General features: G+C 47.5%; 53 protein-coding genes and 2 pseudogenes (1 of these 55 running past the window's edge). 10 read left to right on the top strand and 45 right to left on the bottom strand.

All coding sequences use genetic code 11. The features are described 5' to 3' along the window. The 3 genes from bcaP to MTN95_RS14490 form a co-directional block, all read left to right on the top strand. Window positions 1-537, top strand: the end of a protein-coding gene (gene bcaP / locus MTN95_RS14500) for a branched-chain amino acid transporter BcaP (RefSeq protein ID WP_105954800.1). It extends 849 nt beyond the left edge of the window; 537 of the gene's 1386 nt are visible here — the last part of the coding sequence; the start codon falls outside the window, past its left edge; it ends in the stop codon at window positions 535-537. Window positions 538-640: 103 nt separating this feature from the next. Then, window positions 641-1351: a YjjG family noncanonical pyrimidine nucleotidase gene (locus tag MTN95_RS14495; RefSeq protein ID WP_248338707.1), complete on the top strand. Its 711-nt coding sequence runs from the start codon at window positions 641-643 to the stop codon at window positions 1349-1351. Window positions 1352-1472: 121 nt separating this feature from the next. Further along, window positions 1473-2705, top strand: coding sequence for an MFS transporter (locus MTN95_RS14490; protein ID WP_059293863.1), 1233 nt, complete (start codon window positions 1473-1475; stop codon window positions 2703-2705). A gap of 29 nt (window positions 2706-2734) precedes the next feature. Here the strand turns inward: MTN95_RS14490 and MTN95_RS14485 are convergent, their stop codons facing one another. The 7 genes from MTN95_RS14485 to MTN95_RS14455 all read right to left on the bottom strand — a co-directional run bounded on the left by MTN95_RS14485 (window position 2735) and on the right by MTN95_RS14455 (window position 13350). Beyond that, window positions 2735-3670 (bottom strand): glycosyltransferase family protein, encoded by a 936-nt coding sequence (locus tag MTN95_RS14485; RefSeq protein WP_248338705.1) that lies wholly within the window; start codon window positions 3668-3670, stop codon window positions 2735-2737. Window positions 3671-3684: 14 nt separating this feature from the next. Continuing rightward, on the bottom strand, window positions 3685-4848 hold the full coding sequence (locus MTN95_RS14480) for a glycosyltransferase family 2 protein (RefSeq protein WP_059293865.1): 1164 nt from the start codon (window positions 4846-4848) through the stop codon (window positions 3685-3687). 28 nt (window positions 4849-4876) lie between these two features. After that, on the bottom strand, window positions 4877-5788 hold the full coding sequence (locus MTN95_RS14475; protein ID WP_248338703.1) for a putative nucleotide-diphospho-sugar transferase: 912 nt from the start codon (window positions 5786-5788) through the stop codon (window positions 4877-4879). 22 nt (window positions 5789-5810) lie between these two features. Further along, window positions 5811-6779 carry a GDP-mannose 4,6-dehydratase gene (locus MTN95_RS14470; protein WP_024120527.1) on the bottom strand — a complete coding sequence of 323 codons (969 nt, stop codon included), beginning with the start codon at window positions 6777-6779 and terminating at the stop codon, window positions 5811-5813. Window positions 6780-6785: 6 nt separating this feature from the next. Beyond that, a complete protein-coding gene (locus MTN95_RS14465) occupies window positions 6786-7550 on the bottom strand; it encodes a glucose-1-phosphate cytidylyltransferase (protein ID WP_105991330.1) in 765 nt (254 codons plus the stop codon). Window positions 7551-7789: 239 nt separating this feature from the next. Continuing rightward, window positions 7790-9709 carry a lipoteichoic acid synthase LtaS1 gene (ltaS1, locus tag MTN95_RS14460; RefSeq protein ID WP_024120525.1) on the bottom strand — a complete coding sequence of 640 codons (1920 nt, stop codon included), beginning with the start codon at window positions 9707-9709 and terminating at the stop codon, window positions 7790-7792. 452 nt (window positions 9710-10161) lie between these two features. Continuing rightward, window positions 10162-13350, bottom strand: a complete 3189-nt coding sequence (locus tag MTN95_RS14455; RefSeq protein ID WP_248338700.1) for a bifunctional cytochrome P450/NADPH--P450 reductase — start codon at window positions 13348-13350, stop codon at window positions 10162-10164. A gap of 149 nt (window positions 13351-13499) precedes the next feature. Here MTN95_RS14455 and MTN95_RS14450 point away from each other — a divergent pair, with 149 nt between their 5' ends. Further along, window positions 13500-14570, top strand: coding sequence for a DUF3900 domain-containing protein (locus MTN95_RS14450; protein ID WP_248338698.1), 1071 nt, complete (start codon window positions 13500-13502; stop codon window positions 14568-14570). A gap of 326 nt (window positions 14571-14896) precedes the next feature. Here the strand turns inward: MTN95_RS14450 and MTN95_RS14445 are convergent, their stop codons facing one another. Both MTN95_RS14445 and MTN95_RS14440 read right to left on the bottom strand, forming a co-directional pair. After that, window positions 14897-16003 carry a restriction endonuclease gene (locus tag MTN95_RS14445; protein ID WP_248338696.1) on the bottom strand — a complete coding sequence of 369 codons (1107 nt, stop codon included), beginning with the start codon at window positions 16001-16003 and terminating at the stop codon, window positions 14897-14899. Between the two features lie 430 nt (window positions 16004-16433). Then, complete coding sequence (locus tag MTN95_RS14440) at window positions 16434-17543, bottom strand: FAD-dependent oxidoreductase (RefSeq protein WP_248338694.1); 1110 nt, start codon at window positions 17541-17543, stop codon at window positions 16434-16436. Window positions 17544-17704: 161 nt separating this feature from the next. On the opposite strand from MTN95_RS14440, the gene yetL reads away from it, so the two are divergent. Next, window positions 17705-18208 (top strand): transcriptional regulator YetL, encoded by a 504-nt coding sequence (gene yetL, locus MTN95_RS14435; RefSeq protein ID WP_105954792.1) that lies wholly within the window; start codon window positions 17705-17707, stop codon window positions 18206-18208. A 23-nt stretch (window positions 18209-18231) separates the two neighbouring features. On the opposite strand, the pseudogene MTN95_RS14430 reads toward yetL, so the two are convergent. From MTN95_RS14430 to MTN95_RS14415, 4 genes and pseudogenes are all read right to left on the bottom strand, one after another. Beyond that, a pseudogene (locus MTN95_RS14430) lies at window positions 18232-19223 on the bottom strand (DMT family transporter). After that, entirely contained in the window at window positions 19223-19867 is a 645-nt protein-coding gene (locus tag MTN95_RS14425) for a Bax inhibitor-1/YccA family protein (RefSeq protein ID WP_227599286.1), read from the bottom strand. Before MTN95_RS14425 ends, MTN95_RS14430 begins: the two are co-directional and overlap by 1 nt. Window positions 19868-19983: 116 nt before the next feature. After that, a complete protein-coding gene (locus MTN95_RS14420; RefSeq protein WP_248338692.1) occupies window positions 19984-20151 on the bottom strand; it encodes a YezD family protein in 168 nt (55 codons plus the stop codon). A 157-nt stretch (window positions 20152-20308) separates the two neighbouring features. Next, window positions 20309-21178: an STAS domain-containing protein gene (locus tag MTN95_RS14415; protein ID WP_248338690.1), complete on the bottom strand. Its 870-nt coding sequence runs from the start codon at window positions 21176-21178 to the stop codon at window positions 20309-20311. Between the two features lie 195 nt (window positions 21179-21373). Between MTN95_RS14415 and MTN95_RS14410 the strand changes: the two genes are divergently transcribed. The 3 genes from MTN95_RS14410 to hmoA all read left to right on the top strand — a co-directional run bounded on the left by MTN95_RS14410 (window position 21374) and on the right by hmoA (window position 22702). After that, window positions 21374-21820, top strand: coding sequence for a hypothetical protein (locus MTN95_RS14410; protein ID WP_248338688.1), 447 nt, complete (start codon window positions 21374-21376; stop codon window positions 21818-21820). A gap of 93 nt (window positions 21821-21913) precedes the next feature. Then, entirely contained in the window at window positions 21914-22276 is a 363-nt protein-coding gene (locus tag MTN95_RS14405) for a VOC family protein (protein ID WP_248338686.1), read from the top strand. A gap of 102 nt (window positions 22277-22378) precedes the next feature. Further along, window positions 22379-22702: a heme-degrading oxygenase HmoA gene (gene hmoA / locus MTN95_RS14400; RefSeq protein WP_024120514.1), complete on the top strand. Its 324-nt coding sequence runs from the start codon at window positions 22379-22381 to the stop codon at window positions 22700-22702. 37 nt (window positions 22703-22739) lie between these two features. On the opposite strand, the gene MTN95_RS14395 is transcribed toward hmoA, so the two are convergent. From MTN95_RS14395 to MTN95_RS14260, 28 genes are all read right to left on the bottom strand, one after another. Continuing rightward, entirely contained in the window at window positions 22740-23435 is a 696-nt protein-coding gene (locus MTN95_RS14395) for a DUF421 domain-containing protein (RefSeq protein WP_105954785.1), read from the bottom strand. Window positions 23436-23510: 75 nt separating this feature from the next. Then, window positions 23511-24854, bottom strand: coding sequence for an alpha-galacturonidase LplD (gene lplD / locus MTN95_RS14390; protein ID WP_105954784.1), 1344 nt, complete (start codon window positions 24852-24854; stop codon window positions 23511-23513). Between the two features lie 8 nt (window positions 24855-24862). Beyond that, window positions 24863-25750 (bottom strand): carbohydrate ABC transporter permease, encoded by an 888-nt coding sequence (locus MTN95_RS14385; RefSeq protein ID WP_248338684.1) that lies wholly within the window; start codon window positions 25748-25750, stop codon window positions 24863-24865. Window positions 25751-25763: 13 nt separating this feature from the next. Next, entirely contained in the window at window positions 25764-26720 is a 957-nt protein-coding gene (locus MTN95_RS14380; RefSeq protein WP_248338681.1) for an ABC transporter permease, read from the bottom strand. A 54-nt stretch (window positions 26721-26774) separates the two neighbouring features. Then, window positions 26775-28283 carry an extracellular solute-binding protein gene (locus MTN95_RS14375; RefSeq protein ID WP_248338679.1) on the bottom strand — a complete coding sequence of 503 codons (1509 nt, stop codon included), beginning with the start codon at window positions 28281-28283 and terminating at the stop codon, window positions 26775-26777. Window positions 28284-28405: 122 nt separating this feature from the next. Then, entirely contained in the window at window positions 28406-30979 is a 2574-nt protein-coding gene (locus tag MTN95_RS14370; protein ID WP_105954781.1) for an exo-rhamnogalacturonan lyase family protein, read from the bottom strand. Window positions 30980-31024: 45 nt separating this feature from the next. Beyond that, window positions 31025-33019, bottom strand: a complete 1995-nt coding sequence (locus tag MTN95_RS14365) for a beta-galactosidase (RefSeq protein WP_248338676.1) — start codon at window positions 33017-33019, stop codon at window positions 31025-31027. A gap of 5 nt (window positions 33020-33024) precedes the next feature. Continuing rightward, a complete protein-coding gene (locus MTN95_RS14360) occupies window positions 33025-33678 on the bottom strand; it encodes a rhamnogalacturonan acetylesterase (protein ID WP_024120506.1) in 654 nt (217 codons plus the stop codon). 3 nt (window positions 33679-33681) lie between these two features. Beyond that, window positions 33682-34692: an L-glyceraldehyde 3-phosphate reductase gene (gene mgrA / locus MTN95_RS14355; protein ID WP_248338674.1), complete on the bottom strand. Its 1011-nt coding sequence runs from the start codon at window positions 34690-34692 to the stop codon at window positions 33682-33684. Window positions 34693-34702: 10 nt separating this feature from the next. Beyond that, window positions 34703-36541 (bottom strand): rhamnogalacturonan lyase, encoded by a 1839-nt coding sequence (locus MTN95_RS14350; RefSeq protein ID WP_248338672.1) that lies wholly within the window; start codon window positions 36539-36541, stop codon window positions 34703-34705. Between the two features lie 49 nt (window positions 36542-36590). After that, complete coding sequence (locus tag MTN95_RS14345) at window positions 36591-38435, bottom strand: rhamnogalacturonan lyase (protein ID WP_483861572.1); 1845 nt, start codon at window positions 38433-38435, stop codon at window positions 36591-36593. Between the two features lie 139 nt (window positions 38436-38574). Next, window positions 38575-39204, bottom strand: coding sequence for a YesL family protein (locus tag MTN95_RS14340; RefSeq protein WP_248338667.1), 630 nt, complete (start codon window positions 39202-39204; stop codon window positions 38575-38577). Continuing rightward, window positions 39201-39863 carry a YesU family protein gene (locus MTN95_RS14335; protein ID WP_248338665.1) on the bottom strand — a complete coding sequence of 221 codons (663 nt, stop codon included), beginning with the start codon at window positions 39861-39863 and terminating at the stop codon, window positions 39201-39203. The genes MTN95_RS14340 and MTN95_RS14335 overlap by 4 nt, the downstream gene beginning before the upstream one ends. Beyond that, a complete protein-coding gene (locus tag MTN95_RS14330; RefSeq protein ID WP_202853025.1) occupies window positions 39856-40554 on the bottom strand; it encodes a rhamnogalacturonan acetylesterase in 699 nt (232 codons plus the stop codon). Before MTN95_RS14330 ends, MTN95_RS14335 begins: the two co-directional genes overlap by 8 nt. A 13-nt stretch (window positions 40555-40567) precedes the next feature. Continuing rightward, window positions 40568-42853, bottom strand: coding sequence for a transcriptional regulator YesS (gene yesS, locus MTN95_RS14325; RefSeq protein ID WP_248338663.1), 2286 nt, complete (start codon window positions 42851-42853; stop codon window positions 40568-40570). A gap of 22 nt (window positions 42854-42875) precedes the next feature. Continuing rightward, window positions 42876-43910, bottom strand: coding sequence for a rhamnogalacturonyl hydrolase YesR (gene yesR / locus MTN95_RS14320; protein ID WP_105991306.1), 1035 nt, complete (start codon window positions 43908-43910; stop codon window positions 42876-42878). A gap of 15 nt (window positions 43911-43925) precedes the next feature. Continuing rightward, window positions 43926-44816: a carbohydrate ABC transporter permease gene (locus MTN95_RS14315; RefSeq protein ID WP_248338661.1), complete on the bottom strand. Its 891-nt coding sequence runs from the start codon at window positions 44814-44816 to the stop codon at window positions 43926-43928. 3 nt (window positions 44817-44819) lie between these two features. Beyond that, complete coding sequence (locus MTN95_RS14310; protein WP_248338659.1) at window positions 44820-45749, bottom strand: carbohydrate ABC transporter permease; 930 nt, start codon at window positions 45747-45749, stop codon at window positions 44820-44822. Continuing rightward, window positions 45746-47029, bottom strand: a complete 1284-nt coding sequence (locus MTN95_RS14305) for an ABC transporter substrate-binding protein (protein ID WP_248338657.1) — start codon at window positions 47027-47029, stop codon at window positions 45746-45748. Before MTN95_RS14305 ends, MTN95_RS14310 begins: the two co-directional genes overlap by 4 nt. 103 nt (window positions 47030-47132) lie before the next feature. Beyond that, the gene (locus MTN95_RS14300; RefSeq protein WP_248338655.1) at window positions 47133-48248 is read right to left on the bottom strand and encodes a response regulator transcription factor; all 1116 of its coding nucleotides are present in this window, start codon (window positions 48246-48248) and stop codon (window positions 47133-47135) included. Next, on the bottom strand, window positions 48248-49981 hold the full coding sequence (locus MTN95_RS14295) for a cache domain-containing sensor histidine kinase (protein WP_248338653.1): 1734 nt from the start codon (window positions 49979-49981) through the stop codon (window positions 48248-48250). Before MTN95_RS14295 ends, MTN95_RS14300 begins: the two co-directional genes overlap by 1 nt. Continuing rightward, window positions 49978-50607, bottom strand: a complete 630-nt coding sequence (locus MTN95_RS14290; RefSeq protein ID WP_248338651.1) for a YesL family protein — start codon at window positions 50605-50607, stop codon at window positions 49978-49980. Before MTN95_RS14290 ends, MTN95_RS14295 begins: the two co-directional genes overlap by 4 nt. Window positions 50608-50721: 114 nt before the next feature. Beyond that, on the bottom strand, window positions 50722-51003 hold the full coding sequence (locus MTN95_RS14285) for a YesK-like family protein (RefSeq protein WP_248338649.1): 282 nt from the start codon (window positions 51001-51003) through the stop codon (window positions 50722-50724). Between the two features lie 52 nt (window positions 51004-51055). Next, entirely contained in the window at window positions 51056-51601 is a 546-nt protein-coding gene (locus MTN95_RS14280) for a GNAT family N-acetyltransferase (protein ID WP_105954767.1), read from the bottom strand. A gap of 123 nt (window positions 51602-51724) precedes the next feature. Continuing rightward, window positions 51725-52294 (bottom strand): spore coat protein CotJC, encoded by a 570-nt coding sequence (gene cotJC, locus MTN95_RS14275; RefSeq protein WP_024120490.1) that lies wholly within the window; start codon window positions 52292-52294, stop codon window positions 51725-51727. 14 nt (window positions 52295-52308) lie between these two features. Further along, complete coding sequence (cotJB, locus tag MTN95_RS14270) at window positions 52309-52572, bottom strand: spore coat protein CotJB (protein ID WP_024120489.1); 264 nt, start codon at window positions 52570-52572, stop codon at window positions 52309-52311. After that, a complete protein-coding gene (gene cotJA, locus MTN95_RS14265; protein WP_024120488.1) occupies window positions 52556-52804 on the bottom strand; it encodes a spore coat-associated protein CotJA in 249 nt (82 codons plus the stop codon). Before cotJA ends, cotJB begins: the two co-directional genes overlap by 17 nt. 72 nt (window positions 52805-52876) lie before the next feature. Further along, complete coding sequence (locus tag MTN95_RS14260; protein WP_248338647.1) at window positions 52877-53506, bottom strand: TetR/AcrR family transcriptional regulator; 630 nt, start codon at window positions 53504-53506, stop codon at window positions 52877-52879. A 250-nt stretch (window positions 53507-53756) separates the two neighbouring features. On the opposite strand from MTN95_RS14260, the gene MTN95_RS14255 reads away from it, so the two are divergent. After that, window positions 53757-54740 (top strand): amidohydrolase family protein, encoded by a 984-nt coding sequence (locus tag MTN95_RS14255; RefSeq protein ID WP_248338644.1) that lies wholly within the window; start codon window positions 53757-53759, stop codon window positions 54738-54740. Between the two features lie 57 nt (window positions 54741-54797). Here MTN95_RS14255 and MTN95_RS14250 read toward each other — a convergent pair whose 3' ends face one another. From MTN95_RS14250 to MTN95_RS14235, 4 genes are all read right to left on the bottom strand, one after another. Beyond that, window positions 54798-55646 carry an NmrA family NAD(P)-binding protein gene (locus MTN95_RS14250; RefSeq protein WP_396022381.1) on the bottom strand — a complete coding sequence of 283 codons (849 nt, stop codon included), beginning with the start codon at window positions 55644-55646 and terminating at the stop codon, window positions 54798-54800. Beyond that, the gene (locus MTN95_RS14245) at window positions 55643-56086 is read right to left on the bottom strand and encodes a nuclear transport factor 2 family protein (protein ID WP_248338642.1); all 444 of its coding nucleotides are present in this window, start codon (window positions 56084-56086) and stop codon (window positions 55643-55645) included. The genes MTN95_RS14250 and MTN95_RS14245 overlap by 4 nt, the downstream gene beginning before the upstream one ends. A gap of 81 nt (window positions 56087-56167) precedes the next feature. Beyond that, window positions 56168-56749 carry a TetR/AcrR family transcriptional regulator gene (locus MTN95_RS14240; RefSeq protein ID WP_248338640.1) on the bottom strand — a complete coding sequence of 194 codons (582 nt, stop codon included), beginning with the start codon at window positions 56747-56749 and terminating at the stop codon, window positions 56168-56170. A gap of 112 nt (window positions 56750-56861) precedes the next feature. Next, the gene (locus tag MTN95_RS14235) at window positions 56862-57332 is read right to left on the bottom strand and encodes a spore coat protein (protein ID WP_248338638.1); all 471 of its coding nucleotides are present in this window, start codon (window positions 57330-57332) and stop codon (window positions 56862-56864) included. Between the two features lie 218 nt (window positions 57333-57550). Between MTN95_RS14235 and MTN95_RS14230 the strand changes: the two are divergent. Beyond that, window positions 57551-57671, top strand: a pseudogene (locus MTN95_RS14230) (IS3 family transposase); the annotation flags it as partial.

The raw sequence follows: 57671 nt of genomic DNA, 5'->3' as shown, positions 1-57671 counted from the left end.
AATGTCGGTGACCCGGTATCCTTTGCGCTTAAATTCGTCGGCCAGGATGCGGTTGCGGGAATTATTTCTGTCGGCGCTATCATCGGAATCACAACAGTGATGCTCGCATTGCTGTATGCCCAGGTCCGTTTAACCTTTGCCATGAGCAGAGACGGTCTTTTGCCGGGATTGTTCGCAAAGATTCATCCGTCATTCAAAACGCCGTTCCGCAACACATGGCTGACAGGAATTGTCGCGGCGGGAATCGCAGGATTTATTAATCTCGGCACACTTGCGCACCTTGTAAACATGGGAACGCTTGCGGCATTTACAGTCATTTCGATCGCTGTGATTGTGTTAAGAAAAAAACACCCGGAAATCAAAGCCTCCTTCAGGGTGCCGTTCGTTCCGGTTGTGCCAATCATCAGCGCTGGAATATGCCTTTGGTTTATGTACAGCCTTCCAGGCATCACATGGCTTTCATTTGTCATCTGGATCGCCGTCGGAACGATCGTTTATTTCCTTTATGCAAAAAAACACAGCTTATTAAACAAATAATTGTAAGCCGTCGGTGCGGACATTTCAAACGTCCAATCCGCCGGCTTTTTTCGTTTTCGCGTGTGCTATACTTTGAATACACATACAGAAAGGAAGACAAGCCTTGAAACCATACCGCACTTTATTATTTGATGTAGATAATACCATTTTGGATTTTACAGCGGCAGAAAAATTAGCGCTGCGCCTGCTGTTTGAAGATCAGAACATTCCGCTTACCGATGAAATGGAATCCCGTTATCAAACCATTAACCAAGGCCTCTGGAGAGCCTTTGAAGGCGGAGACATGACTCGCGATGAAGTGATGACCACCCGCTTTTCCGCTTTGTTCAAGGAATATGGCTATGAAGCAGACGGAGTGCTGCTAGACCAGAAATATCGCCGTTTTCTTGAAGAAGGGCACCAGCTTATGGACGGGGCTTTTGATCTCATCGCAAAACTGGAACAGCATTTTGATTTGTATATCGTGACAAACGGCGTTTCCAGTACTCAATATAAGCGTCTCAGAGATTCAGGATTATTTCCGTTCTTTAAGGACATTTTCGTTTCTGAAGACACAGGTTTTCAAAAGCCGATGAAAGAGTACTTCGACTATGTGTTTGAACGGATTCCCCATTTTTCAGCGGAGCACACCTTAATCATCGGCGATTCGCTGACAGCGGACATCAAAGGCGGACAGCTCGCCGGAATTGATACGTGCTGGCTTAACCCTGGCATGAATCTCACTGAAACAGAGGTTGTGCCAACGTATCACATCCGTAAGCTTGAAGAGCTATATCATATTCTGAACATCGAAAATACAATCATCAACTGTTAATGTTTTTTGGCGGAGGGCGCTGCTTCTTTCCAGAAGGAGTCTTTTTTCCTCTTGATAAATCCTTCACCTTATGAATAATATGGTGGTATGCATTGGTGATATATGTTAGGAGGAGAATCATTTGGCTATTGCCGCCCCGCTGAAGGAAAAACCTGTTCAAAAACCCGGCACTACCGTGTATCCGATTTTGTTTATCATCGGAATCTGCCACATGCTCAACGATTCGCTTCAGGCTGTGATTCCGGCCATGTTCCCGATTTTGGAACGCTCCATGAGTTTGACGTTCACACAGCTCGGCATCATCGCTTTTACGTTAAACATGGTGTCATCCGTCATGCAGCCTGTCGTCGGCTGGTATACGGATAAACGGCCGCGGCCGTACGCCCTGCCGATCGGGCTGACTGCCAGCATGCTCGGCATATTGGGCCTTGCATTTGCCCCGTCATTTGTGACGATCCTGTGCTGTGTGTTTTTCATCGGATTAGGCTCCGCTATTTTTCATCCGGAAGGCTCCCGTGTGGCTTATATGGCCGCCGGCACAAAACGCGGGCTTGCCCAGTCCATTTATCAGGTCGGAGGGAACTCAGGCCAAGCGATGGCGCCCCTGATTACCGCGCTGATCCTTGTTCCGCTCGGACAATTCGGTGCTGTCTGGTTTACACTTGTAGCCGCGCTCGCCGTTATGTTTCTGCTTTATATTGCAAAATGGTACGCCGCTCGGCTCGGCAGTCTTGCACAGAAGCAGGGCACCCAAAAGAAAGCCGCTGAACAAAACTCGTCTGTCACCAAGTCCGTTATAACCGCTCTTATTATTATTATCTTTTTGATTTTCGCGCGTTCTTGGTATACGAGTGCGATTGGCAACTTTTACACGTTTTACGCGATGGATACATATCACGTAAGCATTCAGCAGGCTCAGAGCTATATTTTCGTCTTTTTGCTGTTTGGCGCTGTCGGAACCTTTCTCGGCGGCCCGCTCGCAGACCGTTTTGGAAAACGAGTTGTCATTCTCGGCTCGCTGCTGTGCTCAGCGCCGCTGGCGATTCTGCTTCCATTTGCCGGACCGGTTCTGGCCTATGGCGTACTCGCTTTGATCGGCTTGGTTCTCATGTCGAGCTTTTCCGTAACGGTTGTGTATGCACAGGAGCTTGTCCCCGGAAAGATTGGCACGATGTCCGGTTTAACCGTCGGCCTCGCCTTCGGTATGGGAGCAATCGGAGCTGTGGCCCTTGGCGCTCTCATTGATGCTGCGGGACTGACCCCGACCATGATTGCCATTGCGTTTCTCCCGATTCTTGGCATCCTCGCGTTTCTTTTGCCGAGTGATCAGAAACTGAGAGAATGGCATAGCTGAAAAAACCCCTGCCGCCTGGCAGGGGTTTTTTAATCAAGCTGTATAAAATGAGTGTCCGGCACCGCGTGCTTCGGGATAAAGCCGTCCGCAAAGTCCGGAAATGCCGACTGTATTTCGTCAATCCACCTTTTCAGGTTTAATATATAAGGCATATAAATCATTTCAATTGTCGCTTCGTCTTCAATGCGGTAATACCAGCAAAGATTAAATTCGTTCTCCGTCACCAATGTAAACCCGGAGAAATGATAGAAAATCAGCGGCGTTTCATCTAGATAAACGCGGCCGTCCTTTTGAGTCACCTTATAGTTTTCTATATTCCAAAGCGCCGTATTGGCTCCGGTTGATTTGACAACATGCACACCCTGATACTGCGCCGGCCACTTCTCCACATACCTTTGATCGCCGTACGTCTTTCTTTTCGTATTCATTTCCACTGTGCAATATTCAATGCAGTCCTGTCTCCACTGCCACACCGCTTTATAGGCTTCTTCCGTATTCCGGGCGCCGACAAAGCCTGTGTTAAAACGCCCGGTCCGCTCATAATAAGACATGAACCGCGGCGAGTTGCGGTGATCGGTCAAATACAGTGAAGCCGCCGGGTTTTCGGCAAAAATACGCGCTGGATCAGAAAAGAAAAACAGATCGGTATCCATATGGGCATAATATTCGGCGTCATCCCACTGACTCATGACATGGAACAAAAATGCGGGCTTCAGTGTCCAGCAATACTCATGGAACGTTCTGTTGCTTTTCGCTTCCAATAGCTCCGGATCTTCCATTTCATAAAGCTGCACAAAGGTGACATGCTCCCATGGCACGTGCTGTAGCAATTCATATGCCTTCTGATCGACACACAGCACATATAAATGAAAATCATCGCAATGCTCATGGAGGGAATGAATCATAGGCATCAGTTTAAAGATGTGCGTCCTTGACACTATTGTTGAAAAATGAAATTGACTCACCATACCACATCCATTTATCTAAGATCCACGTGCAGTAAATCATTGACAAGCGCATACAGTGCATTGGCAAAATCGTTCACGCCAAGCTTCTTCTTCGCTTTTGGCAGAAGCTTTTGAACGGCTTGCAAATCAAAGCTTTTCGCAGTCACCCGCGGTGTTTTTTTCTGCCAATCCGGGTCCAGATTGCGATCCTTCACGACATGAAGCAGCTCAAGAAACAGATGCAGCAGCATGTCGTATTTCTTCGAGTCCAGCAGCTTATGAATATCATCCATGATCCTGTTGGTCATGTCCGGAGGGAATGGGCCGTTAAAGGCAAGATGAACGTCTAATGACTGAATGTTGTTATATTTGTCGCACATATAGGCAATGTTTGCTCTGATATCGTCTACTGACTGACAATTGCTCGGGTGCTCCTGATGAACGCTGACAATATCGCGGTGCAGCCTGAACGTGAGTCCGGCCTGATGGAGCCTGATCCCAAGATCATAATCCTCAAACCCGTACCGCACAATGCCTTCGTCAAACAAACCGAGATCAGCCACATGCTTTCGTTTTACTGATGAATTGTTTGTGATAAAAAAACGCCACGGCATATGGTAGCCCTTTAAGTCATCGCCGTATTCATCCAGTATCCGCTTCAGCACGTCAATAAAATCGGTATCAAGGTCAAAGCTTTGATCCAGAAAGCTTTCGTTTTTAATATCCGCTTCCGCTAGAAGCTTTTGTTTGTCTTTTCTCGGCATTTCATCATATAATTTTGCGAGCTGCTTCTTATGTTCATCTTCAAAGCGCTCATAATAATAGCTGTAGATCCTTTTCCAAAATAACCCGCACACGACAAGATTCTCTTCGTTTTCATGCGCTTTGATATGCTTTGCCACAAGATCCTTGGCAGCAAGCATATCGCTGTCATGGAATATCAGAATATCTCCTCTGGCATTGCGGACCGCCTGATTTCTTCCGTATGCAATGCCCCTGTTTTCTTTAATCCGTACAAAAATCAGCGGAAAGTCCGCTTGAAACGATTTGAGCATCGAGAGCGTCCCGTCCTCAGAGCCATTATCCGCTACGATGACCTCAAACTCTTCATCGCACTCCTGCTGGTTTAAAGACAGAAGGCTGTTATAGAGGCGCTCCTTTGAATTATATGCAGGAATAATAACGCTTGCTTTCACTTCATTTTCACTTCCTGTATTTAATCATTTATTTGTGATCATCTTTTGAAGCAAAACCGTTAAATTCAGGGTCAAGCGCTTTGATATGCTGAATGATATGTGGCAGGGTCTGCTGGTACAGCTCATGCACAAACGGCAGGTCTGTGCGTGTTGTTTCGTGAATCTGTTTGATTTCATTGATGCTGACGATTCGATATCCGCTGAAATGATAGAAGATCAGCGGATTTCCATCTTCCAGCACAATTCGGTCATCCTTCCAGGAAAACGTATGCTGTCCGTAATTCCAATGGCCGATGTTCACACCTGGTGTCGTAATGTCACACACATTCGGAAACAGCTCAGACATATAATCCAAATAGCCCTGATCCCCGAATTTCCCTTCACCCGGCGCATTTTTACACTCCTCAAGACAGCGCTCCTTCCACCACTCCAGACAGTCCGTTCCTGCTTTATCATGTTTAAAGCTGATAAAGCCCGAGTTATATCTGCCTAACAGACGCTGCAGCATATCAATTTGCTCTCTCTCAAAGGAAGGGATGATAATATCGCCCCGGGAAAGCAGCACCGAGCAGTCCGGCTGGTTCGCAAATATCGGTGACGGGTCGGTGTAGAAAAATAAATCTCCGTCAATATACGTCACCCGTTTCAGCTCGGGATTGCTGTTCAGCACAGCTTGCAGAAAGATCGGCTTCATCGTCCAGCAGTACTCGCTTTGATCCCGTGTATCCTTCAGCTTCAGGAGCGTTTCATTTTCAAGCGCTGCCACCGGTACAAGTGTCAGCTGCTTCAGATTCAATTTCTGCAATACGCGGTGCGTGTCATCATCCATACAAAGCGTAAAAATGGGGCTGTCTTGATCGACTTGCGCTAAAGACTTAAATAAGGCGACTGCCTGATATAATCTTCCTTTTGATAAAACGGTGCAATAGGCGCTCGTCACGGTATGTTCACCTCATTTCGCGTTACTTTTTGAAGAATTCTGTATACCACGCAATGGTTTTTTCAAGTCCTTCATCAATGGTGTAAGCAGGTGTCCAATTCAGCAGCTTTCTCGCTTTTTCCGCAGATAAATATTGGTGCTTGATTTCATTGCTTCCCTGGTTCAGCACCTTCGGCTTTAGATTGCTGTTCATTTTCTTTAATATTTTCTCGACTAACTCAAGCACAGTCAGCTGAATCTCATTGCTGAAGTTAAAGGCTTCCCCGGCGAGATTGTGTTCCTCCATTTTCTCCGCCAGAAGCAGATAAGCCTGAACGGCATCTTCAATATAGAAATAGTCGCGGACAAAGGTGCCGTCGCTGCGGATTTCGGGAGCTTCCCCGTTCAGCACAAGCTGAATCGTCTGCGGAATGATACGGTTGAAGTTCAAATCCCCGCCGCCGTACAGATTTCCGCAGCGTGTAATACAGACAGGCAGGCCATAGGTGTGAAAGTACGTATGGCTGATCAGATCGGCGCAGCTTTTCGATACGTCGTACGGATGCTTGCCTTGCAGCGGCATATCTTCATCGTACGGAAGGTTTTCTTGATCGCCGTATGCTTTATCGCTTGACGCGACAATGACACGCTTGATTAAAGGATGCTTCCGGCAGGCCTCAAGAACATTCCACGTGCCGAGAATATTCGCTTCAAAGGTGGAAACCGGGTTGCGGTTCGCTACGCCGACAATCGCTTGTGCAGCGAGGTGAAACACCGTGTCGATTTCATACTCGCCAAGTGCGCGTTCAATCACGGGCAAATCTTCAAGAGCGCCCTGCACGATGTTCATTTTCTTCACATGTTCTCCCTGATAAAGATTGGACTGAGGCACATGATCTCTGACAAGCCCCGTCACGTTTGCGCCCTGTTCGATCAGCTCTTTCACCAAATAGCTTCCTAAAAGACCTGTACAACCCGTGACAAATACGTTTTTATTTTTCCAGAAACTCAAATCAGTTCACCATACCTTCCATACATGTTGTCCTTGATCCCACATCTTGTTGACTTCCAAAAGATTTTTATACGTATCGATTGCCGTCCAAAATCCGTAATGGCGATACACGGCAAGTTCACCGTCTTTCGCAAGATTCTTCAGCGGTTCATCTTCGAACATGGCGTTTCCGTCCTCCGGCAAATAATCGAAAACCTTTGGATTGAGAACGAAAAATCCGCCATTGATGATGCCGTCACTCGATGTCTTTTCAGAAAATGTTTTCGCTATGCCATCCTCAACCGTCAAGGTGCCGAACTGCGAGACTTTATCAATGCCGGTGACAGTCGCGGCAGCACCCTTTGTCTGATGATAGCTGATGAGATGAAAAAGATTGATATTGGCCAGCCCGTCCCCATAGGTGAGCATAAACGTTTCATCGCCGATGTAGTCCTTCGCCTGCAAGATTCTTCCGGCTGTCAGCGTGTCTTCCCCTGTCTCCAAAAATGTGATTTTCCACGTTTCAGGCTGTCCCAGCATCTGCACCTCTCCTGTAGAACTGTCGAGCGTGAGGCTGTTGTGCTTCCATTCGTAGTTCAGAAAATATTCTTTGATTTTTTCTCCTTTGTAGCCTAAAAGCAGAATAAACTCATTCACTCCGTAGTACTGATAGATTTTCATAATATGCCATAGAATCGGTTTTCCGCCTATCATGGCGAGCGGTTTAGGAAGTTCATTCGTGACCTCACTCATTCTCGTTCCTTTTCCGCCGCAGAGAATGACCGCTTTCATCTCTACCCCTCATCTCTATGAATATTGAGTTCGAAACTTGGTACCTCCTTACAATCTATCAAGGCATTTCCCCGATAATTTGTCCGATTCCAATACCGGTTTCAAAATCTACTGTAATGATATGAGAGAGAGGCAGCCTTGGTGACCAAATGGAATCTATTTTTTCAACTTGGTTATGTAACCACACAAAAAAAGAGCCCTGAGCGCGGCAATGCGCCCGCTCAAGGCTCTTCTTTGTCTTATTCGATATCTTTTTCCTTGCCGTAATGATAATCAGAAGGATCAACGGCTTTAAAGTCACTGAGTTTGTGGAACCTCAGCAAGTCTTTGTAAAGGACACTGTCTGAAAGCTTCAGCTGCTGTGTCACTCTCGTTTTCAGGTTCTTCGTATCTTCATTCGCTTTTACTTCTTTACCTGTCTTCGTATCATAGATGATATTGTCGACAGATGTGTACTTCGGCGTTACGAAGTCGCCGTTTCTAAACGCCACTGTGTCGTCATGGTCTTTAGAGAATAAATCGGTACCGAAGTTGATATATTTCTCAGAATCAATACCTTGCAAGTGAAGAAGTGTCGGCATGACGTCAATTTCGCCGCCATACGTATGGTTCACTCCGCCTTTTTTGCCAGGAATGCGGATCATCAGAGGCACACGCTGGTTTTGCGCGTTTTGATAATCTGTGATCTCTTTTCCGAGAATTTCTTTCATCGCGCGGTTATGGTTTTCAGAAATCCCATTGTGGTCACCGTAAATCATGATGACTGAGTTGTCATACAGACCTGCTTCCTTCAGTTCCTTGAAGAATTGCTCAAGGGACTCGTCAAGGTAACGGGCAGTCTGGAAGTAGCTGTCAACTGTATTATCGCCAGTCGTCGCTTTCTTAATCGTCGCGTCTTTTTCATCCAAGTTAAACGGATAATGGTTTGTCAAGGTAATCAAATGCGCGTAAAACGGCTTTTTCAGAGATTCAAGTTTTGGAATCGATTCTGTAAAGAACGGCTTATCCTTGAGCCCCATATTAATGATGTTTTCTTCTGACATATCATACGTGCTTGCATCGAAAAATTTGTCATAGCCGATATGTTTGTAAATCTGATCGCGGTTCCAGAACGATTTGTAGTCACCGTGCAGGACGGCGCTTGTATAGCCTTCCTTCTGATCCAAAATCGCAGGAAGCGACTGGTATGTGTTTTCGCCTTTTGTTACAAATGCGGAGCCTTCCGGAAGACCGAAGATTGAGTTATCCATTGTCAGCTCGGCATCAGATGTTTTACCCTGACCTGTCTGATGGAAGAAGTTATCGAAGTACGTGACGTCTTCGCCGCCGTGGGCCAGTTTATTTAAGAATGGCGTAACTTCTTCACCGTTCAGCTTGTAATCAATCAGGAACGACTGGAAGCTTTCCAGGTGAATCTTAATGATGTTTTTGCCTTTGGCAGAACCAAAGTACTCAGCGTTCGGCTTCGCGTAATGTGACGTCGTGTAATTCTCGACACTTGTCAGATCATCGCTGCTTGCATACGCTCTTTGCGTTTCTGTTTGAGCCGTCTGCACACCGTCATAAATGGTGTAATTGTAAAGACCTAAGTATTTTACGATATAATTGCGGTCAAATGTTCTTGTCAGCAGCTGCGGACGGTCTTTTTCCGCAAAATGCAGGTTGATGAAAAACAGTGCGACCCCGGAAAGAATCACCAAAGACGCAAAACGTTTTTTCATTTTGAATCCTTTGAATTCAGGTCTCCAGATCAGTACCGCAATCAAGATGATAATATCTAAGAAATAGAAAATATCATGACCGGCCATGATGCTGAAAATACCGTCTCCCATGTTTCCGACGTTGCCGGACTGTTTAATGTTCGGGAACGTTAAGAAATCATCAAAGAAACGATAGAATAAAATATTTGCATATAAAATGAACGTCATCACAAAATCAATAATCAGCATGATAATAGCCGATTTTCGCCCTTTCGCAAGCAAAGCCAGTCCTAAAAAGAAGACGGCGCTTGAGAACGGGTTAAACACCAAAAGGATTTCTTGGGTTGTGCCTTTTACCCCAAGGTTAAACTCTGTTTTGTAGGATAAATACGTTTTTGCCCAAAACAGTATAACAGCCAACACAAAAAAGCTAAGTTTGTAAGAAAAAAGTTTCTTCATGGCAACCTCTACTTTCTTAAACACTTTAAGTCTTTATTTACTTTTACCTTCTCTTTTATCCTGTCTTCCAATTCCTTCTTTCCAAACAAAATCAAGGCATCACACAACAAATAAATATACCGCGCTATACCGGGATATTTACGTTTTGCACCATACCATTTCTATTACACCTATTTCAAACCAAACACTGGACGAAAGAAGCCCTCAATTCGTTTCACTTTTTTCTCGTAAATAAAAAAGGTTTCTTTTGTCATGCCCGCTTTTGGAAAAAAAGAAATAGATACCGAGTATAAGAATAACATAAACTAGCAAAAACGAGAAATAGGTCTAAAGGACAGCCCGCCCATCAGGCGGACTGTGGTTATTGTATGCACAGACGTTTAGCGAGATCACATTTTTTTAAAAAGGACATAACAAAAGGACTGGATCTTTCCAGCCCTTTGTAAAAACAATCAAATCCCCGACCAGACATCCTTTGCATACATGCCTGTTTCCTGCAGATGTTTGAGCCAGTTTTGCGCTTCTTCTTCACTGGTGCCATGAACAGACTGATACGCGTTTTGCAGCGCGGCCTCCACATCAGGCGCCATCCTGCTGCCGTCACCGCATACATAAAGCCGGCCGCCGCGGTCGAGGATCGAAATTAAGGTTTCCGCATGTTCCGCCATGAGGTGCTGAACGTACGTTTTCGGTATGCCTTCTTTACGGGAATAAGCCGTGTGCACAGTAACAATTCCTTCTTGTTCAAACTGCTTAAGCTCATCCCGGTAAATATAATCGCGGTCATTTCTGCAGCCAAAATAAAGATGGGCTTCGCCGAGCGTTTTTCCCTCGCGTTTTAAAGCTGTCCGGGCTTGCAGGAATCCGCGGAATGGCGCAACCCCTGTTCCCGGCCCCACCATGATGATTGGTGTTTCAGGGTCTTCCGGAAGCTGAAATCGGGATTCCGGTGTGCGGACAAACATCACGACATCATCTCCCGCCTTGCGCTCCGCCAAGTCATTCGATGCCACTCCGCGATATTCGCCGTGGCCGCTCCAAGCCGGCCCGCGCACAACGCCTACAGTTATCGAGGCTTGTTCCGGATTCACCCGCGGAGAGCTTGAAATCGAATAATACCGCGGTTTTAACGGGCGTAAAAGCTCTAAAAACCGTTCAAACGGCATTTCACATGCTTCATATTGTTCGAGCAGATCCAGCATGGAAATCCGTTTTTTCAAAATTTGTTCCTGATAAACGCCCTCTTCCGTCATATCTTCCAATTCACGTTTATGAGGCGGACAGACGGTAAATGCGGCCAGCTCGCGTATTTGCGCCCTTGTTGCCGCTTCCTGCACCTCGACGCTGTAGCTGAGCAGATCATGCAGGCTGACAGGCCGATCCAAAGGCAGATGCCCGGAGCTGCGCCCGCTTGCCGTCAGTGTAACTTGGTCAGTTCCTTTTAAGCCGAATCTGTGAAGAATCCGGCTGACATTTGTCCGGCTGTTCCTTGGCAGAACGCCAAGGTGATCGCCCTCCCGGTACTCGACGCCAGAAGGCAGCGCAATTTCAATATGGCGGGTGCTGCGCCCACTGTCTGCGGACTGGAGTTCACGATTTTCCGCAATGGATGCGTGAACCGCTTCATACGACCGGGCTAATGGGGATTCTCCCAGACCCCTGACAAACTGAAGGCTCAGCGTGCTTCTCTCCTTATCAGCGTTTTCATTAAGCTCGAGTCCGAAGGCTTTGATGGCGTCCGACCACATGCTTTTTTTCCACTGGTCAAGCTGTCCTTCAAAATCACCGCTCACATCGCCCTCTACGCGTGCAGAAAAACGGGTCGCCCCTTTTTCCGCTAGCTGCTCGTCAATGATTCGGGGTACATACTGATACGTGCTTGCCCAGTTATGATCTCCGCAGCCAAACACCGCATAATGGACACCCTCAAGCTCATCTGGCCGTATTTCTTCAAGCCACTGCACAAACTGCCCCGCATTGCTTGGCGGTTTTCCATTGTAGGAAGAGGTGACGATCACAACGGCTCCCTCTTTCGGCAGCTTTCCAATCTGATCGTTCAAGGGCGCCACCTCAGTCCTTACGCCGTGAAGACTGGCTGTATCTGCAAGCTCCCGGGCGACGCCTTCCGCGGTGCCGGTATCAGAGCCATACAGTACGAGAAGCGGCCGGTTGTTGAGACCGATAACTGATGCACTTTTCGTTTCCTGTTTGCCCTTTTGTTCATCGTCGTGCGCCGCTTTTTCCTCAGACGGGACGCCGGCATGAATCGCTTCCTGATTTCGCGTTTGAACCCGGATGTGAAAATCACCGGGCTTAAGTGTCAGCGTTTGTTTGATATCAAGCTCATAATTCTCATGATCAATCAAAGTGAAATACTTTAAAATCATGCCCAGCACAAGTGTAGCCTCATGCAGGGCGAACTGCATGCCAATACAGGCTCTCTGGCCATTCCCGAACGGCTTGTAAGCATGATGAGGGACTTGGTCCTGATGTTCGAACCGTTCTGGACGGAATTCCTCAGCATCCTCTCCCCATGCGTCTTGATCGCGGTGAAGCTGCGGAATCAAGACAGAAATTCTGTCCTTGGTTGTGATCGGATATTTTCCGCCAATGACCGTATCTTCCTTCGGATAAAGGCTGAAAGCCGGAGCCGTCGGCCATAGACGCAATGATTCATTTAAAATCATCCGGATGTATTTCAGGTCAAGCACTTGTTTATAGGTCGGCGCTGCATCCGTCAGCACCCGGTCGACCTCTTCATACGCCTTTTTCAATTTGTCGGGATGCTTCAATAAAAAGTAGATTGCAAACGAAAGCAGGCCGCTCGTTGTTTCATGGCCGGCAATTAAAAATGTAATGATCTGAAAACGGATGTTTTCATCATCAAGCTTTTCCCCGGTCTCCGGATCTTCCACTTTCAGCATCCGGGCGAGCAAGTCTTTTTCATCCTGGTCCCCATCCGCCTTGCGCTCTGCAATAATGCTATCGACTAACGAAAACATCGTTTGAATATCGTGTTGGAATTGGCGCTTTGTTCTGACCATGAGTTTATCTTGAACATCAAGCCGCTGCATCTGGTGCATCGCTTCATCCAGCGCGCGCACCATGCTGTTGATAAACGGATGAGGCGTTTCTCTGTAGTAGCTGTTAAAACGATAGTTAAATCCGCATAACCCGATCGTGTCCAGCGTCAGCCGGGTCATATCCGCAGGGACGTCGACTGCTTCATTCGGATTGAGCCTGGCCCACTTTTGAATCAGCTGAACAGCGATATCGACCATTTTTTCATGATAATCCTTCATGGCCCGCTGGCTGAACGTCGGCATCAGAATGTTGTGCGCTTTTCTCCAGTTGGGCTCATGCGTCCAGCTTGTAAACAATCCGTCACCGGAAAACGCACGAACTTTTTCCAAAGCGCCTTCAATGCTTTTATCGAAACGCTCTTCATCACAAACTTCTTTCACGAGTTCATGGCCGGACACCACAATTGTCGTGCCCGCCGGTGTGTGAATTTGAAAAATGGGACCTTGCTCGTCCGCCAATTTGATCAGTGACAGGGTCGGTTTATCTTTATCAATTAAAGGAAGATTGCCGAGCGGTCCAAACGTCTTCGGCTGAGGAATCGGGCTTGTTTCCTTCATCGAACCATTCCTTTCCGTATGTAATGCTTTCTATCTGACTACATTTCCCTTTGATGGTGACGATTATTCCATTTCTCTGATTGACGCCTGATCATTGTTTTTTCTATACTTGAGAAGCTGTACAATACGCAAATAAGGTGAGTTCATATATGGATTTTGAAATTCGATTTTTATCCTTTTATGTCATACAGGTGGAGGGCAAGGATGAGCAGGCAAACAAGCAATTCAAGCACTTCCAGACCCTTGATACAGAGGAATTTGAAGAAAGCGAACTGAAGGACTTTCTTGACGGAGAGCTGAAAAAAATCGTCAAACGGAAGGCCGACCGCCATCCCCAATCCGAGCAGGTGCCGACGAAAATCGGCCATTTTATCGTCGAACCCGGCCACGAGCTGGATTCCAACCCGAACTACAACATGTTCAACCGTGCGCGCCTGGCGGAAACAAAAGAGGACTTTAACGAGCTGAGCGAACAGTTCGTCCGCACGTACCTAGATACAAGCGCGGTCCGCGGCGGTGTGTTCTTAGTCGCTTCGGCTGTGCCAAGAAAGTACTTCGACGAGTCATTTGTCTTCATTATGAAATGTGATTTTGAGCCGAAGGTCGCCCGCATCTCAGACGCGTCTTCCCTCATTAAAAAAGTCGAAATGGCCATCACGACAAAAAACATGAAGAGCATCCAATACCCGTTCATGCCGGAGGAAGGAATGGTCGAGGAAGGCGAGCTGAAAATCCACCAAGCCTCGCACGCCCGCTATTTTGAGGATTTCCTGAAATTCGTTGAGTACGGCGAATCAATGCCGGAAATCATGAAAACCCAGGTCATGAACATGGTGCAGGAGCACGTCTATGAGACATTTGAGGACAACAGTGAAGAGCTCAAGCAGTTTGAACAAGACATCGAAATCTGGGAAGCGAGCGAAAAGCGGGAAATCCAAGAGCGCCTCGACACACATCAAGTGATCGAAGCCTCCGCCCAGATCATCGAGCACACGCCGGAAGCCGAGCTGAAAATGAAAGTCGGAGAAACCGAGATTAAGGGATTGCTAGCTGATTTTGGCGAATCGATTCATCTTGCGAAGGTGAACGGGCGCTATGTCGCGCTGATTGAAGCGGAGACGATTTCGTTTGAGAAGGGCAGTTCGCCGGTGGAGTTTTATAAGCCTGATGATTTGAAGGAGATTGTAAACAAGATAAGTAGCAAAACTGTTGAAGAATAGAGATAAGGAGAAACGCCATTTAATGTCTCCTTAACCTTTGATACTGTCCATAAAGTTATATTAAAAGTAGCATTATTTTGGCATATCAGGAGAAGAAGCATTTATAAAGAATGGTCTAAATATAAAAAGAGCTTGTTGTTTTTCAAGCTCCTTTTATATTCCCTATCAGTCTAGTGGCATTTTCATTTTCTCTTTCACAACTAATTAACTTATAATTAGTTAGAGATAGGGTTTAGAAAACCTAACATTAAACAATTTCTATTAATTAAAATTTCAATTTATTTACTTGAACTAAAATAAAAATGTTTAAGCTCAGATAAGATATTTTACTCCTCATCAAAATAACTAAAATCAATTTTCTTTACGATCAATTTTTCTTTAACACTTACTCCTATGTCATAATCAATCATAAGTTTTGCAAGAGTCTCACCGTCAATAAGAACTATTTTCTTACTTTGTAAACGTTCTGCATATTCGATCGCATTTTTCGTGAAGTGCGAAGTAGTTATAAAAACTCCCTTCTTAGCACCCATGTCGTCAAGAGCACCCGAGAAACTTTGAACCAATTCTCTTCCAATAGAATTATCCCACCGCTTCGCTTGAAGATATATATTATCTAATCCTAATTTGTCCTCTTTTATGATACCGTCAATTCCACCATCATTTGTTTTTCCTGTAATTTTACCGTCACCATAACCCATAGCAACTAGTAGTTCAACAATAATATATTCGAGTTTTTTCCAATGCGCCTTTTTAATCTTTTGAATAATTGATTTTGCCAATTCCTTTCTAATATCATTAAATTGTTCCATCATTACTTCAAATGGGTCTTTAACTTCCTCCATATCTTCAATTTCTTCTTGAATTTCATTTTGATTGTCATTAAGCAAAGATAAACCGCTTTGTGTTATCTGATATATTGATTGACTTATTTCTTCTATGTAATTTGACTTTTTTAATCCGTATCTTACCTGTCTGATCCTTGTTATAAAAATTGAATCCTTACTATTCTCATAAGAGCGTGTTCTTTGTTCCTCAGTTAACTTAAAAATTTTTGTTAACTCTTCGTTTATATAACTGGAAGTATATGATTTCTTATCGCTTATAACTTGTAGAAAGGGAATCATGATGTCTCTTGATAAAGGAATATCATTCAGATTAGAATTTACATTTTTAGTAATTTGACTAACTTCTGAAATATCCTTTGGAATCCCCTTTTCTCTTATCAAATTATGAATATCCTTTTGCGTTAGACCACTTTCACTAAGCTGTTTTATAATCTTTAAAACATTTATGGAACTTTCATTATATAAAACACTATTTCCTTTTTTAGTATGTGGAATATAATCATTAAAGTAGTTTATCCAGCGTCTTCCTCCACTCTCAGACCAACCAACGGTTTCTGACAATTTTCTTTTCGATATTAATCTCATTGTTTTTCCCCCTATAAACTTCGTATAAGTATAACAACATACACTAATACTTAATAAAGCATTTATAAAATCATTAAGAATTTTCAGAACAGAAACCTAATTATATAAGTTCATTTTTTCAAATCTTCACTAGAGAAGACAAATTGATTTCCCGCTTATGTTTCAAAGCTAATAAATTTTATAATTTTCAAGTCTGAAGTGAAGTAGTTACTATGATTAATAAAATAATGAAGTTCTTTCTACTTTGTTGGAGCATATATGGAGATCAACTTCTAACTCTATATAACTTTCGGAGTTTTATTCGTGAATTGTCTTAAATATGAGATATCATCAGAGTCTATTATACTGCATTTTTCAAAAAAATCAGTTGTATTTTTTCCAAAAGTTAACTATTCGAAAAAGTCCAGATCAATTCTGGACTTTTTCCTCATTAATACCCTTCTCCCAACAACGCATAACACTCCCCAATCAGCTCGTCCGCTCCGGGCTGGCCTTTCAGCCCGCGGCGGACGATTTCTGAGGATAAATCCTGCACTTTGAGCGCTCTTGGCGCTCTTCTTTCGTAGTATGCATGAAATGCGGCTTCGAGGTCGTCATGCTTTTTGAGCTCTTCGGAAAGCACAATCGCATCTTCAATGGCCATGGCCGCTCCTTGTGCCAAGGTCGGCGCTCCGGCGTGGGCGGCGTCTCCCCCGATGACGACGCGTTCTTTGTACCATGGCTCCTGCACTGCAACTTGCTCCAGCTTGTTAAAAATGACGGGGTGTTCTTTTGACAGATGCTTTGTGACAAAATTGAGCCCCGGAAAGCCTGAGAGGATCTCTTTGACTCTATCAAACCGGGTCTCTTCCTCATCCCAATAATCGCTCATGCAAGGCTGGAGGACGAAAACATAGCCTGCGTGTTCCGCCAAAGGCACAACGCCGATTTGTGTCTCTCCGCTTCTGTACATCAATGTCGCGTCCTCAAATGTGTAATCGGGAAGTTCGATATAAAAGCGCCACGCCCCCATGCCGAGAAACTCTTTTTCTATTTCTTTGTGGAGCATGGCATCCCGCACAATGGAATGAATGCCGTCAAAGCCCGCCAGAATGTCGGCCTGCATCTTTTCTCCATCATCAAATATGGCAGTAACCGCTACAGGCGTTTCTTCATAAGCCACAAGCTTTTTCCCCCACAAGATCCTTGCACCCGAAGCTTCGGCATGCTTGATGAGAATGTCATTTAACGTTTTTCGCAAAATATTATTGCGGCCCGGAAGCTTATCATCTAAGAAAGACTCACTGACTTTGAATAATAGATTCCCCTGCTTATCGAATGTTTTAAACCATGCTGTTTGAAATCCATGCACGCAGCACTCTTCAAATACGCCCAGCTCCTTTAACACCGCCAGTGCGTTTTGCGGCTGGAGAATCCCTGCGCCGGTCTTGCGGTTTTCTGCAGCCGCTTCACATAAGGTGACGGAAAAACCTGCTTTACTGAGAGAAATGGCTGCCGACAGCCCGCCAATTCCGCCCCCCGCAATCAGTATATGTTTCATGTTGATAACCACCTTTTCAGTTCTCTGTATGTAGTTAGGCACCTAACTACATTACCTTACTATGTGCGGCAAACAGCTGTCAATCATCTCCAACACAGGTTGCGTTCTGATTTTCCCTCCATTATAATCGTGTCACGACAAACGTACGGGAGCTTATTGTGATGGAATTAAAACATTTACCGAAATACAAGCATATAACTGAACATGCCGAGACATATTCCAATGTGGACGCCGGTTCTCTTGAATTATTTTTATCTTTGTTTGATATCTCGAAAAAAATGAATCATGTGATGGAGCATTATTTCGCCAGACGCGGACTGTCTGAAGGAAAATTTAAAATACTGATGCTTTTGTTCGACGCAAAGGATCACACGTTAAGCCCGACGGAGCTTGCCAAGCAATCAAACGTCACAAAAGCAACGATTACCGGCCTGCTTGACGGACTGGCGAGGGACGGATTTGTCCGCCGCAGGCATCACACCGAGGATAAACGAAAAATGAGTATCGAGCTGACAAAGGAAGGCAAAGAACGGCTGGAGCAATTTCTGCCCGGCCATTTCAGCAAGATTTCCGCTGTCATGGAAAACTACAGCGATGAGGAAAAAGACATGTTCGTGAAGATGCTGGGTGATCTGTTTGAAAAACTAAGCGTGTTTAAAGACTAAAAAACCCGTCCGGCCAGGACAGGCTACAGCGTCTTTTCTTTTGAAGCCGGATACGTATCCGGCTGTTTTTTCTTTATAACCGTAACAAATATGCCGCTGATGACACATGCAATGCCGATCAAATGCACAAGCTCAAACGGCTCCTTCAATATCACACCTGACAAAATAACAGCAGAGACCGGAAGAACGGATGTGAAAATGCCAGACACCCTCGCCGGCACCTTCGTCACCCCGCTATACCATAAGTAAAATGCCAAAACGGTCACAAAAAGCGCGTAATACAGCACATACGACCAATCCAAAACAGTCGGCACGCTGAAATCAAATGAAGAGGCCTCAAACAAAGCAAACGGGAGAAAAAACAGGAAGCCGAAGAGCGATACGAAGGTCGAAATTGCCAGTGCCGAAACATGCGGGGATAGCAGCTTGGCCAGCAATGTAAACAACGCTTCGCCAATGACTGCGGCAATGATCAGCATGTTGCCGAATAAGGCGTTCGGCGTCCCGTCTTGGCTCCCCGCACCAAACAGATTAATCGCCATCACACCGCAAACCGCCAGCAAAATGCCGATCAGCGTTTTTTTCTCTATTTTTTCTCTCAACAGGAAAAAGGATAAAATACCGATCACCATCGGGGTTGTGCTTGTCAAAATGCCGCTTTCCGTTCCCGTCGTCAATTGAACCCCATACAACAGGCAAATACTGAACAAAAACACACCTGTGAATGATTGCACCAGCAATACGAACACATCTTTTTTCGTCAAAGCCGGAAACCCTTTTTCAATGCAAAACAGCAGCGTCAGCAATACGATAGAGGCCAGCAAAAAACGCAATCCCGAGGATAGAAAAACCGGAATGCGCTCGACCATCAGCTTGCCGACGACGACCGAGCTGCCGACGATCGCCATGGCTGCTGCCAAGGAGACATAAGCGCCCATTTGTTTTTTCATTACAACATCACCTGCCTTTTTATGTATGACGAAAAGCGCCTATCCAATGACAGGCGCTTTCTGATTAATCATCACTGCTTAAAATGCCAAAGAAGCGAAGCAGGTTGATGAACAAGTTGATAAAGTCAAGGTACAGCGATAAAGCCATTACCGGAATTAAGTCTTCCGTAATATGGCGGTGTTTGATTTGGTTTAAATCATACAAGATGTAAAGGGAAAAGACGATGGTTCCGATCACGGAATACGCCATCATCGCCGCTGAGTTTAACGGGCTGAAAATGTTGAAAATGCCCACCACTGCGAGTGCGAGCACCGCTACCAGCAGAAATGACCAAAGGAAGGATAAATCCTTCTTCATTTTTGCGCCGATTGTGCCGAGAACGGCAAAAATGACAAATGTAGAGCCAAAGGCTTCAAGCACGACATAGGCGCCGGCGATGGAAGCGTAGTGGCTGACGATCGGAAATAACGTAATGCCGGAAACGAAAGCGAATGTATATACAAACGCATACCCGACCGCTTTTCTTCTGCGCATCCAGAAGGCCAGAATAATCATCCCCACTTCAAGAATGGAAAGCGGCAGCATCAAAGCGACAGGAACAAATTGGCCGATATAAAGGCCGACAGTCGCGATCAGCAGCGTGAAGACAAAGACTGTCAAAATGCGCTGCATGATCGATTGCTTACTCTCATGAACCGTAGCTTGCATGTCAAAAATCCTCCTAAGAAATGATCTTAAAGGTCTATTATATAAAAAATGGATGAAATATGTATATGTTTTAAGGAGAATTTAATGTCGAACAAAGGCCTTTAAAAACACCTCTTTTACTTCGATTCTTTGCTTTTCAGTGAGAAGCGGTGTTTTTCGACCTTCTCAATCTGTGTGACCTGGGAATCGTGTACGGTGATTTGAACGGTGCCGAAATCCAGTGTTTCCAACGAATTGATGATTTTTTCAATCACTTTCGGATCAACGGTTGTTTTTGAAACCAATGACCTTCCCCCCTCTGTTCGGTTTTAATTCATAGTATTCTTATAAGAATTATAATATTATGTTTTTTCCAATAAATCAATGGTGATTTCTATTCAAATCAAAAAGGCATATGATCACCTCATCAAGGGGCGGTCATATGCCTAATCAGATTTCATCTTAGTTTTTTTCCAATTCCTCAACAATACAGCGAACGCCCATGTTTTCAAGCGCCTGCTTCAGCGTGCCGTATGTTTCATATTCACTGAAATCGAGCCCTAATTGAATGGATGTTTGGGCTACATCCGGCCGAATGCCTGAAAATACGGCTTTGACGCCAAGTAAGAAAAGTGTTTTTGACAGGTTGTACAATTGCTGCGCAACCATTGTATCCACAATCGGGACGCCAGAAAGATCGACAACAAGACTTGTGATTTTTCTCTCAATGCATCGGACCGGCACTGTCTCTAAAATCACCTGCGCACGTTTTGTGTCGACAGAGCCAATCAGCGGCAATATGCCGATTCCATCCGCAATGGAAATCACCGGACAGCCTAATTCACTGATTAATTCCTGCTGAGAAGTGAGCCTCATCAGCATAAATTTTTGATACTGCTCGGAAAACTCAATAATCAGCTTATCGAAAGACTGATTCACAATACGGTTCCAGCGGTCAGCATCCTCATTTGTGACGATATCCCGATGCTCTTTTATAAACGTAACGACAGCATCCCAGAATGCGATTCTTGAATTTGATATGGCTTCGACGACCTCATGCACCGGAACATCTTGCTCTACTCTGTTTTTCGCAACATTCAGCGCCCATTTTGCCATATTGTCTTGAAATTCGGTTTGTTCCTCCAGGAATGCACTTGCGATTGTTATATTAGTAAACGTATGCTGCTCTGTCAAAAGCTTTTTCGTTTCTTCACTTAAATGGTCGGCGGAATATAATTCGCCTTGCAGCTGACATCGTAAACTGAACCATTTTTCAGTAATGTCAGCCGTATGGTCTATGATATATTGATATAGTTTTTGATCGATATTCACGGCCTGTCTCCTTTTTCATAATAGAAGCTCTTATATTATAAAATTATAAATCGGAATTGTGAATGGGACTAGGGAAAAATGGGATGATTCTGCTTGATGAGCGCATTCCATTTTCATCCATAGGCGAATGCACCAAAAAAGTCCGCTCGCATAAACTGCAATTGTACAGTTTACAATGAGAAAGGACGTTATCACATGTATTATGTTGATCCTTATATGTTTGCCGGACATTTTTATGAGCCTTGGCCTGCTTTTGAATATGAATACCGATATCCATGGCCTGGCATGGGCGGCGATACTGCTCCGGGCTTCGGCGGCGGCTCCGTTCCTGGCATGGGCGGCAGTACTGCTCCAGGCTTCGGCGGTGCGCCACAAGGGCCTCCTCCTTCCCAAATACCAGCGAAGCCCCCAAAACCGCAGGGTTCTCAAGGAGCCGTTTTGTTAGTTGAACCAATCACCATTCGTCCATGCCTTTTCCGGTTTACCTATGTTTGGTTAACCAACGGCCGCTCATTTTGGTTCTACCCAATTATCCTTGGCAGACGGTCCGTCGGCGGCTTTTATTGGGATCCTTTACGGCGCCGCTGGATTTATTTCGCCTTAGACACAAATCAGATCGATGTTGTGAGCTGCTCATTTTAATCGAAAATCAGCCGGTTTCCCGGCTGATTTTTTATGTTGCTTTGGCTGTAAACAGGTTATATTATAACTATCTTTCAAATTGGAGGTTTCCCTATGATCAAACAAATTGGCACTGTTGCTGTATATGTTGAGGACCAGCAGAAAGCGAAGCAATTTTGGGCTGAGAAGGCAGGCTTTGATATTGCGGCGGACCACCCGATGGGACCTGAGGCAAGCTGGCTTGAGGTTGCGCCAAAAGGAGCCGAGACCCGTTTAGTCATTTACCCGAAAGCCGTGATGAAAGACTCTGAACAAATGAAGGCTTCGATCGTATTTGAATGTGAAGACATCTTTGGTACATACGAGAACATGAAAGCAAACGGTGTAGAATTTCTCGGTGAGCCCAATCAAATGGAGTGGGGCACCTTCGTTCAATTTAAGGACGAAGATGGGAATGTGTTTTTATTAAAAGAATAAACTGTTTCGCACGGCGGTTCGATTCGCCCTGCACTTCCTTTGACACTGAGAATGAATTTCATTTACAATTATTCATATATGAGAATGATTGGAGATGGACAGATGTTTGTTCAGTTAAGAAAAATGACGGTAAAAGAAGGCCATGCTGATAAAGTGATTGAACGTTTCAGCGCTGAAGGAATCATTGAAAAACAGGAAGGCTTAATAGATGTGACCGTGCTTGAGAAAAACGTCCGCCGCGGCGATGAGGAAGTCGTTGTCATGATCCGCTGGCAATCCGAGGATCACTGGAAACAGTGGGAAAAAAGCGATGCGCATATCGCCGGGCATAAGGCGAACAAAGGCAAGCCAAAGCCTGACTATATGATCAGCACTGAAGTGAGCATGTATCACGTGAGAGCTGTTAAACAAGGGACTCATCAATAACGAAAAAGAGCTTGGGCTATGCCGCAAGCTCTTTTTTTCATGAGAATCTGCTTTCTTCAAATGTGATGGCGTACAGCGGTTTATTAGGATGCCATTCAGCAAATAATACATCCTCTGTCTTTTCAATCCCCTGGTTTTTCAGCGTTTGCTTAAGCCACTGTTCGTCTACCCCTGCTTCTCGCAGGTTGTCATACACAATCTCCCCATCAAGAATTAACGTGGTGGGCAAAGACACATTTTGCTGCGGAAGATTCATATCTTTTCTCGTCGGATTGCCAAAGTCGGATTTCTGAAGAACGCTGACCATCCCGTTTGTTTCTAATATGGCATATTCCACTTCCTGTATGGAAAAGCAGCCGGCCTGCCTTAAAAGGCTCTGCAGCTGATTAATGTCGAGCTTGTTTTTCTTCAGCATTTCATATTTGAGCTTTCCATTATGGATGACGATATTCGGTTCACCTTCCAGAAACTTTCTGGACCCTTTTACTTTTTGGGTAATGAATTCAATCATATAAATCAGCAGTCCCCACAGCAGCGAAGCGAAAATAATCTCTTTGATCTTAATTTCATGATCGTACACTGCATTTCCGACCAGTTCCCCTAAGATCAATGCAGAAATAAAGTCAAACGGAGTGATTTGAGAGAATTGGGTTTTTCCGAGAAACTTCAAAATGACAAATAAAATACCCAAACCGCAAACTAATTCTACCGCTACATTGAGATAATCTCCCATGTTGATAGCACCTACTTCTTAAGAGCTACTATCATTATGGTCAACTGCACGTTTTCTAAACGGTCACTGCTCCTATTATAATATCGGCTGGTGCTTTGAAAGCATGTCGTCAAAAAGCTGCTCCGCATCACGGCGGTCGAGCGTGACAAGCGGATCATTGTGAAACGCTTGAAAAGCGAGACCGCGGTCCTTTGTTAGCCCCGCTTCCGCCACTGCCTCCTGATTGGATACGTGTCGTGCCGCCAGCATTTCCACACCCTTCGGCAGCGCTCCGGAAACAATCGGCTGGACACGGTTGCGGGTAATGAATGCATTTGTTTCCACGATCGCATCTAATGGGAGATGAGCGACCTGGCCTCGATTCGGCAGATTCACATTTGTTACAAGTTCGCCCAGTCCGAGGAGCGCCGCCATGATGTTCACGCCCTCTTCTCCTGATGCTTTCCTCTCAACACCCTGTTTTTGCTGTGCCATGTGATCCGTTTCTTTTTGTTTCCGGTCTCTGTCCTGTTTTCTGAAGGATATGGGTGTCAGGTGAAACTTCCATGTCGCAGGCTGTTTGAGATAACAACCGGGGAGAAACTCAGCCAGGTGCCTGTCACCGGCAGCGGGGATGGCACCGTACGTTTCAAATAAATCGAATGCAATACGGTGTGCAGAGTGAAATACGCTGTCCTTCCAGCTTTCCCCCTCCAGCTCATAGCCGGATTCGGCATAATGCGCACAGAAATCACGGAAAACAGGCAGCAGATCAATATGCCGGTAAGAAGCTGCTGTGACCCATGTAAAATGGTTAATGCCCAGCACATGAACATGGACGTCTTCACGCCGCTTTACCTCTAGTCCAAGCCTATCTGTAACCATCTCCGCCAGCAGTTTTTGCGTGCCGAATACTTCGTGGCAGCAGCCGAACGCTTTTATGCCGGGAAACACTTTATACAGCGTTCTCGTGCACACAGACATTGGGTTTGTATAATTGATGACCCATGATTCGGGGGCGTAGTCTCTAATTGCCCGGGCAATTTCTGCAAACATCGGAACGGCCCGCAAACCTCTCATGATTCCCCCCGGTCCGACAGTATCACCAACTGATTGATAGATGCCGTATCGCTCAGGCAAATGAACGTCCGTTTCCATGTCATCCAGAGTGCCCGGCAAAATCGAAATAATGATGATATCCGCACCGGATAATACCTTTTTCAAAGTTGAAACCGCCTCGTACCGCCATCTGCCGTCTCCGCTGTTATTGCCGATGATTTCATTTTTCTGCGCCGCTTCAAAATTCAGATCATAGAGCGCCACCGTGCCTGACATTCGGTCATCAAGGGACAAATCGCTCATCAAGCTTCGGGCCCAGCCTTGGGAACCCCCGCCGATATAGGCGATTTTGATCTGATCTAACGTACTGATATGAAACACTCCCTTTCTCAGCCTTTCACAGAACCGATCAGCATTCCTTTGGCAAAATGTTTTTGTAAAAATGGATAAACCGCCAAAATCGGTATGGTCGCGATGACGATGACAGCAAGCTTAATCCCCTGCTCCGGCGGAATGGTATTTTGCATCGTATCGCCATTGGTCGCCGTTAAGTCCGATAAAATCGTGACCTGGCGGAGCACCATTTGCAGCGGCCATTTTGCACTGTCATTGATATATAAGAGAGCATGGAAGAAATCATTCCAAATTCCGACCGCATAAAACAGCGCAAAGGTGGCAATGACCGGCTTTGACAGCGGCAAGGCGATCCGCCAAAAGACGCCGATTTCTGAACAGCCGTCAATTTTTGCTGATTCCTCAAGCTCCTGCGGCAGCTGCTGAAAGAAGTTTTTGATAATAATGAGGTTAAACGGATTGATCGCCATCGGCAGAATCAACGCCCAATAGGAATCCAGCAATCCAAGTGATTTGACAACAAGATACGTCGGAATCATCCCCCCGGAAAACAGCATCGAGAAAATCACAAGGTTTAAAAGCAGATTCCGTCCCTTCACATGCCGCTTCGCCAGCGGATACGCCATCGTAAAGGTGAAAAACAATTGCACGGCTGTCCCGACTACAGTGATGAAGATGGATACGCCCATACTTCTGATAAACGTCGGTGTCGAAAACACGTACCGATAAGCATCAAGGGTAAAGGTTTTCGGGAAAATAAAGAAGCTGCGTTGAGCCAGCTCAGCTTCTGTCGCAAAGGAACCGGCGATAATATACAAAAACGGCAAAATGGTAATCGCGCCGACGCCGCCAAGAAACAAAATGTTGCAGACGTCAAATACCCGTCCGGCTTTTGTGTTGTCCATCATATGAATGTCAGCCATACCTCTCCCTCCTTTAAAACAATCCTTCTTGATCGAACTTTTTCGCGATGTAATTGGCACCGAAAATTAAGACAATCCCGACAACCGATTTAAACAAACCGACAGCTGTGCTGTAGCTGTACGCTCCTTGGGTAATCCCCATCATGTAAACGTACGTGTCGAAAATGTCAGCCACGCTGCGGTTAAGCGAGTTTGTCATCAAATACACCTGTTCAAAACCGATATTTAAAAAGCTTCCGATCCTTAAAATCAAAAGAACAATGATGGTGCTTCTGATTGCCGGAAGCGTAATATGCCACATCCGCCTAAACCGGCCGGCCCCATCCATGATCGCCGCCTCATATTGCTCCTGATCCACCGTTGCCAAAGCAGCGAGAAATAAAATCGTTCCCCAGCCTGTCTCCTTCCAGATGCTTTGCATGACAATCATCGGCCGGAACCAGTCAGCGTCTGATAAGAAAGAAATCTGATTCCCTGTCAGGCTCATGACCATTTTGTTGATGACGCCTGTATCGACTGTAAAGAAAACAAAGGTGATGCTGACCACGATTGTCCATGAGACAAAATGGGGCACGTAAATAAGGGTCTGAATGCACCTTTTATACACAGCCTTCCTCAGCTCATTCAACAGCAAAGCCAAAATGAGCGGCGCGGGAAAGGCAAACAGCAGATCAAGGCTAGCCAGCATGAGCGTGTTGCGCAGCAGCCGGAAAAAGTCCGGATTCATAAAAAAATCTTTAAAATAATCAAGACCGACCCATTCGCTTTTCCAGAAGCCGAGATATGGCGAATAATCCTTAAACGCGATAAGCACGCCCCACATCGGCAAATATTTGAAAATCAGAAAATAAAGCAGACCGGGAATAAGAAGAAGATAAAGCCATTTGTCTCTTTTGAGCGCAGCCATCCAGCTGATGCCTTCTCCAGCAGTGAGAACTGGTGCTTTTCCCTTCTTCGGCACCGTTTCCATATCTGTTCTCCTTTCGTGATACCGGTGCGCCCGCTGAACGGCAGACGCGTCGGTTTATTTTGACGATTGATACAATTTGTTTAAGTCCTTCATCAGTTCATTGCCGCCGCTGTTTTCCCAAAGCTTCACCGCATCCTTGAAGCCTTTTTCATCGATTTCTCCGATAATAAATTGTGTTCTTGCATCGAGAATGATGTTGTCCAGCTGGGCTCCTTTTTGGGTATATACATCGGATACAAGCGACTCAGCCGGGTTAAAGACGGCTATTTTTTCTCCTTCAGTGATGATGTCCTTGCGATGCTGGAAGAGCTTTGTTTTCTGATCTTCGATGTAGTACTCGCTTTTCGGGATAGACATGCTGAATTGAGCCAAGCCTTCATGCTCATACAGAAGGGATTTGTTGTTTTTTTCAAGAGAGGTGAATACGCCGTCCTTCAGCTCATAATTACGGTCCTCGACTCCGTTGTTGGTCAGAATCTGTGCTTCCTTATCGTTCAGCTTATCGAGGAAGGACAGCACCTCTTTCAGCTCTTTTTCCGTTTTCACACTTGATTTTGGTATCGCGATCATGCCTGAATATCCTGATGTCGGGAAAGTGCGCTTGCCTTTCGGTCCTTCTACTGTGCCGACGATATCAATGATATCCTTGTTCGACTCATCCGCTTCTTCCATGGCGCTTTGAATTTGCGACGCTCTGGAGCCTGTATCAACGATGACACCCGCTTTTCCTTTTACAACCGGGTCATTCCACTTCGCCGAATCCATAACAGCGAAATCCTTGTTGATCAAGCCTTCATCATACAGCTTCTTAAAGAAGGTGAGCGCCTCCATATATTCCTTCGTTGTAAAATCAGGCACCAGCTTCCCGTTTTCAACGCCGTAGCGATTCGGGGCGCCGAACCAGATTTGCAGAACATCCCACGGACTTCCGTTGCCAAGCCCCATCCATTTCGGCACGACCATGCCGTACGTATCGTCCTTGCCGTTTCCGTCAGGATCTTTTTCCTTAAAGGCCTTCAGCACTTCATAAAAATCATCAAGCGTTTCCGGCATATCGAGCCCGACGTTTTTGAGCCAGTCGGTTCTGATGATCATACAGGCTCTGATCAAGTCTCTCGATCTGTAGACCCCGTACACCTCGCCATTTACCGAGCTGTTCTTGAGTATCTTTTCATCAGCCTGGCTTACATTCTTGTAGTCTTTTAAATAAGGAGACAGCTCCCAAAAAGCGCCCGCTTTGACAGACTTAATAAAGCCGGCTGACTTATCTTTAATCACAATCGCATGCGGCATCTCTCCAGAGGCCATGACGATGTTAAATTTATCGTTGTAGGATGAATCAGGCACCCATGTGACCTTAATATCTTTGCCTGTGTATTTCTCTAACGCTTTTAATGATGGGCTTTTGTCACTCGGACTTTCCGGTGACAGCAGCGGCGCCATGATGTTGATCGTGTTTTTTGAATCGCTCGCTGATTTGGATGTTTCTGAATTGCTGCACCCGGCTATCATCATGGCAGCGAGCGGTAAAGCAATCCATCTTTTTCGTATTCTTTTTTTCATGATGCGTAAGTCCCCCTTTTTCTCCTTTTTCATTTCTCCTTTGCCACCCCTAATATAAAGCGCTTACACAAATTCTTGCAATCTTCATTTTTTGCATCATTTCTCCTATGAATTGACGGCTGTTATCCTTTTTTGCCGGATGTATCTTTTTTTGCGGGGAGGTATTCACCAATTAATTCAAGTGCCGCAATGACATTTAAACACCATTGAGAGACAGTGTTTGTCGTTACCCACGGAAGCTCTTCAAGCTGAGTCCACGTCTCGATTTGCGCGGGTTTGATCGGAAGCGGCGTATGGCTCAGTTTATGATCGAGCAAAAGATTCCACGCTTTTTCGGCGAGGTTATGGTCTTGTTTTTTTCTCGCAGCATAGGCTGTCATACCAGCCGCAAACATCGGCCAGTGAAAATGCCCGTCATGGAGCGCACACCCGCTTTTTTTGCGTTTTTCTTCATCACTGAATGTGTAAAACTCGCCGAATTCACTCAGCATTTCCTCCCATTCACGGTCATCGAGAAGCTCAGCCAGCTCCATCCACACTTGCGGCGCGCCAAACGCAATGATCATATGATAGCCGCCCGCGATGCCGTCTCCCATGTGATGAAGCATAGATGTTGCCGGATCATATTCAAACGTCGGGCCTGATAATAAGCGAAGGGGCAGGCGTTTCAGGTAGCTGATGCCAGTTTGGATTTTCCTGAGATAGTCAGGATTCTCAGTCCGCTCCCATTCCGCCAGCCAGTTCGAGCAAAACGCCGCCCAGTCCGGCCCCGTTCTGACGTGAGTCGGGTGCTCTCCTTTCTCGTAGAAAGCACGCATCGGATCGGTGTTCACTAGGGCGGCATCGGCGTCCTTCACTTCCGTCAAAAGATCTCCCGTGCGCTCATCGCCTGTCAGATAATAGTAGAATTTATAAAGGCCGGCCATGCTGATTCTCGCTTCCTTGCAGCCGCATCCCCAGTGCACCACGTTATGCCGGGAGCCAAGCCCCGCATATTCTCCGAGATGAAAACAGTCGGTTTCACTTGTATGGCGGGTCATTGCTTCAGCCATTCGGAACAAGTCTTCTCTGCCGGAGCGGAAAAACGCCTGCCACAGCCACAAGGTCGGAACGAGCTCATTATTTTGCCACGCGTACCCGCCGAGATCATACCGCCACATATGCCTGACCGGGTCATACGTATGCATGACGTCCCCATAGTTCCAGAACCCGTACCATCTGCGCTGCTCCACTTCTTTTTGATAAAACAAGAAGGCGGCGTCCAGCTGTTCTTCCAGCTCTTTTTTGACCGGATCGGCCGTATCGATTACACTCCAAACGCCAAGCGCTTTTGACTCGTAATAAACGTCCGGCTCACAAATAAGCAATGGCGGTGCCTGCCATTTGTCCGCTAACGCATTCAGCACGTCATCAGACGGCATCTGAGAAAAGCATGACAGGCTGATGTCGTTTGTGTTGGCAATGCCTGTCGGATCAGAGCGCATCTCATCAAACCCTTCGTACGCGCTGACGACATGGGTCTCCCCTGTATAATGCCTGAAATCCATTGCTTCCGCGTCTGGCGGCCAGAGCCAGACGGTCAATTTCGGCTGATCACCGGCAAGGCCTGTTATCTCAAGTGACGACGGATATTTTTCAAAAAAATACCGCAGGCCGAGCGCTAAGCCTCCATTTTCGCCGCCCGCATAGCAAAGCCCCTTCGCCCGCGTACCATGCAGCATGTCAACCCACGAATATTCCTTGCCGGTCCGTTTTGCCAGTCGGTAATGATCGCTGGAGTCCTGAACGAGTTTCACATCATTCCAAACTGCATTCTGTACGCCATGTGCGAACCATTCCTTGTGCTCTTCACTTGGAGAAATCGGTTCGCCGTTGATGTGCCGCTGATAAAGAGGATGCCGTTCATTCCATTTGCGGGTGCCAAACAGCTGGGCTGGTTCCTTATAAACGCCTTTGTCCCCCGCAAAACGGAAATGGCGGTTGTACGGCTCTCCCTGCAAAAAGAGGTCAAACTGCATGCCAAGCCCTTTGATGAACTCTCGTTTGAAATTCCTGTCGATCAGCTGAGTGTGCATGATATTCATCTCTGAAAGCCCGGCATAAAACGTCAATCTGATAATGAAGGGCAGCCATTCTTCATTTGTCTTTTGGAGTACATGAACCCCCTCAATCTTGATGACTGCTTTTACAGGACCTCTCTGTTCAATGACCGCACGTTTTATGAGACTGACCGATGTTTCATGTGAGAAAACCTTTTCCGCCGCCATCTCCTTTCTCGTTTCCTTTATTGCGGTCAGCCGCCCGCCTGCGGCGATCGGCTTTCCGTTGATCACCAGAGATTGAATGATGTCGGAGCCTGTTTTATTCACAGTGCAGACAAGCGCCCCGGTATCCACTTGGATTGCATCCTTTAACTCGTGGATCATGAGCTTTTTCGCTGGCAGCTGGTTTTCATCTTTTTGAAGGGTAAAGCTTGTATCGGTTTGTTCACTGAACACAGCCGCGTGCTTCGTCCATTTGATGCTCCCGTCCGGCCAATAGGCCGACGGATCGCTTTGCACATAGCGGCTTTCACCCTTTGCATTTACAAGCGCCAGACAGTCTCCCTTTTTCAATTCTCCTCTTTTCCAAGGCACACCCCACGTTACGCCGCTTGTCAGCTTGGGCTGTTCTGATAGCCATTTGATCTTTTTCATCGGTTCTCTCCTTCCATATAAAAAAAGCTGATTCAATGCAAAGAATCAGCTGCGATTATCAAACTGAATCACACGGTATTCGTGTTGGCCGACTGACAGTCTCCCCGCTCCGACTGAACGGTTTGCCAAAAGATCGGTCCCCTCTTCCGGAAGCGTCACACTCCCGCCTTTTCCATCCATATTCACGATAACCCATACAAGGCCGTTTTCTCCTTTTCTCGGGGCAACAATCGTGCCGGGGGTGACATCGGACCTGACAGAAACGGCTGCTTCTCCCGCATAATGCCTGACGAGTGCTTCCAGCATTGCATCCCCTTTTTCGCCTGATGGAAGCGAGCCGAGCATGACCATTTTCCCTTTGCCGTGCTCTCGTTCTGACAGAAATGCATGGCCGGCACCAGGCCCGGATTCAACTGTGCCGAGAGTGTTTCCGCTCTCTATATCAAACACCGCGCTCCACAGTCCGAGTGGCGCCGTCATGCCAAACGCTTTTCCTGTATTGGCATCCTCGTTCATCGGGAACGTGAACAGTGTTTTGATTCCGGCTATTTTCTCCAGTTCTCCAAGGCCATAATCGGTATGAACCGTATGCTCGCCCGTACGCCCTCCCGTCAGCGGCCCGGCAATCCATATGCCGCCCGCTTCAGCAAATGCGGAAGCTTTTTTGATAAAAGCAGAAGACAGATAAGGCACAAATGGCGTAAACAGCACACGATAGCCCTCCAGCGGAAAGCCTTCCGGAACGAGATCACGATGAATACCCGTGTTGAGAATGCGCTCGTAAAAGTGTGTGATAAGCGTTCGGTGTTGGAGCCCCCGGTGAGGCTCTGTTTTCAGAAACGCTTTCGCCCTGTCGGAATAGGTCATTGCAACCTCAGCCTGAACGGGCACAGTAGAAAGAATGATCGGTTCGATTTCCTTTCTTGCCCGCTCAACCGCCAAAACGTTTTGATAACCAACCGCCGGCTCTCCCCAGGCACTAAGGACGGAACCGTGTGAAATCTCGCTGCCTGAACGCTGCTGGCGCCACAGCCAGTAGCAAAATCCCTCGCTCCCCAAGGCGTAAGAAGACACGGCTTCAGCTTGTAAATATCCATCGGCGTGCGGCATGGCACAGCTTTCGAGCGAGGCTGCATATGACGGGCTTGTTTCCAGAATCCAAAACGGGCGGTCTTTTTTGAAATGCCTCCAAATATCACAATTTAATAAAAATGCAGATGCATTTTCTTGGGAAGCGTACGTATCATAGGAAGCGAAATCGAGATTCTGAAACATCCGCTCATTGTCTGTGCTGAACATGACCGAGCCGTTATGAGTGATTGGCGCATCTGAATAACAGCGGATGATTTTCGCCTGTTCATCCGCAAATTGAGCGATCATCTCCATCGAAAACAGCTGATACATCGTGCGCAATGAAGCGTGATGCAAAAACGGGGCCGGACCCGGCTGCGGCACCTGCTCAAAGGTTTGATAGGTTTCGCTCCACACATCGGTTCCCCACGCTTCATTTAACCGTTCAATCACACCGTAACGGTTTCTAAGCCAGTCATGCCATAAGCTTAAGCACGTCTCACACATGCATTCAGCCACATGGCATTTAAATTCATTATCGAGCTGCCAGCCGATCAGCCCCGGCAGGTGTCCCAGCTCTTTGGCGATGCTTGTGGTGATGATGGCGGCTTTTTTTCGGAAATATGGGTTATTTGTACAAGCATGCTGACGGGAGCCATGCCCCATCACCTCTCTTTTTTCGTTGATATGCATTCGCTCAGGCCGGCCGTGCGACAGCCAAATAGGCGGTGTCGGCGTCGGTGTGCACATGATTGATTCGATGCCGTTTTCATACATCCGGCTGATCATTTCCTTAAAAAAGCTCACGTCAATTTTTCCTTCTTCCGGCTCGATCACAGACCAGGCGAATTCACCAATTCGCACGACATTGATGCCGACCTCCCGCATCCTGTCAATGTCCTGCTGAATCGTCTTTTCATCCCATAGTTCCGGATAATAGCAAGCGCCGTGATATAATTTTCTCCCCAAGTCCTTCACCCTTCTTTGACGATAGATTCTGTTAGTGGCAGGCCGAGCTCTTTCATGCCTTTCGCTACGAGTTTTGCCATTTCATTTGCGCCTTTTTTTGTAAAGTGCGTGTAATCGTCAATCCCCTCAGAAACCATAAAATAGGTGTATACTTTTTCTTCGCCCTTCTCAGTAAAGAAAGCGAGGCTTTTTTCCATTAGATCAATGAGCTGGACATTCTCCTCAGCGGCTGTCTGCTTCATGGCAATGCAATAATCAGGAAAGTCGTTCAAAAACACGCCGTTTTCATAATGAAAGCGGGCTACTGGGGTAATGAGAAGCGGATGCGCGCCTTTTTCTCTAGCGCCTGCGATATACTGCTTTAAATATTGTTTATAGGTGGTATAGGGCTCGGTGTAGCGCTCCGGCTTATTTTTTGACGCGTCATTATGGCCCATCTGCACAAACAGCCAATCGTCCGGCTCGATCACATCAAGAATCGCCTGAAGCCTGCCTTCCTCCACAAAGGTTTTTGAGCTTCTGCCGCCGATCGCTTTATTGATCACCTGAATATGCTCCGGCAGATGCGAACCGAGAAACTGCCCCCAGCCCCCTTGATTTGTACTTTCTCCATACGTTTGGACAGTCGAATCACCAGCAAGATAAATATGATGTGCCATGCCTCATTCCCCCTCGTTTTTTTCACTTAATATCAACTCAATGGCAGAAAGCTCCTCGTTTGAAAAATCCGCTGATTGCAAGGCTTGAACGTTTTCCTCTATTTGTTGCGCCCGGCTTGCTCCAATTAAAACGGAGGTCATCCGGGCATCCTTCAAAAGCCATGAGAGCGCCATTTGCGGGAGCGATTGTCCCCGTTCTTTCGCAATCTCATTCAGCCTTTGCGCCTTACTGACCGCCCTTTCGGAAATGTGCTCCGCCTGCAGGAAAGGACTGTTCGCATCCTTTGCTCTTGAGGTTTCCGGGATGCCTGAAACGTACTTTGTCGTGAGAAGCCCTTGAGCAAGCGGCGCAAACGCGATGCAGCCGGCTCCCTTTTTGTCCAGCACATCAAGAAGCCCTTTTTCCGGATCTCGGTGAAACATCGAATATCGCGTCTGATGGATGGCGAGCCTGACTCCGAGCTGTTGTAAAAGATCGGCGGCGCGCTCTGTCTCTTCAGGGCTGTAGTTTGACAGTCCGACATACAAAGCTTTCCCTTGACGCACAAAGCCTGCCAGCGTCTCCATCGTTTCCTCAAGCGGCGTTTCAGGATCAGGACGGTGCGAATAGAAGAGATCCACATAATCAAGCCCCAGCCGCTTTAAACTTTGATTCAAGCTGGCAGTCAAATGTTTTTTCGAACCGCCATTGCCATACGGCCCCTTCCACATGTCATAGCCGGCTTTAGTGCTGATGACGAGTTCATCACGGTAAGGCGCAAAATCCGTTTTCAGCATGCGCCCGAACATCTCCTCAGCGGAGCCGGGCGGCGGGCCGTAATTGTTGGCCAGATCAAAATGGACAATGCCTGCATCAAATGCGGCTCTCAGCATGGACCGCGCGTTCTCCGGAGAATAGGCAGCGCCGAACTGATGCCAGAGGCCGAGAGAAATAGCGGGAAGCCTTAATCCGGTTCGCCCGGCTTTGTGATAGGTCATTTTGTCATAGCGTTCAGCCTTTGCTTCGTATCCCATACGGTTCCTCCTAAAGCGGTGTCTCCGCTTTGTTTCCCGCTATGTACAGAGCGGGCTTCGGCGGTTTTTTCATCCCTGTTCCGAGATAAAAGCTTGTGTGCGGCGGCTGGTTGTACGCGGTGTTCTGCCAAGCGATTCCCAGCCTGTAAACCGGATCGTGCATCAGTGTGTAAAAACGATGGCGGGTAAGGTGTGTCGTTGTATAGATGCGGAGCGCACTGCTGTCTTCGGTTCTCCAAATGACCTCTTCCCGCCAGTCTCCGAACAGGTTGGCCTGAAGAACCGGGTTTCCTTTTGTCCCGTTGTTGGACAGCACACCTTCTGGCTGAAAAATCGTTTTTAAACAGCGGTTTTCAGCATCCCACTTTTCAATCTTTGGTTTGCCGATCGTTCCATTCCAATCATGATCCAACAGCTCCCTGACCAAGTCCCCGTCCCACCAAATGGAGAAATTGGCGGAAGCAGGCGCTTTGTCGCTGATTTTTTCTCCTTTGCTCGTATAGAGCCCATATGACATTCCTTCATTGCCCGGCGGATCGATTCCCCAGACGAGTGATCCCTTGTACCGAGGGTCAATGTGAGCCGCCATTCCTCTGCCGACATCTGTTCCGGCATGGACGCCCCATAACACCTCGCCTGTTCCGGCATCACGCAGCGACAACCCATACGGCTTGCTTGCGTCCTCATGAACCTGAAACACTTCAAGCCCTTTGCGTGACGGATCTAGATCGCCGACGTGCATGGCGTCTCCGTGTCCGAGTTCCGTCGTGTACAGACCGGTTCCGTCATGATCAACCGCCATGGCGCCGTAAATAATTTCATCCTTTCCATCTCCATCAACATCGGCAACGCTCAAGCTGTGGTTGCCCTGTCCCGCGTATGCTTCATGCCCCGGCTGATTGGAGTCAAACGTCCAGCGTTTTTTCAGCCTGCCGTTCCTGAAATCATAAGCGACCAGTACCGTTCTCGTATAATAGCCCCGTGCCATCACCAGGCTCGGCCGCTCTCCATCTAAATAAGCAATTCCGGCGAGAAAACGGTCCATCCGATTGCCGTAGCCGTCTCCCCAATCCTCCAGTTTGCCGCGAGGCGGTTCATAATCGACAGTCGTGAGCGCTTCACCGGTTTCCCCTTTAAACACTGTCAAATATTCCGGACCTGACAGGATTCGGCCCTGCTCATCCCTGAAATCGGCATGCGCTTCACCGATGATGTTTCCTTTGCCGTCTATTGTGCCGTCGGCTGTTTTCATAGCGATTTCTGCTTTTCCGTCACCGTCTAAGTCATAGACCATAAACTGCGTATAATGGGCGCCTGCTCTGATATTTCTGCCGAGGTTGATCCGCCACAGAGAAGTGCCATTCAGTTTATAGGCGTCAATGAGGACGTCTCCGGTATATCCGTCGTGGGCGTTATCTTTTGAGTTGGACGGGTCCCATTTCAGGATGATTTCATATTCTCCGTCCCCATCCACATCTCCGACGCTCGCATCATTGGCGCTGTAGGTATACGGTTTTCCGTCCGGCGTTACGCCGCCTTCGGGTTTGTTAAGCGGGAGCTCGAGAACGTTTTCCCGCCATACGGGAGCTTCTTTCGAAAGCCTTTCTTCCCGGCCTTTATAGACAGCCGCCACTTGATAGAGAGCGTCCCCCGTTCCCTTTTCATCCAGAAAATTGGTGCTATCCGCAATCGGTTTGCCAGTGATCCGATCTCCGTTCCGATAAATGTGAAAAGTAACAGTCTCATGATCGGTTCCGAGAAAACGCCAGCTCACAAATACGCCTTGCTCCGTTTTGACCGCGATCAGGCCTCTGGTCAGGTATTCCATCTGCCTCTTTTTTGGTTTCATTTTAAATGGGAACGGGCCGCACGCTTGGCCCGTTCCTTCCCCCCTTCTGTTAAGGCGTATACATATTCGGTTTAGACTGTGCCGCCATGCCGTCTCCTAAAAAGAAGCTTGTATGCGGCGGCTGGTTATACGCGACATTTTGCCAGGCAATGCCGAGCCGGTACACAGGATCATGCATCAGCGTATACAGCCTGTGCTCGGTCGGGATTGTGGTGGTGTAGATGCGGAGCGCACTGCTGTCTTCAGTTCTCCACACAGCTTCCTCCCGCCAGTCACCGAGCAGATCAGCCTGAAGAGCCGGTGTTGCTTTTGTAGAGTTATTGGAGGCAGCACCTGATGCCGTCAGCAGGTTTTTAGAGACGCCGTTTTGATAATCCCATTTATCAATCCTGTTGCTGTCCAGCTGTTCCCGCAGCAGGTCACCGTCCCACCAGATGCCGAAATTGGTTGACGACGGCACACTGCTGCCGATTTTGGCGCCTTTCGATGTGTAAAGAGAACCGTTCGCCCAAACCTCCTGTCCCGGATAGCGCGGATCAATATCAGCAGCCATGCCCCGGCCTACATCCTTGCCGGCGTGGACACCCCAAATGATTTTTCCCGTTGCGGCGTCACGGAAGGATAAGCCGTATTGCGCGTTTTTGTCCTCATGAACCTGAAATACTTCAAGCCCCGGCCGGCTCGGATCAAGATCTCCGGCATGCAGCGCGTCTCCGTGGCCTAAGCCTGTCGAGTACATGCCTTTGCCGTCATGGTCAACCGCCATTGAGCCGAAGATAATTTCATCCTTGCCGTCTCCGTCCACATCTGCAATGCTTAAGTTGTGATTGCCCTGTCCGGCGAAAGCTTGATTACCCGACTTAGAGGAATCCAGCGTCCAGAGCTTTGACAGTTTTCCGTCTCTGAAGTTATACGCAACAAGCATGGTTTTGGCGTAATAGCCTCTGGTCATAATCAGGCTCGGACGCTGTCCGTCGAGATACGCAATGCCCGCAAGAAAACGATCGACCCGGTTGCCGTAGCTGTCGCCCCAATCTGATACATTGCCCCGTGCCGGTTCAAAGTTAGAAGTGACAAGCTCTTTTCCCGTTTCACCTTGAAAAACAGTCAGGTACTCAGGACCAGAAAGTACACGCCCCTGCTCATTTCTGTAATCGGCATTCGCATTTCCGATCACTTTTCCCGTGCCGTCTTTTGTTCCGTCAGCGGTTTTCATCGCCACTTCCGCTTTTCCGTCACCATCCAGGTCATACACCATAAACTGAGTGTAGTGCGCGCCCGCTCTGATGTTTTTGCCGAGACCGATTCGCCATAATCTTGTTCCGTCCAGCTTATACGCATCAATAAACACTTCACCCGTATAGCCGTCCTGTGAATTGTCCTTTGAATTGGACGGGTCCCATTTGAGGATCAGCTCATACTGCCCATCGCCATCCACATCGCCCGTACTGGCATCATTGGCACTGTAGGTATAGGCTTCGCCCTTTGGTGTCGTGCCGCCAGCCGGTTTATCCAGCGGAACGGAATGATACGGCTGTGCCCATACAGAGGCTTTTTCAGAAGCGGCCTGCTCGGTTCCGTTTACAACAGCCCGAATGGAATACGTTGAGCCCGCTGTTCCGTTTTTATCGATATAATTCGTGGATTTGACAGGCGAAGCATTCAGCTTTTGTCCGTCTCTGTACACATTAAACGTCACAGATGCGTTTTCTGTCCCAAGAAAGCGCCAGCTGACAAAAATGCCGCCATCCGTTTTGACTGCCACAAGGCCCCGTTTCAGCGCTTCCATCTGCCGCGCCGCTCCTTCTGCTTTGACAGGAAACACAGAAGCCCCCATCATCAACAACACCAACAATGTGAGAGTGGTAAACATGCTTTTTCTTCGTCTAATCATCAGACAGCTCCTTATCATTTATCTGTAAGCGCTTACTTAAATTGGATTTTATGCGCTTGAGGAGCTGTCTTCAATGGCACTTTTTTGCATAAGCGTTTTTGGTTGGCCGCACTTTTTTGCCCGTTTGTCATTTTTTTGTTTACCCGGCCTGATGGCGGTGCTGCGCCTCTGTTTTTTGAAACCCTCTGAAAGCAAAAAACATCGACACGAGCCCAAATAAACTTGGGCCGTAAAATGGGATCAGGCCCGGAAGCGTATACAGCAAATAAAGCACAAATCCGCAGCCGATCAGCATGCAGCCGGTGGTCAGCGGCCGCATGGCGCCAAACAGCAGCGCTTGCGGAATATATTGGCGAAGCGGAAGCTCGTAATGCACATAAAGAGGAAACACATACATGAGCGCGACGGTATACAAAAGCCCCGCCAAGAGGGTGCAGCTCGTCACGGTAAAGGACAGCCAATCCGCACTTTCCGAAAAATAATAATAATTAGCCGACAAAATAAGCAAAAGGGCAAAAAACGCAAGTCCAATCGCATTGACCTTCAGAAACTCTTTTTTGTAGGTATCCAGAAATAACGCAAATACCGGGACATCTTTTTGCCCCATCAGCCATTTCCGTATGACGGCACACATCGCGGCTGTGCTCGGCGCCCATCCGAAAAGAACGCCGCCCAAAAGTGTAAACAACAGCCACAGCCCGTTCAGCCACGCGATTTTCACAACCGCTTCACAGCCTGCATAAAGCGCATCCGTCACAGTCGTCTTCATCTTTTCACCGCTTGGTGCACAGACAAATCACGATAAGCGGCTTTCATCGGCGCCATTTGCCTCAGCCCGATTTTTCCTTTCGTTAACACAGGTCCGAATGAGCTTCCGTCATCCTGCCACTCCAGAATGGGCAGATCATTGATCGAAAAATGCACATACCCTTTATCCTTAATAAGCTTCATATGATACGGGGAATCAGCGTCGTCCGGAGAAGGCAGCGGATCAGCTCCCATTGCAGCGAGGTGGAAACCGCGGCTTTTTCTTACATTGCAGGTGCGGAACGCTCTTTCCTCCGGGTATTTTCTGCGGAAATACGACAGATGGAGCGCATTGATGTCTCCGGAATGGTATTCGGGGTACTTTCCTGTTCTTTTCTTGAGTCGCGGGTCAAATAAGTCCTCGCCTCCGATGCCGGCAGCTGCGAAAAACAGCATACACAGCCCCGGCTGTTCAATCGGGTAAAAATCCCACTTCACAATGATGCCGTCGGGAAATGTTTCCGGGCACCAATAAACAAAGTGCGCTTCGTCCTGTACATGTGACAGGTGCATACGGTAATCTTCGAATGAAACCTGCCCGCCTCCCTCCATCCGCCAGTCCTTCACATCGCTTGCTGAACGGAGCGGATTGCGGTACAGGCATGCGCCTTCTTTATACATGTTCTTTCCCCTCCCGGCTCACGAGATGGTGCTTCAGCGGCAAGCCGATTTCTTCGATGCCTTCAGCAACGAGCTTCGCAACCTCCATGGCCCCTTCTTCTGAAAAATGCGTATTATCCCCAATGCCATCTGGATAATTCGGATGTTCATTCGGCTGAAGCCACACGAACAAACGCTTTGACTCCTCCGGTCCGTATGCTTCATAAAGCGCCTTCGTTTTCGTTAACAAATCAATAACCGGCACATCAAGCTCCTTCGCTAACGCTTTCATCGCATCCGGATACTCACCGAGCGTGTGCTCAATCCTTCCGTTTTCATCAAAGCGGCGGCGCTGCACCGATGTAACGAACACAGGCTGCGCTCCTTTTTCTCGTGCTGTGTCCGCAAACAAAGTGAGATATTGCTGATACGTCGAGTACGGCTTCGTCCCCCGCGGTTTCTGGTCATTGTGGCCGAATTGGATAAACAAATAATCGCCTTGTGATATACGCTCAGCAATCGCCCGAAGCCTTCCTTCCTCCACAAAAGAGTTGGTGCTTGCTCCCCCTTTGGCGTGATTGCGCACCTTCACCTGTTCGGTGAACAATTGACCAAAAACCTGCCCCCAGCCTGCCATCGGCGCTTCATGCGGCGGGCAATCGCTTACGGTGGAATCTCCTGCTAAAAACACCTGAATCGGTTTTTCCATCACATGTCCTCTCCTTTCACGGCGTTTCCTGATACATTTGCCTGAAAACTCCCGGCGGCATGCCGACCTGCTTTTTAAAAATCCGGTTGAAATAATTGTGGCGATAGCCGACTTCTTCTGACACATCATGAATTTTTTTATTTGTATTTACCAGCAGTTCTTTTGCTTTTTCAATTCTGATGCGGGTCACATAATCAATAAAATTAACGCCCGTCACTTGTTTAAAGGCCTTGCTCAAGGTATAAGAATTCATGCCCAGCGCATCCGCGCAGCTTTCAAGAGAAAGATCCGCCATATACTGCTCATGAATCATCGCAATCACACGTTCTGCCACCTGTTTTTGCTGTCTGTTTTTCCTGCCTTCAAGTTTGGCGAGATACGGGGTGACAACCGCATCCATCAGCCAGGCAGCCGCTTGGACAGGCTCATGCAGCTCAGATATTTCGCGAAGCATATCCCTGTTGCCAAACAGCTCGCTCGGATGAAGGCCGGAATGCAGAATATCCTCCTGGATGCGGGAGAAAAGCTGAATCAGCGCAGAATGCACTTGTCTGTCGCTGACCGCCTTTTCGGCCAGTTCATCCATACATAAGCGAATCAGCTCTTCTGCTTCCGCTTTTCTTTCCAGCCGAATGGCCTGAACGATTTGCTTTTCAAGTTCAAAAGGATAGCAGGGTGCGGATGGTTCAGCCTGAAAAACATCATCCTGCAAATCTATGATCTGATGGCGATTGGCAAAACACCTGCGGGACTTGCCGCTTTTCACATCCTTAAACAGCGATGGGATATCCATAATACGGGCCGATTGCCTGCTCATTGTTCCGGTCAGGCTTAGTCCCGTGACAGCACCAAATACGCGGGCCAGCTCTGAAACATACCCCTTCAGATCCGAGCCGCTCGTTTTCATCACAAGCACGGTGACGGAAAGGCGGCCAATATCAAGAATTGAAGGTTGAAAACGGCGGTTTGCCGCAAGCTCCTCATGTAAATTGGTCAGTGTAAACACAGCAAGCTGTTCATCATCGGCATAAAACATGCTCTTATCACCACGAAGCCCTGTCACCTGAAGATCAAGGACGTGAAATACGTGTTCCCCGATGTCCCAGCCCGCATCCTCCATCCGCGATCTGAGACTGTCCTCTGTGTCATAATAAAAATCACCCTGAAGCAGATGCTGCAAAAAACTCTTTTTCATATGGGGCGTCTGCCGGAGCAGCTGCTCTTGAAGCTTTCGGCTCTCAAGGGAAAGATCATTCCATCTCTTTTCTATCCACTTAAATTCATCCTGGCCTGACGCCTGCCATGTTTTCCTCTCTCCTCCCGTAAACAGTCCGAGCAGATGCTGAATCGGGCGATAGATTTTCTTTGAAGCGTACCACGTCATGCACACAGCCAAGCCGATACAAATGACTAGCATCACAATAATCACCTTTGATAAAAACACCATCGGCGCTGTAATGGCTGAAAGAGGCGCCGCAGAAACAAAGGTCCACTTCTGATGCATTCGCTTCATTTCTCCATAGGAGACGGAATACACCGTGCCGTCCCAATCCATCTGAAAATGGCCTTTCTGGTGAGGCTGTTTTTTCACCTCATTCATTAAAGCATTTTCAAAATCCTTTTCCCCCCCATGGAAAAGCACCTCACGCTTTTGATCCAGAAGAAGCGCGCTGCCTTCAGGATAAGGAGACAAACTTTGCAGGAGCGCATCCATTTCTTTCGGATCTACCGTCAGCATGATCGCGCCAAACGGTTTCTCGGCCGCACCCGGAATGAGCTGAATCAGTGCGGCGTCTTTTCCCGATCGGCTCCAATAAATGCTCCGATCGGAGTCGAGAAGCGAGCGGTATTTGTGAAGCGTATCCTGTTCTGTCAGCGCGCTGTATTCAGGGCTTAGCACAAGAGGCCGGGGGCTGTTCAGAAAGATAGAAGCCTGCTGAATCAGCGGCTGCTGGTCCCGCAATAGAAACAGCTTTTTCGTTAATTGATAGGAGAATGTAAAGTCTTTCTCCAAATCCTTTTCGGCCAATCCGTTCATCAGCGAGGAATCGTATGCCATTTGGGCAAGCGTCAGCTCAAGGTCTTCCAGCTTCTCATCCATCCGGCTGACTTCACGCGCCACCTGTGTTTCATGCGACTTTTGCAGCTCTTTCTCCACCTTATCGATAGACAAAAAGTAGATGGCCCCGCCTGTCAGCAGTCCGGGAATACAGGCAATCAGCAAAATGAAAACAAAGTTTCTTTTGAAATACGTTCCCTTCCAGTGTGAAACCCGTTCTTTCTGTTGAGGCTGTTTTTTCATCCCTTTCCCCCCGCCGCCGTCTTTACTGATACACGCGTTTTTTCGTTCTCAGCACATCAGCGAGAAATGTGAGTGCAAGCCCCTGTCCCCAGCCTTGTATTCGTTTGTAAGGCACTTGTTTGTATCCTTCCGCATTTTTCATGACAGCTGTGCCCGCGGATACTTTGCTGACCCGTCCGTCCTCTTCCACCGCATCCAAAATGGCGGCAAGTGATTTCTGCACGTATTTTGTATAGAGCTTCCCGCTCGACAGCAAAGCAGAGGCAATGCCCGCCGATGCCGAAACCTCCAAATACGAATCCGGATCATCCAAAATGGTATGCCACAGCCCTGAATCGTCCTGCAGCCGGACAAGCGCGCTCAGCTGGTCTCTGAGCGATCCGTCAATGATCATAAAAGAAGGATGCGTCACCTCAATGAGCGGGAGCGCTTTTGCCATCGTGAGCGCAGCCCAGCCATTCGCCCTCCCCCAATAAATCCCCGAAAGGTGGTTTTGCGCTTTGTTGTCCCAGGCATGGTAATACAGATTGGTTACGGGGTCCTGCAGCACGTCCTCATGTCCATGAAACTGGCGCAGGCCGTCCTCGAAGTAATCCTCACGCTCCATCACACGGCCGATTCTCAGCATAAACAGCCCCGCCATCATCAGCGTATCCGCCCATGCCTGCTCAGGAAACACATAATCCGCCGAGTTCACCGTATGCTGAAGAATACCTTCTCTAAAGCGCGGCGCATGATGAAGCACATATTCCGCCATCTCGCCAGCCGTTTCCAAATAGACGTGATCTCCCGTCACCTGATGCAGAAACAAAAGCGTATGGCCGATTGATACACCGTTGATCGACAGCGGCGGCAGCCCATCCTCAAGCTGTTCATCCACCCACGTTTTTAACAGTTTGATATACTCCTCGTTTTCCGTCGCTTCATACGCCTCCGCCACGCCGTAAAATGCGACGCCGCCTGGCCAATCCCACGCAAAATCCATTTGAAATGTCCGTTTCACGATTCGGTCAATAACGGATGTGACCTTTTCTTCATCAAAGATAAGCTGTGCCATCTGCAACACTCCTTTTTATTTTAATCCGGTCGTACTGATACCCTGAACGATATATTTTTGAAACAGAAAGAATACGAGAATCACAGGCAGCAAAGAGATGGCCGACATGGCAAACATCGCTCCCCAGTTCGAAGCGGATTCCGTATCGAGGAAAAGCTTCAGCGCAAGTGAAACAGGATAAAGCTCCGGCTTATTCAAATATAAGAGCGGCTGAATCAGCTCCTCCCACTTCCAGTAGAAAGAAAAAATCGCAGACGTCGCAAGCGCCGGTGCAATGAGCGGCAAAATGATCCGGCAAAAACAGGCAAAGCGCCCGCACCCGTCGATTCTCGCTGCTTCATCCAGCTCCTCAGGGATCGTCCGGATAAACTGGATCATCAGAAAGATAAAAAACGCATGCCCGAAAAATTGCGGAACGACAATCGGTTTAAAAGAATTCAGCCAGTCTAATTTCGCAAACATAATGTACTGCGGAATCATCAGCACTTCATGCGGCAGCATTAACGTCCCCATCATACAGGCGAACCAAAATGCTTTTCCTTTAAAAGGGATGCGCGCGAAGCCGTAGGCAATGACAGCCGATGACAGAACAGCGCCGATTGTAGACAGCCCGACAATAATCGCCGAGTTTTTAATAAAGGTCAAAAAGGGCTGACCCGCAATGCCCTTCCACCCTTCAGCATAGTTGCTGAGAATAAAAGGATCTGGAATGAGAGAATGAGAGGTTGTGAAAATACTGGAGCTCTCTTTAAAAGAACTGACAAACAGCCAAATGACGGGATACAGCAATAACACCGCCAGTGACGCCGTAAACACATGGAACAGAATGCGCTTTGGCTTGATGCGCCCGGCTTTTTTCCCTTCAAACACCGGGGCTTGCCTGACAGGCTGGTTGACCGGCTCCATCCGTTATTCCTCCTTTGATTCGTAGTGAACCCAATATGATGATGTTTTAAATAAAATCAGCGTAATCAGCCCGACAATGATAAGCATGATCCACGCCATCGCCGAGGCGTAGCCCATTTGAAAATAGTTAAACGCCCGCTGGAACAAATAGAGTGAATACAATAGCGTCCCGTCAAGCGGACCGCCCTCGCCTTTTGAGATGATATAGGCCGGGGTAAAGGTCATAAAAGCAGAAATCGTCTGCATGACCAGGTTAAAGAAAATAATCGGCGTCAGCATCGGAAGCGTGATCTTAAAGAAGCGCTGTACGCGGTTTGCGCCGTCCACGCTGGCCGCCTCTAAGTACGATGCCGGAATGTTTTTCAGCCCGGCCAGAAAAATCAGCATGGATGACCCGAACTGCCAGACGGACAGCAGAATCAGTGTCCATAATGCGCTTGTCGGGTCTTGGTACCAGAGAATTTTTTGATCAATCCCGACAAAAAACAGCAGCGCATTGATGACCCCGTCATTGCCGAAAATATTGCGCCACATAATGGCAACGGCCACACTTCCGCCGATGATCGAAGGCAGATAAAACAGCGTCCTGTAGACGGCCGTTCCCTTTGCCGCATTGTTTAAAATGACGGCAATAAAAAGCGCGAAGCCGAGGCGGAGCGGGACCCCGGCAAGCACGTACGTGAAAGTGACCTTCAGCGACTGCCAATACTTTTCGTCACCCGTAAACATTTCCTTATAGTTATCGAGCCCAATCCACTTCGGCGCCGTAAACAGGTCGTAGCTTGTAAAGGACAGAAACAGGGACGCGCCCATCGGAATCACCGTAAAACAGAAGAAGCCGATAATAAACGGAGAAATAAAAGCATATCCCGCCAGATTGTCTTTTCTCATACTCCGGCTTATTTTCATTCTGTCAGCCCCATTTCCCGTCAATTATTCCTCTCTAAAATGTCATTGGCCTGCTTCCGGAATGTTTTGGCGGCTTTTTCCGGCGATACCTTCTGATACAGAATCTGATCAGACGTATCCTTCAGCAGCTTAATAACCTCCGCGCTTCCCACCGGCTCCGGCGGATCGGCTTTGCTGATATTTTTCGACGCGGCTTCCACATATTCCACAATGTTGGCCTCTTCCTCATTCAGCTCCGGTTTAATCGCATCTGCCACCTTGTCGGATACCGGAACGCCCCGCTCGCCTTTAATCAGCTGGTTCGCTTCTTTATTATTCACGAAGAAATCAATAAACTTCGCGGCCTCTTTTTTATGTTCTGAGCTTTTCGGAATAGAAAACAGCATACTCGGCTTCAGCGTCAGCGCTTTTTCCTTCATTTGCTGCGGCGGCAGATAGAGAGAAAGAGGCGAGTCTGTCAGCCGGGCAAAGCCTAAATATTGATTCGAGTAGTTCCATGTAATGGCTGATTTGCCTTTGACAATAAAGTCATCTTCCATCCCTTTAATTTGGGCGCTTTCGTCCGGTGTTGGCGACGTTTTTGCTTTGACCAGTCTCAGCTGCCGCTCAAAATAGTCAACAAACAGCTTGTCATCCTGATACGCAAGGCCCGTGCCGTCCTCTTTATAAAAACGCTCACCCTTCGTGCGCAAATAATACGGGAAGAAAATATCAGGCGGGTGCATTCCGTTAGAACCGTATATGCCGGCTTTTTCCTGCAGCTCATACGCCAGCTTCTCATAATCCTTCCACGTCCAGTTTTCCTGATGAATTGAAACACCGGCTTTCTTCAGCAGATCATCATTGGCAATCACAGAAAGCACGTTGACCCCAAGTGTAAATCCGTAAAGCTTTCCGTCAATCTTTCCGCCGGACAGCATATTCTCATCGATTGAACTGACATCAATTGTTCCGTCCTTCATATATGGCGATAAATCCTCAAGCTGATTTTTCTTTCCGTATTGCGCCAAATATGCCGTATCCATTTGAATGACATCAGGCAGCTGTCCCGCGGCAGACATCGGCGCAAGCTTCTTCCAATAGTCATCCCAGTTCGCAAATTCCGCTTCAATATGGACGTGCGGATTCTTTTTCTCATATAATTCAATGACCTTTGTTGTATAGTCATGCCGCGGCTGTCCGCCCCACCATGCGATTCTGAGCGTAATGTCTTCTTTTTTCCCTGATGCTTCTTCACCCGCAGAACATCCGCTGAAAAACAAGACGCACACAAGTGACAGCAGCACGTAATAAACCTTCTTCACATCAATCCCCCCTTTAATGTAAGTGCTTACATTTTATTTTAAAGGGTTGTAACGGGGCGAAACACTCAAAAAACAGTGGCGAAAGTTAAAAAAACAGAGATGGCTATCCTGCGGAAGCGCCTCCCTGTTTTCTTCTGAATTCTGACGGTGTCAGACCGGTATATTTTTTAAAGACGAGACTGAAATACTTCGGATTATCACCGAATCCGATCTCTTCCGCAATTTCTGATACACTCACATCCCGCCTCAGCTTCATCTGCTTCATCGCATGCTCAAGACGCACCCGCGTAACATATTGGGAAAACTTTTCGCCTGTCTCCTGCTTAAAGATTTTCCCCAAATAATCAGGGTTCATAAACAGCATATCTTTTGCTGCCCATTTTAGAGAGAGATTCGGATTGCCAAGTTCGTCGGCGACAAGCCTGGTGATTTTAGAAATCAAATCACTCCGCTTTTGGTCACCGGCCGTTTCAGTTGCTTCCCGGAACAGCTGTCCTGCGTCCCGCAGTTCCCCCGTCCGGCTGATGATTACCCGGCAGCCTGCAAAGCCGTCTGCCGCCTTTTTCTCCAGATCAGGCGTGCCCTCCTCCACGGCAAACACCGCACGTCCTCCGCTGCAGCAAAAAGCTGTCAGCGCGGAACCAAACGCCTCTCTGGCGGCAGAATCTTCAGGCTGAGTGTTCTCCGCGATGATAAGGCGAATCTTCTTACCTGCAAGCGAAGGCGGCGGAGACAGATGGGTGACACCGGCAATCAAGCCTTCCAGGTATTGATCAGCCGCAAAGGAACGGATATGATTCAGCTCATGTTTCAGGTGGGCGGCTTTCTTCTTCCGCACATCATGCAGCTTCAGCTCGGCGATGATTTCCTCTAATGAACGGATAATCTGCTGTTCATTGCAGGGCTTCAGCAAATAATGCCTTACCCCGTATTTCATCGCTTCCTTCGCGTACTCAAACTCCCCAAAACCAGACAGGACGATAAATTGCACGGACGGGCAGACGGCTGACACCTTTTTGATCAGCTCAAGCCCGTCCATACCGGGCATTTTTACATCAGTGATGACGATATGCGGCTGCTTGTTTACGATCTTCTCATACGCTTCAATTCCGTTCTGCGCTTTGCCGACTAAAGAAGCGCCAAGCGTCTCCCACTCAATGATCCCTGCCATTCCGTCAAGAATGATCCTCTCATCATCAGCAAGCAGTATTTTGTACATCACACCACCTCATTTCGGCACGGTATTGTCAGCAAAATCGCCGTTCCCTTCCCTTTCTCGCTTTGAATGCGTAAGCCATACGGCTCCCCGAACATCAGTCGGATGCGTTCATGAATATTCCAGAGCCCGATCCCTCTTCTGCCCGTTTTTTCAAGAATACGTTCGTCCATGCCGGGCCCATTATCTTCGACAGTAATACAGACGCAGTCCTCCGTTTTTTTCGCTTGAAGGCGGATGGCGCATGGCCGAGTAAAAGGCTCAAGCGCGTACTGAATCGCATTCTCCGCCAGCGGCTGGAGTGTCAGCTTCGGAATTCGGTAATGCTTCACCTCATCGGCGATGTCCAGTGTGAAGTTCAAGCGCTCCTCAAACCGGAACCGCTGAATCGTCATATAGTGAAGCACAATATCCGCCTCCTCCTGAAGGGTCACTGTATCTTCTTTGATATGAATGCTGTTTCGCAGGAGAAAACCGAGCGATTCCACCATTTGAGAAATTTGCTTCTGCTGATTCGCTTTCGCCAGCCAATTGATGGACTCAAGCGTGTTATACAAAAAATGCGGGTTAATCTGGGCTTGCAGCGCCTTCAACTCTGTTTCTTTAATAATAAGCTGCTTTTCCACATTTTCTTCCATCAGCTCATTGATCCGCTTCATCATCACGGTAAAATGGCGGTTCAGCGTTCCAGCCTCATCCTGTGTGTGTTCCGGCAGTGACAGCGACACGCCCGCCTCAATCCCGCCGTGCTGCACCGATTTCATTGCGGACACAAGCTGCTCGATCGGCTCTGTGATGCTGTTGGCAATCTTCCGCCCGAAAAGCAAAACCACACTGAAAAACAAAAGAAAACACGTACCGATCACCGTTTTCATAAAGGAAATTTTAGCGAACATCTGATCAAAGGGGATGACATTGTAGTAGCTCCAGTTTTGATAGGATGATTGAAGGAAAGAAATAAAATAACGTTTGCCATTCTTTTTTACCAAGTCATAACCAGGATGCCGCAGCGTCTGCTTTGTCATCTCAGGCGTAAGCACCGATGCATGTGCCGAATACACAAGATTGCCGTCCTTGTCTGCGATCATCATGTCTCCGACCGAATCGCCCCAATCCTTCGGCAAGTCACGAATCATCTGTTTCATATTCACTTGAATCAGCACCATTCCCAAGCCATTTAAACTCAGCTGATGAAACGATCTGATTTGCCGCGCTGAAATCAGGACAGGATCTGAATTGCCCAAGGTCATCCAAAGATTCCTGCCTTTTTGCGCTTTCGCCCGTTCAAATACCTCTTCCTGCTGCTGCTTCATAAGGTCCGATGAACTGCTTCCGGCAGAATACTCTGAGCCCCGGGCATCAATCAAATGAATCGAATCAATGTACTTTTCATCGCCGGCATATTGCGCAAGCTGATCCCACAGCTCCTGCTTCATTTGATACTGGTCATACGTATCATCACGGTTTTGCATGCTGAGAATGCGCTGAATTTGTTCATCGGTAATGATTTCATACGATACATCTTCAATTTTCTTCAGCTCGTCTTCAATCCGTTCAGAAGACATCCGCAGCACCTCCGAGGATTTGCGGTAAATCTGCTCATCATAGACATGAAAAGCGTACTGCACCCCGCTGTATACAAACAGAAAGGATACGGCCATGATCAATGACAGAAACACAAACAGCTTATCCTTAATCTTCATCCGCCTGTACCAGTCCGCGACTCTTTCTTTCATGCCGCCTTTTCTTTCTCCTGGCGCTGATCTATTGACATAAATGCTGTAAAGGACAGCTTCGTTAACAACAAGCTCAGCGCGCTGCCGCTGAAAAACAGCAAAAACATCACATGAAACAGCACTAGAAACAACATTCCGACCGCACCCGCTGCCATCATCAGCGTCACCAATGGCCGGCTGAAGGCAATCAAAAAGCTGATGCTCAGCACCTGTCTGAGCTTTACATCAAAATGAGAAAAGACCGGAAACACATATAACAGCACAAACACGAAAATCAATCCGATGCTCATAAACACATTCACCAGCACAGGCTGATTCATCTGAGCGGCAATCCGTATATCCGCAAACAAAAACAAGCCGGCCGTCACAAGAATGAGCCCCAACAGCTGAGCTGCACCCCACTCCTTCTTAAACGTCCGGATAAACACAGAAAACACCGGGACATCCGTGTTCCCCTTCGCCCACTCTCTCGCCACCGAAAACATCGCGGCCGTAGCAGGCATCAACCCAAACACGACGAGCCCGGCAAGAGAAAACAAGATCCACAGCACATTTACATAAGCCAGTCTCATCACCCATGTACAAAAACGATTCAGCCCATTTGTCAGGCTATGTATCATCGACATCACCTTCCCACTACAGAAAACGCTTTCATTGCAAAGTAATATGTATTTCTCCACTCGAAAGAAAATTCCTGCCGGCCCGTAAAAAATTCGACATCATTTGAGACGGCACATGTCTTACCTTCTCCTGATTTGCCTTTTCAACTGACGGAACACCGTCTCGATCAAGTACCCGGCAAACGCTCCTACTATTACATGAATCCCAAGCATGCCCAGCGCCATGCCATCCCAGCCGCCGACAAAAAAGATGCTGCACCAAATTGTGATCACACCGAGAACAAGCAGCCCACCCAGTATCCATTCCGGCCATTTATTTTGCGGCATCCTCAACTGCAGAAAAATGGAGACACAAGCGGAAATACAAGCCGTCGCAATGGCCATCACATAAAAAAAGATCATCCGCCCTGTCCTCCCTTTTCAAAAAAGCAAAAAAGCCCCCTAAAAAGGACGCTTATTCTGACTTGTTCAGTTCTTTCTCAAACAAATGAAACCCCGAGGCATCTGATCCCTTGAATTCATATCCCATTCTCCGGTAGAAGGAATGCAAGGCGTCGTTATCAGCAACACAATCAAGACGGATCCGCTTCTTCCCCGGATACTCAACACCTGTCTCCGTCCATGTGAGAATCTCGGCCCCAAGCCCATTCCCCGCAAACCGGCGGCTGACCGCCAGACGATGCAAATAAATGGACTCTTCGTGTCCCTCGTCTCCCCAAAGCGTTCTGTCCCACTCGCTCGGCTCAGGCAGAAGCATCACTACACCAGCCAGCTCTTGATCTTTCTGGAACACAAACACATGTCCGCTTTCAATTGAGCCAACAATATCATGTGAGTCATGCCCCTCCAGCAGCCCGCTCCATTGGTCAGAGCCCTGGTCCCGCAGCCATTCAGCCGTACGGACGAGCAGTCCCGTTATTTGCTCTGCATCCTCACGATCTGCCAGGCCGGCGTAAAAATCATTTGCGACAGTTTCTTTCGTAATCTTAAAAGATGTCATAAAGGCCCCCCGATCAAAACTAAACTTACATGCATACCTTCATTATAATGCAAGCAAACGACAAAAAAACAGAATATTTTGTCTGTATGTAAAAGGACGCATGAAGGGAGCCCCCGCTGCCTGTTAAAAGAGTTTCTTCTTATCCCGTTCTTCTTTTAAAATCTCAACCGCTTCCCTGAAGCGCATAGAATGCACAATTTCACGTTCACGCAAAAACCGCAGAGAATCGTTCAAATCAGGATCATCCGAAATATCAATCAGCCACTGATACGTCGCCCGCGCTTTTTCTTCTGCTGCGATATCTTCATACAAATCCGCAATCGGATCGCCTTTCGCCTGAATATAGCTTGCCGTAAAAGGCACCCCCGCCGCATTGTGATAAAAAAGCGCGCCGTCATGATTCGCGTAATGATCGCCAAGCCCGGCTTCACGCAGCTGCTCCGGCGTCGCATCTTTCGTCAGCTTATACACCATCGTCGCAATCATTTCCAGATGGGCAAACTCCTCCGTGCCGATATCTGTTAAAAGGCCGATGACCTTATCAGGAATGGTATAACGCTGGTTCAAATACCGAAGAGCCGCGGCCAGCTCGCCGTCCGCTCCGCCATATTGCTCAATCAAATACTTCGCCAGCGTCGGATTGCACGTACTGACCTTGACGGGATATTGCAGCTTCTTTTCATACACCCACATTCAAGCATTCCTCCTTATACTTGCCACGGCCATGGCCCTCGATTCCAATCCCAATCCTCACCCGCGGGACTGTTGCCGTACTGCAAAAGCGGTCCGTAAGATGATTCGAACTGTCTTTTTAAGTGCCTCGAATAACCGGAATATTGATTAAATTGCTTTAGCGCGTCTTCATCATCAGGATGTGTATCTAAATACAGACTCAGCTCAACAAGCACAAAATCTGCTGCTTGAATTTGCTCAAGCTGGCGGTAATATTCCGCATCAACCTTTTTTGTCATGTGTGTCTCCCCCTCGATAAGGATTTTCATAAAAATCATAGAGATCCTTCCAAAGGGTGCCTTTCCTTAAAGCCTCCATCGGTGAAAACTGCTCCATATGCTCAGGCTGAAAGGTCATATAGAGGTTAGGCGGCGTTCTGTAATATTTCTTCCCTATGGGCGGACAGGGATCAAAACGGCTGTGAAAGGGCGTGTATGATTTAACAGGTGTAAACGGCTGCATATCCTTCATTCTGGCTCCTCCTTTCTCAAAAACAATGACCTTAATAGGTATGAGGCAGGAAGCGTCATTATGACAAAAATCTTAATAAGGAAGCTTGATTTGTTTTTCTATACCTGCGATTCGGAGAGGTCCCAAAAGCGTTAAACGTGTTAATTGATTCGCCATAAAGAAAGGACTGTACTTCATGCCGCTCTCCAGCCAGGAACAAATCACCCCGATATGCGCGGAGGTGATATAGCTGACCAGTATCTCTTTCGGAATTTGAAGCTGTTTCTCAGATTCTTCAATGGATGAAAGCAATTCCTCGTAAATTCGTTTCTGAACGAATTCCGCCATCAGACTTCTGAATTGAGGAAGCCCTCTGTCACTCAGCATCACTTGAAAGTACTCGGCGTGTTCATGGATGTACTCAAAGAGCCTCACAAATGAAACAGGCGGATGATCCTCATCCATACTGACCGGCTCCACCGGCGTCTCAGGCTTAACCTGCCGGATCAAATCATCGAGAACCTCCGTCATGCTTTGAAACAGAAAATCCTGTTTATCCCGATAGTGCAAATAAAAAGTGCCGCGGGTCAGATCCGCTTTTTCAGTAATTTCCTGAATCGTAATCGAATTGGCTTCTTTTTCTTTCAGCAGTGCGATCAAAGCGTCTCTTAGATATTTGTTTGTTCTTTTGACTCTCGGATCTACTTTATGCTTTTTAGACATTTTTTACCTCCTTGTCTAACTTTTATTTTCTTCTGGACAAATCATCAGCTGATGTCTTCTTCTAAACGATTGCACGTTCTCTGTTTATTGACCTTTTCCCAAAATCTACTGTACCATGAACTTACATCCTGTACATGATGTAAAGTAATAAACACGATGTCCATTACCTGTTGAAACGAAGCTTCGTGACGTAAAATGAGTGCACTCCATCTGATCTACACCAGCCATGATAAAGAGAGGAGCCTTTGACATGAATGGAAAAATCGCATTAGAAGAGCACTGGGAATCTCCTGATTTTCCGGCAACGGGAAGTCACAATTTTACTGACGATGAATATTTCAGCGCTGTCCAAAAAAGATTGCAGGAATTCGAAAAACGGATGGAAGACATGGATAAAAACGGCATCCAAACGTCGATTCTCTCATTAACCCAGCCGGGGATTGAAGGAATCACCGATCCTGAAAGAGCTGTGAAACTCGCAAAGCAAATGAACGATCACGCTGCGGAATTCTTCGTTTCCAAACATCCAGACCGTTTTAAAGCATTTGCGGCGGTTCCGCTTCAAGATCCTGAAGAAGCAGCGAAGGAGCTGGAGCGGGCTGTAAACGAACTCGGTTTTGTCGGCGCCTTGGTCAACGGCTACAGTAATATCGGGGACGAAAATACCGCTCAATATTTAGACGAGCCACAGGTACGCCCTTTCTGGGAGAAAGCTGCACAGCTTCAGGTTCCCGTCTATCTGCATCCGCGTATCCCGCTGCCAAATCAGCAGCGTATCTATGAAGGCTACGAAGGCCTCCTCGGCTCAGCGTGGGGCTTTGGGGTTGAAACAGCAACACACGCCATCCGCCTGATTCTGAGCGGCCTGTTTGACGAATACCCTGATTTGACCGTAATTCTCGGACACTTAGGCGAGGGTCTGCCGTTTACGCTGCCGCGCGTCGAGCACAGACTGCGCCATCAGCGCCCTGAGACCCACGGAAACCATAAAAAAGCGCCGACTGAATATCTCCGCAAACACTTTTATCTCACAACAAGCGGCGTATTCAGAACACAGGCATTAATTGATACATTGTTAGAGGTCGGCTCTGACCGCATCTTATTCTCGGTGGACTATCCGTATGAAACGATGGAAGAAATCTCTTTCTGGTTTGACCAGTGTCCAATCAGTGAAACAGACCGATTCAAAATCGGCACCGAAAACGCGGCCAGCCTTTTTAAACTCAATAGATAAAAAGAAGATCTTCGGCAGAGCCGAAGGTCTTTCTGGACTATTCAGTCCAAAATGAGATCAGCGCCTCCAGTACGAAGCGTGATCAACCGCAAACTCATCCAGCGAGCGGGGCTCTTTTCCCGTCACACGCTTCACTGTATCCGTCACCCGGTGTTCGGCACCATGGCGGATCGCTTCTTCTAATTCCGCCATAAAGCGGGCGTAATCCGCAGGCAAACCTGCTGTTTCCATCCTGTTTTGCAGTTCGGAAGAAGAAATGCTGACATGCGTCACCGGACGTCCCGCCGCGGCTCCGATGATTTCCGCCGCTTCAGCGTAGCTCAGCGCCTCAGGTCCCGTCAGAATATGATGAGTATTATGAGACACGCTGTCAATCAAAGCACGCACTCCTGTTTCCGCAATATCATCAGCATCAATAAAACCAAGTTTCCCTTCACCCGCCGCCGTGATGATTTGCCCTTCAGTTTGAATGGACATGCGATGCTGGACATTGATGAAGTTTTGCATGAAGTATGACGGCCGCAGCACCGCCCATTCCGGAAACCCGCGTACTGCACGATGCAATGCCCCAAACACAGGACCATCCTCAGAAACAGCGGACGCGCTGAGCATCACCACACGTTCAGCACCGAGCCGCTGTGCTTCCTTTAAAAAGGGAAGCACATAAGGAGACGGATCAAACACACCAACCGGCGCAACGAGGTAAATCCGTTTCACCCGCTCCAATGCAGGCGTAAAGCTGGACTCATCCTTCCAATCAAAATATACATACTCCGCATTGCTAATCTCGCCCTTTTTCCTGCTCGCGATGCGAACGCTGTAACCCTGCTCAATTAACCGTTTAGCAATCCGGCTCCCTGTCGTGCCGGTTCCCCCCGTAATCAGAATCTGATCGTGACTCATCATTTTTCATCCTCCTCTGTTTGTACAAATGTTTCTTCAAACGTCTCATTTACGACAAGCGGATTCCAATAATCCTTATAATGCAAAATGCTGCCGTCCTTCGTTTTAATCACACTGATATAGGTTTGCCGGTAAGGCAGCCCAGTCGCGATCGCATAGCCTTCACATTGAAACTCCGCAATGATCGTGTTTGTATCAGCCGAGCGATACACTGTCGGAGCAGTAAACGCAGAAATATGGATTTTATCAGGAAAATCCTTAATATAATCGTAAATGGCCGCCTTTCCTTCAATTCTTTCCGGAAATCCCTCTGGCGCATAGGGAAACTCCAATACGGCATGTTCATCCCACAGCTCTGTCCAGCTCTCCATATCCTTTTCAAGCATATATTGCATAAATTTATTCATTGTGTCACATGCTTTTTCGTATTCCGTCATCATCATGGATCATCACCTCGTATTTTATTCTAGACCATTCAGTCCAAAAAATGCGTCAAAGGGCTAAGCACCCTTTATCAAAAAAAGTCAATCAAGGACAGATAAACTCACTTCAACATAATCCTGAAGCTGGTCAAAATCAGCAGAAACCTTAGCGATAAACGTCAGAGACAGCCGGCTCTGGTTTAAATAACGGGCAAGTGCCGCTATATCAAGATGCTCCTTCAATTCTCCTTCAGCCTGTGCCCTTCTCAGCGCCAGATAAAAGGCCGTCTCAAGCTGTTTCGTCTGTCCTTCAAAGTACCGGGCAAGGTCCGAATCATGCGGGATTTGTTCAATAGCGCTGTTGATGATAAAACACGCCTTTGAACGTTCAGGATCTTTCAGGACATTCACACCCTCCTGAAAAATATCACGAATGGCGTCCTTGACAGAGCCCGGTGCCTCAAGCCTTTCCACAACAGCCGCGTTTTTCCCCTCAAGATACGTTTTCACAGCGGACAAAAACAGATCCCGCTTCGTTCCATACGTATCGTACAAACTCTGGCGCGCAATGCCTAAATGAGAGAGCAGCTCCTGAAGAGACGTGCCTTCGTAGCCATACTCTCCAAAAACCTCTATCGCTCTGCGTAAAACAAGCGCGGTATCGAATTCTTTATTCCTACCCAAACGAATATCACCTCCTGCAAGAAGATATTACCTTTTCCAGACTGAACAGTCAAGAAAAACAAAAACAAAAAAAACACCCTTGATCAGCAAGAGTGTCCGTTCTCCACGCTTTTTATTTATGGCCGTCTTTTCCCCAGTGCCCCATTTGGTGGTGATGGTGCCCGTAGTTACCATCATGATGATGCCCATAATTTCCGTCCTCATGATGGCCATAATTTCCATCCTGATGGTGTCCGTAATTTCCATCAGGGTAATGGTGGTGATGTCCATCATTATCATAGTGCATTCCGTAGCTCGGATCACTCATTGAGCTCGGATAGCCTCCGCTTGGGTAGCCGCCGAATCCTCCAGACATGCCATAACCCGGGTAGCCTGCGCCTCCATAACCTGGTTGGCCCATCCCTGTATACATGCCATGGCCCGGATAACCCGCGCCTCCATAACCTGGTTGGCCCATCCCCGTATACATGCCATGGCCCGGATAGCCCGCGCCTCCGTACATGCCGAATCCCGGATCGCCTGCACCATAGCCTGGGTAAGCACCAAAACCGGGTCCGCAGCAGAAGTGTCTTGTATCAGTCATATCCAATCTCTCCTTCACATAGGTTACAGTCCAGCGTATGAGAAGAGCTTACAGATCGTATAGACACCTGCCTATAAACGGATAAAACAATTTCCCGGACAATAAAAAAAAGCAGACCATGACGGGACTGACCCCATAAGATGAGACAAATAAAAAACACCTTCAAGTTTGAAAACGGATAGTTGTTATCCGAAATAAGACTTGGAGGTGTTTTTTGTATGGGAACAAGAATGAGTTATCCGATTGAAGTCAAACAGAAGGCGTAGAAATGAGATTGGCAGGCGTGCCTATGAAAGAGATCATGGAGAAATTAAAAATTAAGAATAAGACACAGATTCA

It is taken from the genome of Bacillus sp. 2CMS4F (genome assembly GCF_023161785.1).
In the GTDB taxonomy this organism is placed as follows: Bacteria; Bacillota; Bacilli; order Bacillales; family Bacillaceae; genus Bacillus; species Bacillus halotolerans.
This window is presented reverse-complemented; position numbering and strand designations above follow the sequence as displayed.

Bases quoted from the DNA above. Each gene is read 5' to 3' on its own strand.
- MTN95_RS14465 (WP_105991330.1), bottom strand. From the start codon at position 7,550: ATGAAAGCGGTCATTCTCTGCGGCGGAAAAGGAACGAGAATGAGTGAG.
- ltaS1 (WP_024120525.1), bottom strand. From the start codon at position 9,709: ATGAAGAAACTTTTTTCTTACAAACTTAGCTTTTTTGTGTTGGCTGTT.
- MTN95_RS14455 (WP_248338700.1), bottom strand. From the start codon at position 13,350: ATGAAGGAAACAAGCCCGATTCCTCAGCCGAAGACGTTTGGACCGCTC.
- MTN95_RS14450 (WP_248338698.1), top strand. From the start codon at position 13,500: ATGGATTTTGAAATTCGATTTTTATCCTTTTATGTCATACAGGTGGAG.
- MTN95_RS14445 (WP_248338696.1), bottom strand. From the start codon at position 16,003: ATGAGATTAATATCGAAAAGAAAATTGTCAGAAACCGTTGGTTGGTCT.
- MTN95_RS14440 (WP_248338694.1), bottom strand. From the start codon at position 17,543: ATGAAACATATACTGATTGCGGGGGGCGGAATTGGCGGGCTGTCGGCA.
- yetL (WP_105954792.1), top strand. From the start codon at position 17,705: ATGGAATTAAAACATTTACCGAAATACAAGCATATAACTGAACATGCC.
- MTN95_RS14425 (WP_227599286.1), bottom strand. From the start codon at position 19,867: ATGCAAGCTACGGTTCATGAGAGTAAGCAATCGATCATGCAGCGCATT.
- MTN95_RS14410 (WP_248338688.1), top strand. From the start codon at position 21,374: ATGTATTATGTTGATCCTTATATGTTTGCCGGACATTTTTATGAGCCT.
- MTN95_RS14405 (WP_248338686.1), top strand. From the start codon at position 21,914: ATGATCAAACAAATTGGCACTGTTGCTGTATATGTTGAGGACCAGCAG.
- hmoA (WP_024120514.1), top strand. From the start codon at position 22,379: ATGTTTGTTCAGTTAAGAAAAATGACGGTAAAAGAAGGCCATGCTGAT.
- MTN95_RS14395 (WP_105954785.1), bottom strand. From the start codon at position 23,435: ATGGGAGATTATCTCAATGTAGCGGTAGAATTAGTTTGCGGTTTGGGT.
- MTN95_RS14385 (WP_248338684.1), bottom strand. From the start codon at position 25,750: ATGGCTGACATTCATATGATGGACAACACAAAAGCCGGACGGGTATTT.
- MTN95_RS14380 (WP_248338681.1), bottom strand. From the start codon at position 26,720: ATGGAAACGGTGCCGAAGAAGGGAAAAGCACCAGTTCTCACTGCTGGA.
- MTN95_RS14375 (WP_248338679.1), bottom strand. From the start codon at position 28,283: ATGAAAAAAAGAATACGAAAAAGATGGATTGCTTTACCGCTCGCTGCC.
- MTN95_RS14370 (WP_105954781.1), bottom strand. From the start codon at position 30,979: ATGAAAAAGATCAAATGGCTATCAGAACAGCCCAAGCTGACAAGCGGC.
- MTN95_RS14360 (WP_024120506.1), bottom strand. From the start codon at position 33,678: ATGGCACATCATATTTATCTTGCTGGTGATTCGACTGTCCAAACGTAT.
- mgrA (WP_248338674.1), bottom strand. From the start codon at position 34,692: ATGGGATACGAAGCAAAGGCTGAACGCTATGACAAAATGACCTATCAC.
- MTN95_RS14350 (WP_248338672.1), bottom strand. From the start codon at position 36,541: ATGAAACCAAAAAAGAGGCAGATGGAATACCTGACCAGAGGCCTGATC.
- MTN95_RS14345 (WP_483861572.1), bottom strand. From the start codon at position 38,435: ATGATTAGACGAAGAAAAAGCATGTTTACCACTCTCACATTGTTGGTG.
- MTN95_RS14340 (WP_248338667.1), bottom strand. From the start codon at position 39,204: ATGAAGACGACTGTGACGGATGCGCTTTATGCAGGCTGTGAAGCGGTT.
- MTN95_RS14335 (WP_248338665.1), bottom strand. From the start codon at position 39,863: ATGTATAAAGAAGGCGCATGCCTGTACCGCAATCCGCTCCGTTCAGCA.
- yesS (WP_248338663.1), bottom strand. From the start codon at position 42,853: ATGAAAAAACAGCCTCAACAGAAAGAACGGGTTTCACACTGGAAGGGA.
- yesR (WP_105991306.1), bottom strand. From the start codon at position 43,910: ATGGCACAGCTTATCTTTGATGAAGAAAAGGTCACATCCGTTATTGAC.
- MTN95_RS14315 (WP_248338661.1), bottom strand. From the start codon at position 44,816: ATGGAGCCGGTCAACCAGCCTGTCAGGCAAGCCCCGGTGTTTGAAGGG.
- MTN95_RS14300 (WP_248338655.1), bottom strand. From the start codon at position 48,248: ATGTACAAAATACTGCTTGCTGATGATGAGAGGATCATTCTTGACGGA.
- MTN95_RS14295 (WP_248338653.1), bottom strand. From the start codon at position 49,981: ATGAAAGAAAGAGTCGCGGACTGGTACAGGCGGATGAAGATTAAGGAT.
- MTN95_RS14290 (WP_248338651.1), bottom strand. From the start codon at position 50,607: ATGTCGATGATACATAGCCTGACAAATGGGCTGAATCGTTTTTGTACA.
- MTN95_RS14285 (WP_248338649.1), bottom strand. From the start codon at position 51,003: ATGATCTTTTTTTATGTGATGGCCATTGCGACGGCTTGTATTTCCGCT.
- MTN95_RS14280 (WP_105954767.1), bottom strand. From the start codon at position 51,601: ATGACATCTTTTAAGATTACGAAAGAAACTGTCGCAAATGATTTTTAC.
- cotJC (WP_024120490.1), bottom strand. From the start codon at position 52,294: ATGTGGGTGTATGAAAAGAAGCTGCAATATCCCGTCAAGGTCAGTACG.
- cotJB (WP_024120489.1), bottom strand. From the start codon at position 52,572: ATGACAAAAAAGGTTGATGCGGAATATTACCGCCAGCTTGAGCAAATT.
- cotJA (WP_024120488.1), bottom strand. From the start codon at position 52,804: ATGAAGGATATGCAGCCGTTTACACCTGTTAAATCATACACGCCCTTT.
- MTN95_RS14260 (WP_248338647.1), bottom strand. From the start codon at position 53,506: ATGTCTAAAAAGCATAAAGTAGATCCGAGAGTCAAAAGAACAAACAAA.
- MTN95_RS14255 (WP_248338644.1), top strand. From the start codon at position 53,757: ATGAATGGAAAAATCGCATTAGAAGAGCACTGGGAATCTCCTGATTTT.
- MTN95_RS14250 (WP_396022381.1), bottom strand. From the start codon at position 55,646: ATGATGAGTCACGATCAGATTCTGATTACGGGGGGAACCGGCACGACA.
- MTN95_RS14245 (WP_248338642.1), bottom strand. From the start codon at position 56,086: ATGATGATGACGGAATACGAAAAAGCATGTGACACAATGAATAAATTT.
- MTN95_RS14235 (WP_248338638.1), bottom strand. From the start codon at position 57,332: ATGACTGATACAAGACACTTCTGCTGCGGACCCGGTTTTGGTGCTTAC.